Source organism: Maribacter confluentis (assembly GCF_030505015.1).
Classification (GTDB): Bacteria; Bacteroidota; Bacteroidia; order Flavobacteriales; family Flavobacteriaceae; genus Maribacter; species Maribacter sedimenticola.
Genome location: NZ_JAUKUC010000001.1, coordinates 1,211,104 through 1,268,774 on the forward strand (window position 1 = coordinate 1,211,104; position 57,671 = coordinate 1,268,774).

General features: G+C 39.7%; 39 protein-coding genes, 4 tRNA genes, 3 rRNA genes and 1 pseudogene (2 of these 47 only partly in view). 18 read left to right on the forward strand and 29 right to left on the reverse strand.

What is annotated here, in order from left to right; translation table 11 throughout:
- Positions 1–1,430, reverse strand: the 5' portion of a protein-coding gene (locus Q2T41_RS05320; RefSeq protein ID WP_304435225.1) for a DUF5686 family protein. 1,072 nt of this gene lie to the left of the window's left edge; 1,430 of the gene's 2,502 nt are visible here — the first part of the coding sequence; the start codon lies at positions 1,428–1,430; its stop codon lies beyond the left edge, outside the window.
- A gap of 105 nt (positions 1,431–1,535) precedes the next feature.
- Entirely contained in the window at positions 1,536–2,513 is a 978-nt protein-coding gene (locus Q2T41_RS05325; RefSeq protein ID WP_304435226.1) for a pyruvate dehydrogenase complex E1 component subunit beta, read from the reverse strand.
- A 172-nt stretch (positions 2,514–2,685) separates the two neighbouring features.
- On the opposite strand from Q2T41_RS05325, the gene Q2T41_RS05330 reads away from it, so the two are divergent.
- The 8 genes from Q2T41_RS05330 (at position 2,686) to Q2T41_RS05365 (ending at position 14,081) form a co-directional block, all read left to right on the forward strand.
- A complete protein-coding gene (locus Q2T41_RS05330) occupies positions 2,686–3,426 on the forward strand; it encodes an electron transfer flavoprotein subunit beta/FixA family protein (RefSeq protein WP_304435227.1) in 741 nt (246 codons plus the stop codon).
- 34 nt (positions 3,427–3,460) lie between these two features.
- Positions 3,461–4,429 (forward strand): electron transfer flavoprotein subunit alpha/FixB family protein, encoded by a 969-nt coding sequence (locus Q2T41_RS05335; RefSeq protein ID WP_304435228.1) that lies wholly within the window; start codon positions 3,461–3,463, stop codon positions 4,427–4,429.
- A gap of 85 nt (positions 4,430–4,514) precedes the next feature.
- Positions 4,515–5,144 (forward strand): bifunctional nuclease family protein, encoded by a 630-nt coding sequence (locus tag Q2T41_RS05340; protein ID WP_089262471.1) that lies wholly within the window; start codon positions 4,515–4,517, stop codon positions 5,142–5,144.
- A 140-nt stretch (positions 5,145–5,284) separates the two neighbouring features.
- Entirely contained in the window at positions 5,285–6,607 is a 1,323-nt protein-coding gene (locus tag Q2T41_RS05345) for a NupC/NupG family nucleoside CNT transporter (protein ID WP_379921008.1), read from the forward strand.
- 185 nt (positions 6,608–6,792) lie between these two features.
- A complete protein-coding gene (locus Q2T41_RS05350; protein WP_304435230.1) occupies positions 6,793–10,914 on the forward strand; it encodes an alkaline phosphatase PhoX in 4,122 nt (1,373 codons plus the stop codon).
- Positions 10,915–11,033: 119 nt separating this feature from the next.
- A complete protein-coding gene (locus Q2T41_RS05355; RefSeq protein ID WP_304435231.1) occupies positions 11,034–11,858 on the forward strand; it encodes a thymidylate synthase in 825 nt (274 codons plus the stop codon).
- Positions 11,859–11,929: 71 nt separating this feature from the next.
- Positions 11,930–13,090, forward strand: a complete 1,161-nt coding sequence (egtB, locus tag Q2T41_RS05360; RefSeq protein ID WP_304435232.1) for an ergothioneine biosynthesis protein EgtB — start codon at positions 11,930–11,932, stop codon at positions 13,088–13,090.
- 16 nt (positions 13,091–13,106) lie between these two features.
- A complete protein-coding gene (locus Q2T41_RS05365; protein WP_304435233.1) occupies positions 13,107–14,081 on the forward strand; it encodes an L-histidine N(alpha)-methyltransferase in 975 nt (324 codons plus the stop codon).
- 316 nt (positions 14,082–14,397) lie between these two features.
- On the opposite strand, the gene Q2T41_RS05370 is transcribed toward Q2T41_RS05365, so the two are convergent.
- The gene (locus Q2T41_RS05370; RefSeq protein WP_089263326.1) at positions 14,398–14,694 is read right to left on the reverse strand and encodes an isoamylase early set domain-containing protein; all 297 of its coding nucleotides are present in this window, start codon (positions 14,692–14,694) and stop codon (positions 14,398–14,400) included.
- A 149-nt stretch (positions 14,695–14,843) separates the two neighbouring features.
- A complete protein-coding gene (locus Q2T41_RS05375; RefSeq protein WP_304435234.1) occupies positions 14,844–15,929 on the reverse strand; it encodes an aminotransferase class V-fold PLP-dependent enzyme in 1,086 nt (361 codons plus the stop codon).
- Between the two features lie 55 nt (positions 15,930–15,984).
- Between Q2T41_RS05375 and Q2T41_RS05380 the strand changes: the two genes are divergently transcribed.
- Together Q2T41_RS05380 and Q2T41_RS05385 are read left to right on the forward strand one after the other, a co-directional pair.
- Positions 15,985–16,371, forward strand: coding sequence for a 2TM domain-containing protein (locus Q2T41_RS05380; protein WP_304435235.1), 387 nt, complete (start codon positions 15,985–15,987; stop codon positions 16,369–16,371).
- Positions 16,368–16,880, forward strand: a complete 513-nt coding sequence (locus Q2T41_RS05385) for a dihydrofolate reductase (RefSeq protein ID WP_304435236.1) — start codon at positions 16,368–16,370, stop codon at positions 16,878–16,880. The genes Q2T41_RS05380 and Q2T41_RS05385 overlap by 4 nt, the downstream gene beginning before the upstream one ends.
- Here Q2T41_RS05385 and murI read toward each other — a convergent pair.
- Together murI and pafA are read right to left on the reverse strand one after the other, a co-directional pair.
- A complete protein-coding gene (murI, locus tag Q2T41_RS05390) occupies positions 16,877–17,665 on the reverse strand; it encodes a glutamate racemase (protein WP_304435237.1) in 789 nt (262 codons plus the stop codon). The two genes, Q2T41_RS05385 and murI, sit on opposite strands and share 4 nt — an antisense overlap.
- A 1-nt stretch (position 17,666) precedes the next feature.
- Complete coding sequence (gene pafA, locus Q2T41_RS05395; RefSeq protein WP_304435238.1) at positions 17,667–19,340, reverse strand: alkaline phosphatase PafA; 1,674 nt, start codon at positions 19,338–19,340, stop codon at positions 17,667–17,669.
- A gap of 111 nt (positions 19,341–19,451) precedes the next feature.
- On the opposite strand from pafA, the gene Q2T41_RS05400 reads away from it, so the two are divergent.
- A complete protein-coding gene (locus Q2T41_RS05400) occupies positions 19,452–20,189 on the forward strand; it encodes an MlaE family ABC transporter permease (RefSeq protein WP_089263314.1) in 738 nt (245 codons plus the stop codon).
- On the forward strand, positions 20,189–20,956 hold the full coding sequence (locus tag Q2T41_RS05405; protein WP_089263312.1) for an ABC transporter ATP-binding protein: 768 nt from the start codon (positions 20,189–20,191) through the stop codon (positions 20,954–20,956). Before Q2T41_RS05400 ends, Q2T41_RS05405 begins: the two co-directional genes overlap by 1 nt.
- Here Q2T41_RS05405 and Q2T41_RS05410 read toward each other — a convergent pair.
- The 7 genes from Q2T41_RS05410 to pdhA form a co-directional block, all read right to left on the reverse strand.
- Positions 20,953–22,422 (reverse strand): DUF389 domain-containing protein, encoded by a 1,470-nt coding sequence (locus tag Q2T41_RS05410; RefSeq protein WP_304435239.1) that lies wholly within the window; start codon positions 22,420–22,422, stop codon positions 20,953–20,955. The two genes, Q2T41_RS05405 and Q2T41_RS05410, sit on opposite strands and share 4 nt — an antisense overlap.
- 2 nt (positions 22,423–22,424) lie before the next feature.
- A complete protein-coding gene (locus tag Q2T41_RS05415) occupies positions 22,425–23,504 on the reverse strand; it encodes a mannose-1-phosphate guanylyltransferase (RefSeq protein ID WP_304435240.1) in 1,080 nt (359 codons plus the stop codon).
- A gap of 1 nt (position 23,505) precedes the next feature.
- Positions 23,506–24,108: a SprT-like domain-containing protein gene (locus tag Q2T41_RS05420; protein WP_144802035.1), complete on the reverse strand. Its 603-nt coding sequence runs from the start codon at positions 24,106–24,108 to the stop codon at positions 23,506–23,508.
- A gap of 2 nt (positions 24,109–24,110) precedes the next feature.
- Complete coding sequence (locus Q2T41_RS05425; RefSeq protein ID WP_304435241.1) at positions 24,111–24,791, reverse strand: SDR family oxidoreductase; 681 nt, start codon at positions 24,789–24,791, stop codon at positions 24,111–24,113.
- Complete coding sequence (locus Q2T41_RS05430; protein WP_304435242.1) at positions 24,791–25,837, reverse strand: M28 family metallopeptidase; 1,047 nt, start codon at positions 25,835–25,837, stop codon at positions 24,791–24,793. Before Q2T41_RS05430 ends, Q2T41_RS05425 begins: the two co-directional genes overlap by 1 nt.
- A gap of 81 nt (positions 25,838–25,918) precedes the next feature.
- On the reverse strand, positions 25,919–27,571 hold the full coding sequence (locus tag Q2T41_RS05435; protein WP_304435243.1) for a dihydrolipoamide acetyltransferase family protein: 1,653 nt from the start codon (positions 27,569–27,571) through the stop codon (positions 25,919–25,921).
- Positions 27,572–27,575: 4 nt separating this feature from the next.
- Complete coding sequence (pdhA, locus tag Q2T41_RS05440; protein ID WP_089263298.1) at positions 27,576–28,574, reverse strand: pyruvate dehydrogenase (acetyl-transferring) E1 component subunit alpha; 999 nt, start codon at positions 28,572–28,574, stop codon at positions 27,576–27,578.
- A 48-nt stretch (positions 28,575–28,622) separates the two neighbouring features.
- Here pdhA and Q2T41_RS05445 point away from each other — a divergent pair, with 48 nt between their 5' ends.
- Complete coding sequence (locus Q2T41_RS05445; protein WP_304435244.1) at positions 28,623–28,772, forward strand: hypothetical protein; 150 nt, start codon at positions 28,623–28,625, stop codon at positions 28,770–28,772.
- Here Q2T41_RS05445 and cdd read toward each other — a convergent pair.
- The gene (cdd, locus tag Q2T41_RS05450; RefSeq protein ID WP_304435245.1) at positions 28,767–29,252 is read right to left on the reverse strand and encodes a cytidine deaminase; all 486 of its coding nucleotides are present in this window, start codon (positions 29,250–29,252) and stop codon (positions 28,767–28,769) included. The genes Q2T41_RS05445 and cdd overlap by 6 nt on opposite strands.
- A 117-nt stretch (positions 29,253–29,369) precedes the next feature.
- The gene (gene porV, locus Q2T41_RS05455) at positions 29,370–30,518 is read right to left on the reverse strand and encodes a type IX secretion system outer membrane channel protein PorV (protein WP_089263294.1); all 1,149 of its coding nucleotides are present in this window, start codon (positions 30,516–30,518) and stop codon (positions 29,370–29,372) included.
- Positions 30,519–30,959: 441 nt separating this feature from the next.
- On the opposite strand from porV, the gene gldJ reads away from it, so the two are divergent.
- Both gldJ and Q2T41_RS05465 read left to right on the forward strand, forming a co-directional pair.
- Positions 30,960–32,627, forward strand: coding sequence for a gliding motility lipoprotein GldJ (gene gldJ / locus Q2T41_RS05460; protein ID WP_304435246.1), 1,668 nt, complete (start codon positions 30,960–30,962; stop codon positions 32,625–32,627).
- A 67-nt stretch (positions 32,628–32,694) separates the two neighbouring features.
- The gene (locus Q2T41_RS05465; protein ID WP_304435247.1) at positions 32,695–33,972 is read left to right on the forward strand and encodes a UDP-N-acetylmuramoyl-tripeptide--D-alanyl-D-alanine ligase; all 1,278 of its coding nucleotides are present in this window, start codon (positions 32,695–32,697) and stop codon (positions 33,970–33,972) included.
- 3 nt (positions 33,973–33,975) lie between these two features.
- On the opposite strand, the gene Q2T41_RS05470 is transcribed toward Q2T41_RS05465, so the two are convergent.
- From Q2T41_RS05470 to nhaD, 9 genes are all read right to left on the reverse strand, one after another.
- Positions 33,976–35,688: an efflux RND transporter periplasmic adaptor subunit gene (locus tag Q2T41_RS05470; RefSeq protein WP_304435248.1), complete on the reverse strand. Its 1,713-nt coding sequence runs from the start codon at positions 35,686–35,688 to the stop codon at positions 33,976–33,978.
- Positions 35,688–39,347: an efflux RND transporter permease subunit gene (locus Q2T41_RS05475; RefSeq protein WP_367186831.1), complete on the reverse strand. Its 3,660-nt coding sequence runs from the start codon at positions 39,345–39,347 to the stop codon at positions 35,688–35,690. Before Q2T41_RS05475 ends, Q2T41_RS05470 begins: the two co-directional genes overlap by 1 nt.
- Before the next feature lie 183 nt (positions 39,348–39,530).
- Positions 39,531–39,605, reverse strand: a tRNA-Val gene (locus Q2T41_RS05480).
- A gap of 92 nt (positions 39,606–39,697) precedes the next feature.
- Positions 39,698–39,772, reverse strand: a tRNA-Val gene (locus Q2T41_RS05485).
- Positions 39,773–39,831: 59 nt separating this feature from the next.
- Positions 39,832–41,043: a bifunctional folylpolyglutamate synthase/dihydrofolate synthase gene (locus Q2T41_RS05490; RefSeq protein WP_304435250.1), complete on the reverse strand. Its 1,212-nt coding sequence runs from the start codon at positions 41,041–41,043 to the stop codon at positions 39,832–39,834.
- Positions 41,040–41,978: an energy transducer TonB gene (locus tag Q2T41_RS05495; protein ID WP_304435251.1), complete on the reverse strand. Its 939-nt coding sequence runs from the start codon at positions 41,976–41,978 to the stop codon at positions 41,040–41,042. The genes Q2T41_RS05490 and Q2T41_RS05495 overlap by 4 nt, the downstream gene beginning before the upstream one ends.
- The gene (locus Q2T41_RS05500; protein WP_089263279.1) at positions 41,979–42,365 is read right to left on the reverse strand and encodes an ExbD/TolR family protein; all 387 of its coding nucleotides are present in this window, start codon (positions 42,363–42,365) and stop codon (positions 41,979–41,981) included.
- Between the two features lie 9 nt (positions 42,366–42,374).
- The gene (locus Q2T41_RS05505) at positions 42,375–43,064 is read right to left on the reverse strand and encodes a MotA/TolQ/ExbB proton channel family protein (RefSeq protein WP_089263277.1); all 690 of its coding nucleotides are present in this window, start codon (positions 43,062–43,064) and stop codon (positions 42,375–42,377) included.
- A gap of 52 nt (positions 43,065–43,116) precedes the next feature.
- Entirely contained in the window at positions 43,117–44,451 is a 1,335-nt protein-coding gene (gene nhaD / locus Q2T41_RS05510; RefSeq protein WP_304435252.1) for a sodium:proton antiporter NhaD, read from the reverse strand.
- Positions 44,452–44,790: 339 nt separating this feature from the next.
- Between nhaD and Q2T41_RS05515 the strand changes: the two genes are divergently transcribed.
- The 3 genes and pseudogenes from Q2T41_RS05515 to Q2T41_RS05525 all read left to right on the forward strand — a co-directional run bounded on the left by Q2T41_RS05515 (position 44,791) and on the right by Q2T41_RS05525 (position 52,233).
- Entirely contained in the window at positions 44,791–45,930 is a 1,140-nt protein-coding gene (locus tag Q2T41_RS05515) for an acyl-CoA dehydrogenase (RefSeq protein ID WP_304435253.1), read from the forward strand.
- 319 nt (positions 45,931–46,249) lie between these two features.
- Positions 46,250–50,758, forward strand: coding sequence for a glutamate synthase large subunit (gene gltB, locus Q2T41_RS05520; protein WP_304435254.1), 4,509 nt, complete (start codon positions 46,250–46,252; stop codon positions 50,756–50,758).
- A 9-nt stretch (positions 50,759–50,767) separates the two neighbouring features.
- A pseudogene (locus tag Q2T41_RS05525) lies at positions 50,768–52,233 on the forward strand (glutamate synthase subunit beta).
- A 154-nt stretch (positions 52,234–52,387) separates the two neighbouring features.
- Here the strand turns inward: Q2T41_RS05525 and rrf are convergent.
- From rrf to Q2T41_RS05550, 5 genes are all read right to left on the reverse strand, one after another.
- Positions 52,388–52,499, reverse strand: a 5S ribosomal RNA gene (gene rrf, locus Q2T41_RS05530).
- A gap of 167 nt (positions 52,500–52,666) precedes the next feature.
- Positions 52,667–55,497 (reverse strand): 23S ribosomal RNA (locus Q2T41_RS05535).
- 212 nt (positions 55,498–55,709) lie between these two features.
- Positions 55,710–55,786: transfer RNA gene (locus Q2T41_RS05540), tRNA-Ala, on the reverse strand.
- 136 nt (positions 55,787–55,922) lie between these two features.
- Positions 55,923–55,996, reverse strand: a tRNA-Ile gene (locus Q2T41_RS05545).
- A 185-nt stretch (positions 55,997–56,181) separates the two neighbouring features.
- Positions 56,182–57,671, reverse strand: a 16S ribosomal RNA gene (locus tag Q2T41_RS05550); it runs 41 nt beyond the window's last position.
- Together the 16S, 23S and 5S rRNA genes with 2 tRNA genes alongside form the textbook arrangement of a ribosomal RNA operon.

Below are 57,671 nucleotides of genomic sequence, written 5' to 3' on the forward strand. Positions count from 1 at the left end.
CCAAAGTAGGTTCTGGCACCAATACGTACACGAGGACCCTCCGCACTGTTGTATCCAAAAAAATCGTATACAGAACCCAAATCCAAATTCCATTTATCCACTTCTACATAACCAGAGCCTAGAATACTGACAATATTGTAATACGATTTAAATTTTGGAACGGTTTTGAGGGTATCCAACAAAGTATATATCCCTTTTTCGTCCTTATTCAATGATTCTAACCTATTCTTTTCCCAAAATTCATCATCCTTAATGATTTGGTTAACGTCCAACGGATTACGGTCCTTTTTATATACCTCCCGTGGTCTTACCACGTTAAATTCATAGTTGTCGTATACCGTTGTTCGTTTGCCATACAATCCTCTGGATTCTTCTTTTTTGTTAAAACTAAAATCACTTAACATATAATCCCGTTTTAGTAGAAAAACAGAATCGTTCAATACTTCAAAATCCTGCTCAATATAAATCTCCTTTACCCAATTTATATTGGCACTCTTAGTAACCTGTAGGTTAATGTTCTTGATTGCATAGGTAGAATCGTTTACCCAAAAATCACCCTTAAAGGTCAATTCATTTTTACGCCGTGGATAATACACAATATTATAGCACCATTTATTATCTATAAATGCACTATCGCGCAAGGCATAGTTATAGGTATCTATACCGGTTCTTGACAGTGGACTGGTGAAGCTCTTGTCAAAAAACTTGAGGTAATTATCATAGACATCATACTCTTGGTACAAATCCTTAACGAAGGCTATAATGGCCTGGTTATTTTCAAACCCGGAATTCTTATTGCCCAGTACATCTTCTTTTTCCTCTTTTAACTTATTATCACCATATACCTTGGAAAATGTTTCGTTCAGGAAAATGGGCAAATAGGTTTTCCCCGTAATTCTAGAGGTATCCAAATCCTGAAAAACAAATTCCAACCCTTTGAATATTTTACTTTTAATCAATGCACTATCAATGGTATTGAGGTCAAACTCTACCTTTTCGTATTTATCAAATGTATATTGATTGAATTGCCTTACCCCGTTTTGACGTTTTTTAGCCCAAATTTTACGCAGAATATCTATGGCGGGATTATTCTTTTTGGATTGTTTTCCCGCAATTAAAACGACCTCGTTAAGCTGTTCCGCCGCTTCGCCCAATGTTATCGTCAAATCATACATAACCTTAGAGGTCAACTCTAACTCATACTCGGTATATCCTATAAATGAGACGACCAGCGTAGTGTAATCGGTTTCAGATTCCAAATAAAACCTACCATCATCATTTGTAATGGTACCTTCCGTAGAATTCTTAAAAAATACATTTGCGAAAGATACGGGCTCACCTAGCTCATCTACCACAATGCCCCCCACCTTGGTCTGGGCGCTTACCGTAAAACACAGCAAGCCTAAAATTGCAAAGAATATATCTTTCATAAATTTTCCTTGAGCTCAGCTTATTTTGGCCACAAACAACATATTAATAAAAAAAGCTTCTCCAGACTTGGTCGGAGAAGCTAAGGTACTTTACAAAACTTTATATTATTTGTATAAAACTTTTTTTATGGCGTTAACTACATCTGTAGCATTTGGTAACCATTCTTCCAATAAAACAGGGGAGTAAGGTGCTGGTGTATCCGCAGTATTTATCTTAACGATCGGGGCGTCCAAATAATCAAACGCATGTGCTTGTACATGATAGGTGATTTCAGTGGCAACATTTCCAAATGGCCAAGCTTCTTCCAAAATTACCAAACGGTTAGTTTTCTTCACAGATTTTAAAACCGCTTCGTAATCCAAAGGTTTTACGGTTCTTAAATCTATAATTTCACAGCTGATGCCATCTTTTGCCAATTCATCTGCAGCTTTATCAGCTTCCTTAATTATTTTACCAAAAGAAACTATGGTAACATCGTTTCCTTCTCGACGAACATCCGCAACTCCTAACGGAATGGTATAATCACCTTCCGGCACTTCACCTTTGTCACCATACATTTGCTCAGACTCCATAAAAATTACCGGATCATCATCCCTAATGGCCGCTTTCAACAGCCCTTTTGCATCTGCAGGATTAGATGGCACCACTACTTTTAGGCCCGGGCAGTTGGCATACCAACTTTCAAAAGCCTGGGAGTGCGTTGCCGCCAATTGACCAGCAGAAGCCGTAGGACCCCTAAATACAATAGGACAAGGAAACTGACCACCGGACATTTGCCTGATCTTAGCAGCATTGTTGATGATCTGATCAATACCTACCAATGCAAAATTAAAGGTCATAAATTCTATAATAGGTCTATTGCCCGTCATGGTTGAACCCACACCTATACCGGCAAAACCAAGTTCAGATATTGGCGTATCAATTACCCTTTTAGGGCCAAATTCATCCAACATACCTTTGGAAGCCTTGTATGCACCGTTATATTCCGCTACCTCTTCACCCATTAAATAGATAGACTCGTCCTTTCTCATTTCTTCGGACATGGCCTCGGCTATCGCTTCTCTAAATTGTAGTGTTTTCATCTATGGAAAATATTATTCTTTGTTATATGCTAGAAAGCATGCAAAAATAGCAAATATAATGTCAATTAATAGAATGCCCTATTCAAAAAAAGTTATAAAATTTACTATGCATGCATAGTAAATTAGGAATTAAATGGTTATCTTCGTGGTCATTGATTTAAAGTTTATATACATGAAAATATTAGTTTGCATAAGTAATGTTCCTGACACCACTTCGAAAATAAATTTTACGGACGGTGATACTAAATTTGACACCAATGGGGTGCAGTTCGTCATCAACCCCAATGATGAATTTGGCCTGACCAGGGCTATGTGGTTCAAGGAAAAACAAGGTGCTACGGTACATATAGCGACCGTTGGCGGACCTACTGTAGAACCTACCATGCGTAAGGCTTTGGCCATAGGCGCAGATGAGGCATTTAGGGTGAACGCAGAACCAACGGACGGCTTTTTTGTAGCCCAGCAATTGGCCGAGGTTGTCAAGAACGGAAATTACGACTTGGTAATTGGCGGAAGGGAAAGCATTGATTATAATGGCGGAATGGTACCGGGCATATTGGCCTCTTTGACCAATATGAACTTCATCAATACATGTATTAATTTAGAGGTTGATGGCAACAATGTTAGTGCAGTTAGGGAAATAGATGGCGGTAAGGAAAAATTAAGCAGTACGCTTCCTTTGGTCGTTGGAGGACAAAAAGGTTTGGTAGCGGAGAGCGATCTTCGTATTCCAAATATGCGTGGCATCATGATGGCAAGAAAGAAAAGCCTGACCGTTCTAGAACCTGTAGATGGCCTAACTACTACCGTGGACAAAAAATTTGACAAGCCGGCACCAAAAGGACAGGTTAAACTTGCTACTTCTGTAGATGAGTTGGTAGACTTGCTCCATAATGAGGCCAAAGTGATATAAAAGCCCGATTAGGGTAAATCTAAAAAATGATAACATGTCAGTATTAGTATATACAGAATCTGAAAAAGGAAAATTTAAAAAAAATGCTTTTGAAGTCGCTTCCTACGCAGCGGCAGTCGCAAAAATGATGGATACTACGGTTACCGCCGTATCCTTTAACAACTCCGAAAACGAACTACTTGCGGATTATGGCGTATCCAAAGTTATGCATATTGCCAATGAAGATCTTTCAACCTTCAATGCCAGTACTTATGCCGCAGCCTTAGGGCAAGCCGTTAAAAGTACAGATGCCAAGGTAATCATCCTTAGCTCCAGTACGGATACAAAATATTTAGCACCCTTAATGGCGGGCAATTTAACAGCTGGCTATGTACCAAATGTAGTGGCGGCACCTGAAAGCGTTTCTCCCTTGACCGTTAAAAGAACGGCGTTCAGTAACAAGGGTTTTGCCCATACACAACTTGAAACGGACGTTAAGATTATTGGTGTATCCAATAATGCCTACGGCGTCCAAGAAAATAAAACCGATATATCGGTAGAGGAATTCAGTGTTTCCACGGATGGAATATCAAATGCAACAAAGTCCGTAGAAATCGACAAGGTTGTAGGTAAGGCAACCATAGCCGATGCGGATATTGTTGTTTCTGCCGGTAGAGGACTTAAAGGACCTGAGAATTGGGGAATGGTAGAAGAACTTGCAGATGTCCTTGGCGCTGCAACCGCATGTTCCAAACCTGTATCCGACCTTGGATGGAGACCCCATGGCGAGCATGTGGGCCAAACGGGTAAGCCCGTTGCCAGCAATCTTTATATTGCCATAGGTATTTCCGGGGCAATACAGCATTTGGCCGGGGTTAGCGCCTCAAAAACAAAAGTGGTCATTAATAATGACCCTGAAGCACCTTTCTTTAAGGCCGCAGATTACGGTATAGTTGGCGATGCCTTTGAAGTCGTTCCACAATTGATTGAAAAATTAAAGGAATTTAAGGCCCAAAACGGCTAATTTTTGTTATTTTGTGCCCCTTAAAGGGCTGTTCAGGTAGTTGGAACCCCAAGTATTTTGAACAGCCTTTTTTAGTAAATAAAATATGAGTCTAGTACGTTTAAAAATAAAGGGTATTTCATACAGTCAAACTCAAAATGGTGCCTATGCACTTATTCTGAACGAGGTAGAGGGCGACCGTAAGCTTCCTATTGTCATTGGAGCTTTTGAGGCACAATCCATTGCAATTGCCTTGGAAAAAGAAATTAAGCCCCCAAGACCATTGACCCACGACTTGTTCAAGAATTTTTCCGATCGTTTTGATATCGTTATCAAACAGGTCATTATCCATAAATTGGTAGATGGCGTCTTTTATTCAAGCATTATTTGTGAAAGAGAAGGCATTGAAGAGATTATAGACGCAAGAACCAGTGATGCCATTGCCTTGGCTCTTAGGTTTCAAGCACCTATATTCACTTACAAAACCATTCTTGACAAAGCTGGTATTTTCTTGAAATTTTCATCAAAGGAAAAGGAGCAAAAAGAAAATGACGACAGCATTATGGTAGACGAAATTTTACAGGAAGGGGAGACCATTGAAATTGAATCCGGCGCATCTGACGGCTATACGGAACTTACTATAGAAGAATTGGATGCAGAGCTTAAAAAAGCGGTCAGCAATGAAGACTACGAAAAAGCCGCAAAATTAAGAGACGAAATCTCTAAACGGAACTAAACACAAATTTACAGTTTATGAAAAAGGGCAAATGGCTGCTATTTTTTGCACTAATATTCACCTCAATGACATTTGCTCAAAATAATGAAGTACTACAGACACAAGCTGATACCGTACAGAACATTTCGGCTAATGAACTTATGGAAATGACTGCCACTGAAGGTTTTTCCCTTAATAGCTTGGGCAGGGGAATTCTTGGAATGGCCGTCCTTTTATTATTGGCCTTCTTGTTCAGCTCAAATAGAAAAGCAATCAATTGGAAAACGGTGGGCATAGGTCTGGCACTGCAATTGGTCATTGCCGTTGGTGTTTTGAAAGTTCCTTTCGTACAATTGGTTTTTGAGCAAATTGGAAAAATATTTGTTAGCATTTTGGAATTTACCCGAGCAGGTAGTAAATTTTTATTTGAAGGATTAGTGGTAGACACGGGTACATTTGGCTATATCTTTGCTTTTCAAGTATTACCTACGATTATCTTTTTCTCCGCCCTGACCTCCCTACTCTTTTATTTGGGGATTATTCAAAAAGTAGTGAAGACCTTGGCATGGCTTTTATCCAAAAGTTTAGGTATATCAGGACCTGAAAGCCTTAGTGTAGCAGGAAATATATTTTTAGGTCAGACCGAAGCGCCACTCCTAATAAAAGCCTATTTGGAAAAAATGACCCGTTCGGAAATCTTATTGGTGATGATTGGAGGCATGGCAACGGTTGCAGGAGCCGTTTTAGCCGCATATATTGGCTTTTTAGGCGGCGAGGATGAGGCACTTCAACTGGTATTTGCAAAACACTTATTAGCGGCATCGGTAATGGCAGCGCCTGGTGCTATAGTTATTTCCAAGATGTTGTATCCACAAACAGAACAGGTCAATACCGATATACACGTTTCCTCAGAAAAAATAGGTTCCAATATTTTGGACGCCATTGCCAATGGTACTACAGAAGGATTACGATTGGCCGTAAACGTTGGGGCGATGTTGTTGGTGTTTGTAGCCATTATTGCCATGGTAAACGGCATATTGGAATGGACCGGAGACTTGACCAATTTTAATTCATGGATTGCCGAAAACACCTCCTATTCCAAATTTTCCTTGGAAGCTATTTTAGGAACCATATTCGCTCCTTTAATGTGGTTGATAGGTGTGGCCAACGAAGATATAATGCTTATGGGGCAACTATTGGGGATTAAACTTGTAGCAAGTGAGTTTGTCGGGTACATACAATTGGCAGAATTAAAGGACTTTGCCACACAGCCCCATTTACAATTTAACAAATCTGTAATCATGGCCACTTATATGCTTTGCGGTTTTGCCAATTTTGCATCAATTGGTATACAAATAGGGGGTATTGGTTCCTTGGCCCCTAGTCAACGTAAAACTTTATCCGAATTTGGTATGAAGGCAGTATTGGGCGGCTCTTTAGCATCCTTGCTTTCTGCAACGATTGCAGGTATGATTTTAGGATAAGCACCCTCAACCCACAAATACAATTGATTTTCAAATAGATACATCACCTTAAGCATTCATTATAAGCACTTAATCGAAGTAAAGAATTTACTTCGATATTATTTAATAACTTCCATTTCCCCTTTAAACGTAGACTTGTTAACATTCTTCAATAATTCATTTGAAGAATAAACTTTAAAGTTGGAATGAAAAACTATTTTATATTACTTGTATTGATTGCTTTCAATGCCAAAGCACAAAATATTGGAGATTTTATTTCGGTTAATCCAGCGCCTCAGAATACGGATTTCATCATTCCAGCTACACATACATTTCAAACTATCATAACTGAAGGTGATGCCTTGACTGAAGGTGGAACATTACCCAGAAATACAGATTTTACTGGATATGTACCTATAAACGGCAGTAGTGTTAACGGCTATTTAAGTATCAATGCAGAAACTAACCCAGGTGGTGTCTCCATCTTGGATATCAACTATAACCCAACTTCCAAATTATGGGCAACCACATTATCGGCACGGGTAGATTTCAGTTCGTTTGTTCGGACCATTTATAATTGCTCTGGTACCGTAACCCCATGGAATACAATTGTGAGCTGTGAAGAGCATACCTCTCAAGAGCGATTGGATAATTATCCGAATAGGGATGAGAATAATGATGGGTATGACGATTTAGGATGGGCAGTTGAAATTGATCCTGTTTCCAAAACAGTAATCAATAAACTCTGGGCACTAGGTAATTTTAAACATGAGAATTTAGTCATCCACAACAATCAAAGAACGGCGTATCAAGGTGCTGATGCCGCTGTAGGGTATCTTTACAAATTTGTTGCTGATGCTCCCCAAGATTTAAGCAGTGGACAATTATATGTCTATAAGGGCTCAAAAAATGGACCAGGAGATTGGATTCAAATTAATAATACTACAAAAGAAGAACGCAACACTACTGTTGCCCAAAGTACGGCAGTAGGAGCAACGGTATTTAACGGTATAGAAGATGTAGAAATTGGTCCAGACGGCTATATTTATTTTGCCGTAAAAAACGAGGACCAAGTATATCGTTTTCAAGATTCTGACCCCATAAATGGCACAACTGTTGTCAATATGGAAACTTTTGTTGGCAATATGACGTACAATATTACGCATGCCAACGGTACATCTTCAGTAAATTGGGGTTATGGAAATGACAATTTAGCTTTTGACAATGACGGTAATCTTTGGGTTTTACAAGATGGCGATGACAACTATATATGGGTTGTAAAAAATGGACATACCCAAGCAAATCCGCAAGTAGAAATTTTTGGCATTGTGCCTTTAGGTGCTGAACCTACGGGAATTACGTTTTCGCCAGATAATCGATTTTTATTTATGTCCGTAATGCATCCTAGTTCAAGTAACAATATTTCAACACAAACTGATGCTGCCGGAAATGAAATTAGCTTTGATAAATCTACATCCCTTGTAATTGCGTTAAATGAAAATCTGGGAAGCACAATTGAATATACTTGGTATTTAGATGCAGATGCAGACGGATACGCTGTGCCGCCAACTGTTGTAAGCACGAACTCTCCAGGCACAAGTTACACGCAAAACGTACTTCCTTTAACGGACTGTGACGATAACGACCCGAACGTATTCGAAGTTTCCACGTGGTACCTGGATGCCGATGGTGACAACTACGCAGTTGCTCCAACTGTTGAAAGCTGTAATTCACCCGGAACAGGATATACCCAAACCGTACTTCCCCTGACCGATTGTGATGACAATGACCCGAACGTGTTCGAAGTTTCCACGTGGTACCTCGATGCCGATGGCGATAATTACGCCGTTGCTCCAACTGTTGAAAGCTGTACCTCGCCCGGAACAGGATATACCCAAACCGTACTTCCCCTGACCGATTGTGACGACAATGACCCGAACGTATTCGAAGTTTCTACTTGGTACCTTGATGCCGATGGAGATAATTACGCCGTTGCTCCAACAGTGGAAAGTTGCAGCTCGCCCGGAACAGGATATACCCAAACCGTACTTCCCCTGACCGATTGTGATGACAGCGACCCCAACGTATTCGAAATTTCCACGTGGTACCTGGATGTAGATGGGGATAATTACGCTGTGGCTCCAACAGTGGAAAGCTGTAATTCACCCGGAACTGGATATACGCAAAGCGTACTTCCCCTGACCGACTGTGACGACAATGACCCCAACGTATTCGAAGTTTCCACCTGGTACCTGGATGCCGATGGTGACAACTACGCTGTGGCTCCAACTGTTGAAAGCTGTACTTCTCCCGGAACAGGATATACGCAAACCGCACTTCCCCTGACCGATTGTGACGACAATGACCCCAACGTATTCGAAGTTTCCACCTGGTACCTGGATGCAGATGGAGACAACTACGCCGTTGCTCCAACAGTGGAAAACTGCAACTCCCCAGGCACAGGATATACGCAAACCGTACTTCCCCTTACCGATTGTGACGATAATGACCCGAACGTATTCGAAGTTTCCACGTGGTACCTTGATGCCGATGGTGACAACTACGCCGTTGCTCCAACAGTTGAAAGCTGTACCTCTCCCGGAACTGGATATACGCAAAACGTACTTCCCCTGACCGATTGTGATGACAGCGACCCCAACGTATTCGAAGTTTCCACTTGGTACCTGGATGCCGATGGCGATAATTACGCCGTTGCTCCAACAGTGGAAAGCTGCAATTCACCCGGAACAGGATATACACAAACCGTACTTCCCCTGACCGATTGTGACGATACCGACCCCAACGTATTCGAAGTTTCTACTTGGTACCTTGATGCCGATGGCGATAATTACGCCGTTGCTCCAACTATTGAAAGCTGTACCTCCCCCGGAACAGGATATACGAAAAGCGTACTTCCCCTGACCGATTGTGACGATGGCGACCCGAACGTATTCGAGGTTTCCACGTGGTACCTGGATGCCGATGGTGACAACTACGCCGTTGCTCCAACTGTTGAAAGCTGTACCTCTCCCGGAACAGGATATACCCAAAGCGTACTTCCTTTAACGGACTGTGATGACAGCGACCCCAACGTATTCGAGGTTTCCACGTGGTACCTGGATGCCGATGGCGATAATTACGCCGTTGCTCCAACTGTTGAAAGCTGTACCTCTCCCGGAACAGGATATACCCAAAGCGTACTTCCTTTAACGGACTGTGATGACAGCGACCCGAACGTATTCGAAGTTTCCACGTGGTACCTGGATGCCGATGGAGATAATTACGCCGTTGCTCCAACAGTTGAAAGCTGTAACTCCCCAGGCACAGGATATACTCAAAGCGTGCTTCCCCTGACAGATTGTGATGACAACGACCCTAACGTATTCGAAGTTTCAACGTGGTACCTGGATGCCGATGGCGATAATTATGCCGTTACTCCAACTATAGAAAGCTGTACCTCGCCCGGAACAGGATATACACAAACCGTACTTCCCCTGACCGATTGTGACGATGGTGACCCGAACGTGTTCGAAGTTTCCACGTGGTACCTTGATGCCGATGGTGACAACTACGCCGTTGCTCCAACTGTTGAAAGCTGTAATTCACCCGGAACAGGATATACCCAAACCGTACTTCCCCTGACCGATTGTGATGACAATGACCCGAACGTGTTCGAAGTTTCCACTTGGTACCTCGATGCCGATGGCGATAATTACGCCGTTGCTCCAACAGTGGAAAGCTGCAATTCACCCGGAACAGGATATACACAAACCGTACTTCCCCTGACCGATTGTGACGATGGCGACCCGAACGTATTCGAAGTTTCCACGTGGTACCTGGATGCCGATGGAGATGGATATACCACTTTAGAAAGTATCGATAGTTGTAACAGTCCTGGAATAGGCTATACCCAAATCCCTTCAACATTTATTGATTGTAATGATGAAAATATAGAACTTAATCCTGAGACCATATGGCGCTTAGACATCAATGAAGATGGCGTAGCCGACAATGAAAAAATGATAACATCCTGTATAAGTCCAGGAAAAGGCTATACGTACAACACACTTATACCATATTCCATCCAAGATAATATAATTATATACCCTAATCCAACAACAGATATAGTTGATATCGACCTTGGCAAAATTATTTCTACTACCAAACTAACGTTGGTAAATTCATCCAAACAACTCGTTCTATTTAAAACTTTCAAAAATCAAAAGGTAATTTCTATAAACATCTCCACATTGGCATCTGGCATCTATTATGTAGAAATTGATGATGACAATCAAATAATAAGCACTCATAAAATCATTAAACTATAAAATCACGTTTAAACTTTAGTTAATAAATTCTAATAACCCTTTTTATAATTCCTGTCCCTTAATGGTATTTTTGCAACGGTCTTAAAACCTGATTCAGGACCATACTTAAACTATTTATCATGAAACAATACCATGACCTTTTAAAACATGTTCTCAAAGAAGGCAACCAAAAGGGTGACCGTACAGGAACCGGTACTAAGAGTGTTTTTGGCTATCAAATGCGTTTTGACCTAAGCGAAGGCTTTCCTATGGTCACCACTAAAAAATTACACTTAAAATCAATTGTCTACGAATTACTTTGGTTTTTGAACGGGGATACCAATATTAAATATTTACAGGAAAACGGTGTTAGAATCTGGAACGAATGGGCAGATGAGAATGGAGATTTAGGACCGGTATACGGACATCAATGGCGTAATTGGAATAATGATGAAATTGACCAAATCAAAGAAGTTATCCACTCTTTAAAGACCAATCCCAATAGCAGAAGAATGTTGGTTTCCGCATGGAACCCAAGTGTATTGCCGGACACCTCAAAATCCTTTTCGGAAAATGTTGCCAATGGTAAAGCTGCTCTACCGCCATGTCATGCATTTTTTCAATTTTATGTTGCAGATGGCAAATTATCCTGCCAATTGTACCAACGCAGTGCAGATATATTTTTAGGCGTACCCTTCAATATAGCATCGTATGCTTTGTTCACTATGATGATGGCACAGGTTTGCGGTTACGAAGCCGGTGACTTCATACATACTTTTGGCGATGCCCATATATACAATAACCATATGGAGCAAGTTGAACTTCAACTAAGTAGAGAGACTAGACCTTTGCCAAAAATGAAAATAAACCCTGATGTAAAAGATATATTCGGGTTTAAGTTTGAAGATTTTACATTGGTAGACTACAACCCTCACCCCCATATAAAAGGCAAGGTAGCTGTTTAGGATCAATTTCTTAATGTTTTAGGCTAAACCGAATAAACCATTTTTCTCTAACTTACCATAAAATTGTTTTCATGGTAAGTACTGATACGCTTTTAGATTTCTTTATTGAAACCAGAAAGCACACAGAGGCTATTTGTAAACCTCTTGAAATAGAAGATTATGTAGTTCAACCTATTATAGATGTTTCTCCACCTAAATGGCATTTAGGACATACCACATGGTTTTTTGAAGAATTCATCCTAAATACATATAGCAGTAATTATCAAGTTTTTGACGATGATTTCTCATTTGTATTCAACAGTTATTATGAAACGGTAGGAAAACGAGTTGTGCGCGCGGACCGTGGTAATCTATCTAGACCGTCCGTAAAAAAAGTTTTTGAATACAGGGATTATGTCACTCAGGCAATGACCAACCTGCTTGAGTACAACAACGACAAAACACTTTTAGAAGTTCTTGAAATTGGTATTCATCACGAAAAACAGCACCAAGAATTATTACTTACAGATATAAAATATATTCTAGGCAATAATCCATTACTCCCAAAATATTCAGATGTTTTTAAAGAATATACGACAGAAAATCAACCTCTACATTGGATTTCTATAAACGAAGGTATATATGAAATTGGTCACAACTCTAATGACTTTTGTTTTGACAATGAATTGGGCAGGCATAAAGTTTATTTACACGATTATTCTATTTCAAATAGATTAGTGACCAATGCAGAATATCTAGAATTTATTAAAGCAGACGGTTATAAGCGTTTTGATTTGTGGCACGCTCAAGGATGGGATTGGGTGCAACAAAATAATGTTGTATCACCTTTATATTGGCATCAAGTTGATGACGAATGGTATAACTACACGTTAAATGGACTTACAGAAATTGCACTAGACGCTCCCGTAACACATATATCATATTACGAAGCATTTGCATATGCAAAATACAGAAATTGCCGTTTACCTACTGAATTTGAATGGGAATCCGCACAACATCAATTTAAATGGGGACAGCGCTGGGAATGGACGGAAAGTGCATATTTACCCTACCCCAACTATAAAAAGCCAGATGGTGCTTTAGGGGAATACAATGGTAAATTTATGGTCAACCAAAAAGTATTGCGCGGAAGCTCTGTTGCAACCCCAGTTAACCATTCTAGACCAACGTACCGAAACTTTTTTCAGACCGACTTAAGGTGGCAATATACCGGTATAAGGCTGGCCAAATAATTACGACAAAAAAGATATGCACAAACAATTAGCCATCTCCCTAGACACCCCTTTTAAACAAGAAGTATTTGAAGGCTTAACCTCATACCCAAAGTTTTTATCCTCCAAGTATATTTATGACAAAGCTGGTGACAAGCTCTTTCAAGATATTATGAATATGCCGGAATATTATTTGACCAATACGGAATATGCCATAATAGAGCAACATAAGATTCAACTAGCCCACATGTTCAGTCGTGGCAACCAACCATTTCATTTAATAGAAATGGGAGCCGGTGACGGTAAAAAAACTAAAATTCTATTGCGCCATTTTACTGAACAAAATTTAGATTTCACATTTAGACCCATAGATATCAGTCAAAATGCATTAGATCAACTTCAGATAAATTTAAAAAGAGAAATTCCACGATTAAGGACAGAACCTTTGCAAGGTAATTATTTTGAAACGTTACGTAAATTGAATTTTAATACGGAAGAACGAAAGGTTATTTTGTTTTTAGGCTCTAACATTGGAAATCTTTGCCATGAAGAAGCAATAGATTTTTTATCACAAATTCAAGAATATATGCAGCCAGAAGATTTGTTGTTCATTGGGTTTGATCAGAAGAAAAATCCTGAAACAATCCTGAATGCCTACAATGACGAGACCGGAATAACCGCTAAATTTAATAAAAACCTGCTCGTAAGAATTAATAAAGAACTGGATGCCAATTTTAATATAGATTGTTTTAAACATTGGGAAGTTTACGATCCGGAAACTGGAACGGCAAAAAGCTATTTGGTAGCAAAATCTCCCCAAAAAGTATTTATACAAGCCTTAGACCTACATATTTCATTTAAGGCTTGGGAAACCATACATACAGAGATTTCCCAAAAATATGATGATAGAACTGTTCAATGGTTAGCGGAACAATCCAATTTAACCGTTATAGATGAGTATAGCGACCCTAAACAATTTTACAAAAATTATCTCTTTAAAAAATCCTATTAAATACCATAAATGTAATTTGGAACAAAACCTTAATAGCGGAAAGAAATACTACCATAGTTATAACGAACATTCATTATTTTTCCATACTTGTATAAAAAACAATATTTCATAAAAAGTGACAGTATATGCCATTCCCTTATAAGTTAACGAGAAAACAATAACTGATGCGACATGGTATTATCCAAAAACGCGCAAATTACCCAAAGTCATAAAAACATAATTGCTTTTTGGCGCAGATTGACAAAAATCCTAAAAAAACAGCAACAAAAAAAGGCATAGCGTACACCATGCCTTTCATAAAACTATTTTTTTCTTTTTATAGTTCCAATACTGCATTTTCAGACCCAGCGTAATCATTCCATTGGTAACGATCAGCTTCAGTTTCATTGATATAATTTCCGTCTACCAAGTATTTAAACTCAAAAGAATTTTCTTTTGGAAGATCAAAAGTTCCTTTAAATGTACCGTTTTTCAATTTTTTTAAAGTGCTAGCTTTTGGACTCCAATTATTAAAGTCTCCTACTACAGCTACACTTTTTGCCTCTTCTGCAGGTACGGTAAACGTCACTTTACATACCGGCTTGGATTTTAGATATTTCTTTGCAATTGCCATGATATTAATTTTAGAATTTAGGACAAAACTACTATAATAAAACACTCATTACCAATACGTAAGACCATTTTTATGAATATGATAAAAATTAAAGTCTTTTTAACCCTCCAATAGAATTTTATCCTACAAAAATTATCTTTAATGAATAGCTATCTCGTTGTCTTTAAGATTTTTACAATGTCATCTACATCCTTTTCATTATTATAAAAATGAAAACTTAAACGCACTCCATCTCCCCTTTGGGCACAATGGACACTATTACTTTCCAGTTTCCTGTAAACCTCGTTGTCTACCTTAATATTAAAAATAGTGCTATGACCTATTCTACGACTAAATTTTTCATCCAACAGCCCTAATTGTAGAAATGCCGACTTTGCCTTTTCCGCCAATTGTTGATTATGTAATGTTATGGCATCCATCCCAATCTTGACAAAATAATCCATTGAAAATTTTAAACTGCCAAAATTTAAGGAAGATAAATGTCCAGGTTCAAATAACTTGGCAAATCTAATTTTATTCTTCTTTTCCAAATCACCATTTGCAGCATTGAAACCAATAGTTCGTAAATTAACGTTGTTCCTTACCTCATCAGAAAACAACATAAAACCATTTCCATATCCTGCCAACAGCCATTTGTAAGCACTTGCTCCCAATACATCAATGCCCGAAGCATCAAAATCAAAACTTGCACTTCCACAAAACTGCGTGCCATCTGCAACTATAAATAAATTGGGAAAATCTATTTTTAGTCTTTTTAAAAAAGCGCGATCTATAGAAAAGCCATCTACCCATTGCACCAAACTTAACGCCAAAACATCAATTCCTTTCTTTGCAATTAAATCATAGATAACATCTTCCAAATCATACGTCATTTGCACATATTCAATATCAAAATCCCTATTTTCAAAAGCCCAGTTCAATGAAGGGTAATCCCCTTTTAACAACAACACCTTTTTCTTAGGGTTCAACCCCTCAAGCAACATATTTAGGGCAATGGAAAAATTGTTCACCAATGCAACACGCTCCCTATTACAGTTAAAAAAACGTCCTACGGTATCCCGTGTTTCGGAAATCACTTGTAGAGCCTTTGAACGCATATCACTTCCATGTATCAAAAAATCAAGATCATGTTCTTGACGCCAGTCCAATAACGATTCATACATTGGACCATAAACTGCAGTATTGGCATAAATACCATTTCGTAGTACCGGAAATTCCTTTCTTAATTTTTCCATATTTTATTGGGTAATATACATTTCCTGTATCTTTGAGTTAAAGATAGGAAGAGCAATGTTTTCCAAGAAAAAAAACACCAAAATAGATGTAGAGCAACATGAGCTCGTAGAAAACGCACAAAAGAGAATAGCTCAGAAAAAAAAGCTATACACTCACTTTGTAGTGTTTTTGATAGGTAGTGTTTTCCTAATCCTGATAAACAAAATTTTAAAATACGGTCAAGAATATGATTGGTTTATATGGGCCATAACATTCTGGGCATTTTTATTTGCACTGCACATATTCAATGTATTTATTACCAATAGATTTATGGGCAAGGAATGGGAACGTTCCCAACGGGAAAAACTAATTCGTAAACAGCAGGAACGAATTAATGAAATGCAGAAAGACTTGGATACCCAGCAACCTTTAGAAATTGAACCTAAAAAAAAACTGTATTGAAAACCCTAATAATGATTGCCGCCGCAGCCGAGAACGATGCATTGGGCAAGGATAACGACCTATTGTGGCATTTGCCGGATGACTTTAAGCGGTTTAAAAGATTAACAACTGGCCATAAAATAATTATGGGAAGAAAAACTTTTGAGAGTTTTCCAAAACCTTTACCCAACAGGACGCATATTATTATAACTAGAGATAAAAATTACACTACGGATTTTAAAGATTGCATAATTGTACATACGATAGAACAGGCCATTGATTTGGTAGCTAACGAAATTGCCTTTATCATTGGTGGTGGCGAAATATACGCATTGGCGGAAAAATTTGCAGATAAAATAGAACTAACAAGAGTTCATGCAAATTTTGATGAAGCGGATACCTTTTTCCCAGAAATAGATGAATCTCTTTGGATGCTATCCGTACAAGAATTTCACCCCGCAGACGAGCGCCATAAATATGCATTCACCTATCTTACCTATACCAGAAGAAATCCTTCTTTCAATGTTTAAAAATCTAAAAAATTAACATTTGATTCCATATTGAAAGGAGTTAAAATACCGGCTAGTACCTTCTTATTAATGTTTGTATAAAATTGATGCTTACCCTTTTTGTTAAGGTCTGCAAGCAAATTAAATTTCTCCAATACATTCTTGGTCTGTTTTGCTACAGCCCGCCCAGAATCTATTATCGTTACATTTTTCGGCAATATTTTCCGCAATACGGGAATTAGGTATGGATAGTGGGTACAGCCCAATACCAAATGATCCATCCCTTGCTCCAACATTGGGGTCATATAACTTTCCAAAAGTCCAAACAATTCCGGACTTTGCAACTGCCCAGCTTCAATCAACTCTACCAAACCGGTTCCCTGTTGTTCCAATATGGTTATACCGGCAGCATGATTTTTAGAAGTACTATGAAAGAGACTACTGGACAAAGTTCCTTTTGTAGCCAATACACCCACAATTTTTGATTGCGATCGTAATGCGGCCGGTTTAATAGCGGGCTCTATTCCTATAAAAGGTATGGAGTAATGGTCTCGTAAATACTCAATAGCATTTGTGGTCGCCGTGTTGCATGCCACTACCGCCATTTTACAATCCTGTGCCAACAAATGTTCAACATTCTTAGTACTTAGCGCTATAATGCGCTCATTAGATTGTTCCCCATATGGAGCATTTTTACTATCTGCCAGGTATATACAATCCTCATTGGGCAGCAATTCCTGAATTTCACTCCAAATAGAAGTGCCACCTATACCAGAGTCAAAAATGCCTATTGGCCTATTATCCATATTATTCCAATACCTGTATTATTGGCTTACCTGTTGTACCGTTAGGAAATGAAATACCCAAAAGGGCGGAAATGGTAGGCGCAATATCAGGAATTTCCGTTCGTTCAAAAGTCGCTCCCGGTTTAATCCCCTTACCATAAAAAAGTAATGGTGTATGGGTATCGTAAATTTGGGGAGACCCATGGGTTGAACCCGTTTCCGAATAAGAAATGAAACCGGGTTTTAGCACGACCAAAATATCACCAGAGCGCTTTTGATTATATCCGTTCTGTAAAATGTAAGGAATACCATGGGTATACTCATTATTCCACATTTGATCCGCAGTGTACACCCTATCAACAGCATCATAACTTAAAAATTCCTGTGCAATTTCCGCTTGGACTTCAGCAAGGTTCAAATCAAGATTTTTTATGATTTTATGGTCCAGGAACAGCTGATAATTAGAATAATTTTTCACAATATCCTCTGTACCATAGGTATACCTTAAAAACTCTGCTAATTTTTTGGAATTAGTAGCATTATCAACATAACCTGATGGAATTTTTTGATCTCTTAAATATGCAGGCACTTCAATTGCTGCATGGTCCGCAGAAAGAAACAAGGTATACTCACCTTCGCCCACGGTTTTGTCCAATGCTTTGAACAATCTTGCCAAATCCTCATCTAAACGCAAATAGGTATCTTGAACTTCCTTTGAATTTACACCGTACTTATGACCAACATAATCCGTGCTGCTATAGCTTACCGCTAAAAAATCCGTTATGTCATCTTGCCCTAATGCTTCCTGCTTTAAAGCTTCTATAGCAAAGTCCGTTGTCAGGGAATTACCAAATGGTGTTGCCTTGATAATGTCAAAATCCTTGTCCTTATGCAATAAAGATGTAGTACTATGAGGAAAGGTTGGTGCTTTTTCACCATTAAAAAGCCCTTCATAGGCGTTATTGTCAGTACCACTTTCTTTATACTCCTTAATATCCTTTAATGTATTCCATGCTTTCTTGTACGATCGTGCTTTTCCAGATGCATTAAAATCCTGCACCCATTTTGGCAATACATCCATATAATATGAACTTGTTATCCATTTCCCTTCATCCTCTCCATGAAACCAATATGCAGCATTGGCCGTATGGCCACCGGGCAAAACAGCGCCCCTATCCTTTAATGCTATGGCAATGGTCTTACTTCGTAATTGGTTATGAAGCCGTAATTCATCGGTAACCGTGGTAACGGTCATTCTATGCGGAGACATTTTACCAGCATTGGATGCAGTGCCTATTGATGAATATGTTTCATCACCCGCACAATACACATCTTGCTCTATTTCCTTATCATACCAATTATTACCTATCACCCCATGAACGGAAGGAGTCGTTCCCGTATAAACAGAAGTATGCCCAGGACCTGTGCTAGTAGGTGCATAATTATAATGATTGTTTTTGCAATTAAACCCTTGCTCCACCAATCTCTTAAAACCATCCTTACCATAATGGTCGTAAAAGCGTGTTAAATAATCATAACGCATTTGATCCACCACAATACCTACCACTAACTTTGGCTTGGTTCTTATAATATCCTCCCCGGTGGTAGATTTACCCCGGTTTTGTGCAACGACATTTGCGCTTAAGAAAAATAGTCCCAAAACAAACGCGACTACAAAATAACTTCTGATTTTCATACTGATCCAATTGTAGCACAAAAGTAAATAAATTACACCTTTAAAGATTAAACCGAGGTTAAATGAAGTCCATTATTGTTATTTTTACAATAAGAATTCTATTTTTATTCAATGAACTATTTGGCATCTGTAGGAAGCTATGCAATTATGATCCGTGAGGTATTTAAAAAACCTACCAAATGGAGAATAATGAAAACGCTGATTTTAAAGGAAATAGACGAATTAATCTTTAGTTCATTAGGTATCATAATTTTTATTTCCTTCTTTATTGGTGCTGTGGTTGCCATACAAACCGCATTGAACCTTACCAACCCGCTCATACCAAGAAATCTTATAGGATTTGCCACTAGACAATCTGTTATCTTGGAATTTGCCCCAACGTTCGTTTCCATTATTATGGCAGGAAAAGTTGGATCCTATATTACATCCAGCATTGGAACAATGCGTGTTACAGAGCAAATAGATGCTTTAGAGGTCATGGGCGTAAATTCATTGAATTACCTGGTATTCCCTAAAATTATTGCTATGCTATTTTATCCGTTTGCAATAGCCATTTCTATGTACGTAGGTATTTTTGGCGGATGGATGGCAGGTGTTCTTGGCGGATTTTTAACCAGTACCGACTTCGTAACCGGACTACAGACAGATTTTGTGCCATTTCATATTGCCTATGCATTTATCAAAACATTATTATTCGCTTTCATTATAGCTACTATTCCATCATTTCATGGTTTTTATATGAAGGGTGGTGCTTTGGAAGTTGGCAAGGCAAGTACGACCGCTTTTGTTTGGACCAGTGTTGTCATTATTATTTTGAACTATATTTTAACGCAGCTTTTACTAGGATAATGATAGACGTACAAGACATACACAAATCTTTTGGCGACGCCCATATCCTTAAAGGTATTTCTACCAAATTGGAAAAAGGTAAAACCAACTTGATCATTGGACAAAGTGGATCTGGAAAAACAGTATTTCTTAAATGTCTATTAGGTCTTTTTTCCCCTGAAGAAGGTAATATTGTTTACGATGGTAAAAAATACGCTGACCTATCCGATAATGAAAAGCGAGAATTGCGACAGGAAATGGGCATGGTTTTTCAAGGAAGCGCTCTTTTTGACAGTATGACCGTAGAAGGCAATGTAATGTTTCCGTTGGAAATGTTTACCAAACAGTCCAAAACAGAAATGCAAGACCGTGTCAATGCGGTACTGAAAAGGGTAAACCTTATTGATGCCCATCATAAGTTTCCATCCGAAATTTCCGGAGGAATGCAAAAAAGAGTTGCCATAGCCAGGGCCATAGTCATGAATCCCAAATATTTGTTCTGCGATGAACCAAATTCTGGACTTGACCCCAAAACCGCTATCTTAATTGATAATTTGATCAAGGAAATTACAGAAGAATATAATATCACCACCGTAATCAATACCCATGACATGAACTCGGTAATGCAAATTGGGGAAAAAATCATTTTCCTTAAAGATGGGTACAAGGAATGGGAAGGTACTAAGAATGAAATCTTTAAAACAGATAATGAGGCCGTTACCAACTTCGTCTATTCCTCTGATTTATTTAAAAAAGTACGTCAAATGTACATTGAAGAACGTAATTAATCTTTAGGCATTTCCTTAATCTGAATATTCTTGTTATTCAATCTAAGGCGCAACCACTCCTGCAACTTGGTCATATCCTTAACGGTTTCAGACCTGTTGGCATCTTTCTTCCAGGTAACCTCAAATAATGGAATACTATCAGTCTTATTAAAATCCGTCGAAATCAAATATGCATACCCCATGCGCTCCAGATTTTCATAATTGGTTTTAGCCTCCAAGCTAATTTCAGTAAATGGAATCTGATTGGAGGAGATTTGATTTAACCTCAGCAATTCCGTTTCAAGAAACTTAATGCGCTCATCCTTATTGGAAAGAATACTTTTTTGAGATTCATATAGCTCATTTACATATTTGAGCTCATTGGCCTCATCACTCTTTGAACCCTGCACGACCACCAAATCTATTCCCTTGAGCTGTTGGTATTCTTGCATTTGATTTTCCCATGTGGCAATTACATTATCGGGTATTGTTTCATTGCCCATAAAAACCAACTCTATCTTGGAGTTGTCCTTATCACTATATACGATCTCGCTAAAATCCTTCAAGAATTTTCCTTCTCCCGTAAACTGATAAGGCACTATTTTTTCATCGATAAAACTTCCGGCGTCTCGCATAAACAGAGATTTTTGAAATACGCTATAAAAGGTAATTCCTGCCGGGATCATTACAAGAATAGCTAGCAATGAAGCCAATCTACTGATCAACCTTCTTCGTTGCGAATTTACATAGCGTACCATGGGAAAACGCAAAAGCTTGATCACCAAAAACGTTGCCAATGCTATAAAAATGGTGTTAATGGTGAAAAGATAAAGTGCACCGGTGGCGTAGGACCAATTTCCTATTGCCAAACCAAAACCAACCGTACATAATGGTGGCATCAACGCAGTTGCGATCGCAACCCCAAAAATAACACTAGCAATGGTTCCCTTTTTTGCACGGGCAATTACCAGAGCCAAACCACCAAAAAATGCAATTAATACATCTCTAATATCCGGTGCCGTTCTTGCCAATAACTCAGAAGACTCATCCCTAAGCGGAAAGAACCTGAAAAACAAATAGGCCGTAATGACACTCAAGACCACCATAACGGCAAAATTTTTCAATGATCTTTTTAACGTGTCTATATCATTGATCGCCACGGACATGCCAATTCCTAAAATTGGACCCATTAGCGGCGAAATTAACATTGCACCTATGACCACTGCAGTAGAATTGGCATTAAGACCAATTGAGGCTATAAAAATGGAGCAAATCAAAATCCATGAGGTATGGCCCTTAAAAGGAATATCCGCTATTATAGCCTCCTTGGTCGCTTGCTGATCCGTGTTGGTACGTATATCCAACAACTCGGACAAAAATTTCTTGATGCTACCTAAAAGCCCTTGAAAATCCTTTTTTACCTCTTCACCCCCACTACCTTCATTACTTGTTGGGGTAATGTTATCTTGATTAAGATTGTTTTCCATAATTAAGCATATTCATCTCCAAAGGTTTCCTTGACCTTATTGAGCACTTGTTTAATATCCTGTTCCTTGGCTTTTGGATAAATTAATAAAACTTCATCCTTATCCACTATAATATAATCATCTAGTCCATCTACCACAACCACTTTTCCTGCTTTAGACCTAATCATATTGCCATTGGCGTCTTGCGTCAACACTTTAGCGTTGACAACAGCATTATTGTCTTGGTTCTTATCAAGCTTATCATATAACGAACCCCATGTTCCTAAATCGTTCCAATCAAATGTGGCTTCCAAAACGAAGATGGCATCTGAATTTTCCAAAATAGCGTAGTCAATGGAAATATTTTCGGCACTTGGATAAGTATTGGCAATAAATTCACGCTCACCACTTGTATTATATGCCGAAAAACCATCGAGAAACAATTGATGCTGTTTGGGCTGGTAGTTCTGAAAAGCTTGTACTATGGTCTTTACACTCCACATAAATATCCCGGCATTCCACAAAAAGTTTCCTTGGGCCAAAAATTCCTTTGCAGTTTCATAGTCCGGTTTTTCCCTAAACTGATTTACTTTTTTAATTTGGGACTGATCAGATTTATCAAACTCAATATATCCAAACCCTGTATTAGGAAAAGATGGTTTTATTCCTAACGTACATAATACATTCTCTGTCTTGCATTTTTCAAAACATGCTGTAACATCTTTTGCAAATGCTTCTTCATCTTCTATCCAGTGATCACTTGGCGCTACGATCATTACCGCATTTTCATTCATTTTTTGGATTTTCATTGCCGCATACAAAATACAGGGGGCCGTATTTCTCATTGCAGGCTCCAATACTACCTGGTCTTGCTTTACCATTGGCAACTGCTCCAATACCAAATCATTATAACGCTCGTTGGTCAGAATTAAAATATTCTCCGTAGGTACAAACTTGTTTAAACGTTGAAATGTTTTCTGGATCAAGGTACTGCCCGTACCCAGCATATCATGAAATTGTTTTGGGTTATCACTCGTACTTATTGGCCAAAACCTTGACCCTACTCCACCTGCCATCAATACGGCATAATAATCTTTGTTCATATTAACTTTTTATTAATTCCACTTCGGCATTGGGCTGAAATAAAAACATTCTGCCAGAAGCCATTTCTATACATTCATAGCGCTTGGTACGTTTGTTTCCCTTTTTAAAAATTTTTCCGTTATAAATTCTAAAAACGCTACCTATTGGTAATTCGTAAACGTAATTTTTATCTGATTGTTGCTCGTCATATTGCTTTAATGCAATAGACAAGCGGGCGTCTGTACTACTACTTGCTTTTGGGTTCTTAAAATGTCTTGCAATCAACGGTAACACCTGTGCAGGAAACACTTCGGGCCTTATAAACGGCAACATTAAATGTTGAAAAGTTTTTTTCCACTCCACACCATGTGGCTTTATTGATCGACCATATTTTTCAAATGCGACCAAGTGCGCAATTTCATGAATGAGCGTTATTAAGAACCTATATTTATTTAATGATGCGTTTACTGTTATTTGATGATGCCCATCTTTCCTTCTTCTATAATCCCCATGCCGTGTTACCCGTTCATTTACGATCTTTAAATGTACGTGCGTTACCTTTATAAGCTCAAAACATGGAATTACTGCAGATTCCGGCAGATATTTGGCTAAAGTTTGATGCATATTTAAGGTGTACTACTACTTACCTGTAAAATTTTTCCATTATATAGTTTATGACCAGTCAAAGTAAAATTCATAACATACTCGGCCATTTCTACCGCTGTTACCGGTGCTTTATATCCTGGAAAAGCTTCTTCCAACATCTCGGTCTGTACCGCTCCCAATGCCAGCGCATTGAAAGAAGGCCCCGTTTCCTTAAATTCTTCCGCAAGTAATTCCGTCAAAGTCAAAACCGCACCTTTACTTGAACTATATGCCGCCAACCCTGCAAACTTGGCACTACCTTGAATACCGCCCATTGAACTAATGGTAACCACATGGCCTCTATTATCCATGAAGGGCAAGACCAACTTTATCATTTCCGCCACTCCAAAGACATTGACCTCATAGACCGATTTAAATTCTGCTTCCGTAGTTTCCAAAAAAGGTTTATTGACCAATTTTCCCGCATTATTGACAAGGGCAATGACATTGGCATCCCTTTCTTTTAAGAAGGAATATAAATGTTCCCTGTCCGTTGTAGAGGATACATCAAAAGGGAATGATTCTATGTTCTTATTCCCAAGTTTCTTAATTGGCCGTTCATTTCTTGAAAGGGCCAATACCATATTACCTTTAGCGGCCAATAACTTGCATAACTCATAGCCAATGCCCCTGCTGGTACCTGTTACAATAATGTAGTCCATTACTCGTATTTTACTTCTTTTATAGGTGCATTGATAATGCCCTCTAACATAGGTTTTGCATCATTGATTATCGATGACATATGTTCAAAATCCATTAAATGTGCTTCATCCCCAACTTTATGATATTCCCCAAAATTAGTAAAGTCAAATGAACTATACGTTTGCGAAGGCACATTGAACTCATCATGGAACGGTGCATTATCCGACCTTCTAAACAAATTAAACTCTTTGGCCTTTGGTAGAAAACCTACAAAATTCTTACCGGCATGAACATTGCTGATTTCCGCTAAATTGGACTGCTCATAACCTGTAAGATATAAATCGTGATCTTTATTGAGCATGGGCACCCCAATCATTTCAAAATTCAACATTACATATACATTTAAATTTTCCTGCTTTAATTTTTGTGCCAAATGCTTGGAACCCAGCAACCCTTTCTCTTCCGCAGAAAATAATGCAAATAGTATACTCCGCTTATTATTATTTATTCCACCAAAATATTTAGCAAACTCAATGACTGCAGTTGTACCTGATGCGTTATCATTGGCCCCATTGGCGATATTGTCGGCAGCAACGGCATTGATCAAACCTATATGATCATAGTGCGCACCTATAATTACATATTCATTCTTGAGTGCAGGATCAGTGCCCGGCACAACCCCAACTATATTATAGGCTATACCGTCACTATAATTGCTTAAAGTATCCTTATAGGTAGAATAATATGGCGCAACATTGTTCTCCTCAAAAACATCCTCAATAAAACTGGCCGCTTTCCCTATACCTTCGCTACCGGTATCCCTACCCTGTAATTCATCAGAAGTTAAAAAAACCATTGTTTTTTCTATATCATCAGAACTTGTAGCGACACCGGTCTTGGATTGTATAGTATTTACCGCAGTAGGAACATTCTCCGCACCTTGAGACACGGATCCCTGTACCCCTTTAGGATTATTGGTAGGATTTAGTACAGTGGACTGGTCTATCTTGGCGTTTCCACAACTTAAGACCATTAAACCAATAAGTACCACAATTATATATTTCATATTACTATCATTTAGATTCTAAAGATAAAAAAAAGCATCCCGTTAAAAGGATGCTTTCATAATTCTATTTATTGAAGATTCCTAGGCAAGCATTGTCACCGGATTCTCAACATATGACTTTAATGTCTGAAGGAATTGTGCCCCTACAGCACCATCAACAGTTCTATGATCACAAGCAAGAGTCAATTTCATGGTACTGCCCACTACAATCTCACCATTTTTTACTACTGGTTTTTCAACAATTGCTCCTACCGACAATATTGCCGAATTAGGTTGATTAATGATACTTGTAAATTCTAGAATACCGAACATTCCCAAGTTAGATACTGTAAACGTACTTCCCTGCATTTCTGCGGGAGCTATTTTCTTACTACGTGCTTTTCCTGCCAAATCCTTAACGGCCGCACCAATTTGGGTAAGTCCCAAAAGATCACAGTGTTTTACCACGGGCACTACCAAGCCTTCATCCACTGCAACCGCTACACCCATATGAATATGCTTATTATACGTTGTTGTGTCACCGTTCCAAGTAGTGTTTACTTGAGGATGTTTCTTCAGCGCCATAGCACAGGCCTTTAAAACCATATCATTGAAAGACACCTTGGTATCTGGCAGACTATTGATCTGCGCCCTGGACGCTTTGGCATTGTCCATATCAACCTCAATTGTAAGGTAAAAGTGCGGGGCACTGAACTTTGAATTACCCAAGGCCTTGGCAATCGCCTTACGCATATTGGAATTCTTGACCTCTTCCGTACCTTCTTCCCCAGATGGCAATGCCATGGAGACTGGTTGAGATGCAACAGCGGTTTCCGCTTTTCCAGCAGATGCCGCTTCAGGTGCTGCAGCAGTACTTGGAGTATAATTCTCTATATCTTTTTTAATAATCCTTCCATTATCACCGGATCCGGTAACTTTGGCCAAATCTATACCTTTATCGGCAGCAATTTTTTTAGCCAAGGGAGATGCAAAAATTCGTTCCCCATCAGCAACCGATTTTGTATCCTCTTTTTTGGTATCCGCTTGGGTTGGCTTACTTTCTTCTTTAACCGAACTCGTCGCGGTACTTTTCTTCCCTGCACCGGACTTATTGTTCAAAACGGCATCTACATCCGTACCTTCAGGACCTATAATGGCCAAAACAGCATCTACAGGGGAAGATTCACCTTCTTGAATACCTATATATAGCAACTTACCACTATAAAATGACTCAAACTCCATAGTAGCTTTATCCGTTTCTATCTCTGCAAGAATATCACCTTCTTCTACATCATCACCTACCTGCTTTAACCAACTTGCCACGGTACCTTCCTCCATGGTATCACTTAAACGGGGCATCTTTACAATTTCCACTCCTTCCGGAATTTCACCACCGCCTTGCTCCGTATCTTCGGAAACCTCCATTTGATCTTCATCTTCAGATGCAGTATCACCAGTAGTTTCAGAGGCCGGCGCAGATGTGCCACTACCGTTCAATAAAGAGGAAATATCCTCACCTTCATCACCTATGATGGCCAATAGACTGTCCACAGGTGCAGTGTCGCCTTCCGGAATCCCAATATGCAACAAAGTACCTTCATTGAAGGATTCAAACTCCATCGTAGCCTTATCGGTTTCGATTTCTGCCAATATATCGCCTTCTTCAACTTTATCTCCTACGCTTTTTAACCATTTAGCTACGGTACCCTCTTCCATAGTATCGCTTAAACGGGGCATATTTACTACTATAGCCATTTAATTATATTTTATGTTGAACAAATGGAAAATCCTCTTGTTCGTAAACCATATCATACAATTGGTTTACTGGTGGATAATCTGACTCTTCTGCAAACTTTTCGCATTCCTTAACCAAATCCTTGACCCTTTTGTCAATTTCCTTGATTTCCTTATCTGTTGCGTATTCGTTTTCCTTTATAATATCCAATACCTGGGTAATTGGGTCTATTTTCTTGTATTCCGCAACCTCATCCTTAGTTCTATAATGTTGGGCATCTGACATGGAATGACCTCTATAACGGTAAGTCTTCATTTCCAAAAATGTTGGACCGCCACCACTTCTTGCTCTTTCTATTGCCTTGCTCATTTCTTGGGCAACCGTTACAGGATTCATACCATCCACAGGGCCACAAGGCATTTCATAGCCCAAACCAAGTTTCCAAATTTCCGTAGAGAACGATGTACGTTCAACTGATGTACCCATGGCATAACCATTGTTCTCACAAACGAATACCACTGGCAATTGCCATAACATAGCTAAATTGAACGTTTCATGCAAAGAACCTTGCCTTACGGCGCCGTCTCCCATATAACACAAGGTAACATTATCCCTACCGGCATACTTGTCGCCAAAGGCCATTCCGGCACCTAAAGGAATCTGACCTCCTACGATACCATGCCCTCCGTGAAAACGATGTTCTTTTGAAAATATGTGCATAGAACCACCCATACCTTTGGATGTCCCTGTTACTTTACCATATAATTCCGCCATTACACGTTTGGGATCCACACCCATACCAATTGGTTGCACATGGTTTCTATATGCAGTGATCATACGATCCTTGGTAAGGTCCATTGCATGTAGGGCGCCAGCCAAAACAGCTTCTTGACCATTATACAAATGAAGAAATCCTCTTACCTTCTGCTGAATGTAAACAGCGGCCAATTTATCCTCAAATTTCCTCCAAAATAGCATGTCCTCATACCATTTCAAATACGTTTCCTTGGTGATTTTTTTCATCAATTTTAACTAAAGGTTTTAAAATTCCCTGAGATTCATATGGTAAACTTGACCAATGTCTCGCAGAGGGGCAAAAATACACATATTAATGAATCGATAAAAATAATAGAAGCAAATGAATTACGAAATTATATGCTTAACAAAAACAATAAAGAACGTGGTTATTTTATGGAAGGTGTTTTACAGCACGTATTATAGATAGCTACTATTGAACCCCAGTGGCAAAAGGTCCGCTACGGAATTGCACATAATGACCTTGCCCGTCTCACCCATAAACAACAGTTTAATAGGTTCCGATTGTTTAAACTCATATTCCGATATGGCCTGCCTGCAGCTACCACAAGGCGCAACGGGCTCATTGACACCATGGTCCAATGCCGCGGCAGATATTGCCATGGCCCTAATACGCATTTCAGGATATTTGGCCCCAGCATAGAATATTGCTACACGCTCAGCACATAAACCGGCCGGATAGCAGGCATTTTCTTGATTGTTCCCTTCAATAATTTCATTGTTCTCCATTAATACCGCAGCACCTACCGAAAATTTGGAATAAGGCGCATAGGCCTTTTTTCTTGCATTTATAGCCGAGGACATTAAGGTCTTAAACGATTCATTCAATTCCTCGACATTTTCATGAACCGTTACCTCGATATTTATTTTTTTACGTTCCGCCATCTTAAATTGTTAGGGTCATTTAGTAACCAATAGGCTAATTTACATATTTTGAACCCGAATGGCTCAAATAAAAAAACCTGCACAAGGCAGGTTTTTTTTCTTTATAAAATTGAAATTTTAATCATTGTAAAACTCCTCCCCTAAATTAAAGGTCAAGGAAAACCTTAGCGTGTTCTCCAAAGGATTCCTTACCTGAGAAGTAGAGAAAAGATAGGATAAATCTATTTGGGCAGAATTAAATTTAAAGCCCGCACCCAATGTAAAGAATTTTCGGGAACCCTTATCCTCGCTTTCGTTGAAATAACCCGTTCTGAACATAAATGAATCTTGATAGGTATATTCTGCACCTAAGGACCATGTAAATTCCTTTAATTCCTCACTGAATCCGTCCGGGGCATCAGTAAAAGAGTTGAATATACCACTAAAGCCACTTTCATTTTGGTAGATATCATTGTCTTCCGCATCCACATCGCCATCATTATCAAAATCCTGGGGTGTTGGCACAAGAAGCTTGCTGAATTCCGCAGTTAACCCTACAACGTTATCCTGATCCAAGATGAAATCAAATCCGCCTCCAAACCTTAGGTTACTTGGCAAGAAATTTTCCTGTCCACCCGCATCATATTGAATTTTTCCTCCAATGTTGGAAAGATTGAATCCTGCCCTCCATCGACCATCAAAATTATTGTAAGCTATTTCCCTAGACCTATAAAAACCGGCCACGTCTACAGCAAACGAACCTGCCGCCTGCGAATCCTCAGACCCGTTTTGTGGTAATTTTAAATTTGACCTGATATATCTACCGGCCACCGCCATAGAGAACGTAGGGCTTAACTTTAAGGAATATGAACCATCAAGAGCCAATTCATTTGGTTTGGCAATAGTACCGGGGTCATTGGCAAACTGCCTTAATTCTATCTCGCCCAAAGTGAAGTAGCGCAAACTTACCGCAAACGCACTTTGTTCGTTCAACTTATTAAAATAACTGGCATTCAATAACGATATATCCGTAATAATACTCTCCAAATATGGGGTATAACTTACCCCAATACCCATTTTACGCTCGGCAAATGCAAATTTTGCAGGATTCCATTGCTGAGAAAAAGCATCGGTAGAAGTTGCAACCCCCATATCACCCATTCCGGCAGACCTTGCATCGGCAGCTATAGTAAGAAATGGTACAGCAGTGGTAATAACACGTTGGTCATTCTGGGCCGCAATTTTCCCAATTACAAGTACAAAGAAAATTATTGAGATTTTTCTCATTGGAATTACATCTTTAAAATAGGAGCGAAATATACCTTTAATATATAATCACCCTTAATATTTTACATGTAAACGGACTTTTTACCGTTATCTTGTATTGTTATCTAGTTTTTTATTAGAAAAAATGTAGAACAGGTTAAATCAAAACACCACCAACACTTCATAAAATAAGAAATTCGCAGGTGCGGCGATCAGCTCTAAAAGAAATGCCCTAAACCATACTATTTAGTTTATTTGTCCGTTAAGATAATTAAGTAAGCCCATTTTACGTAAACTGGACGGTGATAGAATCATTTAAATTATTTTGAATTGTAAAATAATCTTATAAAAACACCGTTCTATTGAGCGAAAGTGACAAACAAATTAAAAGAAAACTTAGTATTATAAGGAATAGAAGCCAAACTACTATAACTTATAAAAAATTGAACTCAAGTCCTAATTATGAAAAAACGTTTAATAAAAGTTGTACTCTCATGCACTGTCATCGTTGGGGGATTAACGGTTAACAGCTGTTCTAAATCTTCATCGTCCAAAAATACGTCTAGAGCTACAGGTTGGAAAATAAATGCCAAGGAAGGTGGTTTTCAATATAATACAGACTTCAAGGAACAAGAAACCGCTCCTGGATTAGTATTTGTTGAAGGTGGTACATTTACCAAGGGTAAGGTACAGGATGATGTTATGCATGATTGGAACAACACGCCAACATCCCAACATGTACAATCATTTTACATGGATGAGACAGAGGTGACCAATGTAATGTATCTTGAGTATCTTGACTATTTAAAAAGCGTATACCCTCCGGAAAATCCTAAATATACCAATATTTATGTGGGAGCTTTGCCGGATACCTTGGTTTGGAGAAACAGGTTAGGATTTAACGAAACCATGACCAACAACTACTTAAGACACCCGGCATATGCAGAATATCCTGTGGTAGGCGTTAACTGGATACAGGCGACACAGTTTGCAGAATGGAGAACGGACCGTGTAAACGAAGTTATGTTGGAACGTGAAGGCTATCTATCCGAAGATGCCAAATACCAGGCCGCAACCGGAGAAGTTCAGGGCACTTTTAGTACAGAAGCATATTTAAACAGGCCAGAATCTGTTTACAATGGTCAAATAGATTCACTTCAAGGTAAAATGAAAAAAGATAGTACTTCTGCTTTTGCAAAAAGAAGTAGTGGTATCATAATGCCAGAATACAGACTTCCTACAGAAACGGAATGGGAATATGCTGCACAGGCACAAGTTGGACAAAGGGAATACAACAACTATAGAGGTAGAAAAAAATATCCTTGGGAAGGGGATTATACTCGTAACGGACAACGCGTAGGACGTGGAGATCAATTGGCCAACTTTAAACAAGGAAAAGGTGACTATGGCGGAATAGCAGGATGGTCTGACGATGGTGCCGATATTACGGCGGAAGTTATGTCCTACAAACCTAATGATTTAGGCCTTTACGATATGGCAGGTAATGTGGCCGAGTGGGTTGCGGATGTCTATAGACCTATTGTTGATGACGAGGTGAGCGATTTTAACTATTATAGAGGTAATATTTATATGAAAAGCGCCATAGGGGAAGATGGCAAAGTCAAGGTCTTAAAAGATTCCATTGCCTTTGATACCCTGCCCAATGGAAAAGTTATTGCCGTTAACCTTCCGGGAGAAATAAAAATGGTTCCTGTAGACGAAGAAGAGACTTATTTAAGAACCAACTTCTCATCAAGCGACAACAGAGGTTATAGAGATGGTGACCCAGGTTCTTCTAGGTTCTATGACAGGTTTAGCGATGATGAGGAACAGGACGACAAGAAAAAGATGTACAACTCACCAAAGCACTCCGTGGCCAGGGACTCTGCCGGAAACCTTATAAAAGGTTACGACTCATCAAACAACAGAACAACGCTTATCAATGATGAAGTTAGAGTATACAAAGGCGGTTCTTGGAGAGATAGGGCATATTGGTTAGACCCTGCACAAAGAAGGTATTTGCCACAATATATGGCAACGGACTATATAGGGTTTAGATGTGCAATGTCTAGAGTTGGTTCAAAATCAAAGACTAAGAACAAAACGGTTAGAGGTAAAAAAGCCAAATAACATTTTGTTCATATCATAACTATTAAAAGCCCTTTTCACAAAGGGCTTTTTTTATATCTTCGATTTTATGAATATTCAAGAGTTACATACGGTTTTTTTGAAGTATCCATCAGTAAGTACGGACACTAGAAATATTAACAAAGGGGATATATTTTTTGCATTGAAAGGTGAAAATTTCAATGGCAATACCTATGCAAAAAAAGCTTTGGAACAAGGTGCCAGCTATGCCATCGTGGATGAAGAGGAATTTATTCAAAACGACAGGACTATTTTGGTAGACGATTGCCTTACCACCTTACAACAATTGGCCAACTACCATAGAAAATTTTGCTCGGCCAAAATAATCAGTCTTACCGGTAGCAATGGAAAAACCACCACCAAAGAGCTCATTAATGCCGTTTTATCTTCCACGTACAAAACCGTTGCAACGAAAGGCAACCTTAACAATCATATTGGTGTTCCATTAACTTTGTTGTCCATTACACCAGATACAGAATTTGCTATTGTGGAAATGGGTGCCAACCATTTAGAAGAAATAGCTTTTTTATGTTATATAGCACAGCCGGATTTTGGATATATAACCAATTTTGGAAAAGCCCATTTAGAAGGTTTTGGAGGCGTTGATGGCGTTATAAAAGGTAAAAGCGAATTATATGAATATTTGATAAAACAAGATAAATCCATATTTCTAAATGCTGATGACCCAATACAGCTCAATAAATTAAAATCATACACCCGCAAATACGGGTTCAGCACGGAAAATTCCTCCTACTATAAAATTGAATTCTTGGGCGCACAGCCTTTTGTTCGTCTTAAGTTCGATGATACGGAGGCAACCTCTAATCTCATAGGATCATATAATTTCCACAACTGCTGTGCCGCCGTCATCATGGGTAAATATTTTAATGTTGATGTTCCTAAAATTAAGCAGTCTATTGAAAACTATACCCCTAAGAACAACCGTTCCCAAATAATCGAAAACCTGGACCACTATATAATTTTAGATGCTTATAACGCCAATCCCACAAGCATGAAAGCGGCATTGGAAAATTTCAACACATTAGACAGGGTAAACAAAATAACCATATTGGGAGATATGTTTGAATTAGGAAACTCTGCTGAAGAGGAGCACCAAACAGTAGTACAGATAACCGAACAAATGAATTTTGACCAGGTGATGTTTGTTGGTGAAAATTTCTATCGTACAAAGACCGCATTGAAAAAATTTAAGAATTTTGATAAGTTAAAGCAATATCTAACGGAACATTCCGTACCGAAAAAATCAACAATCCTTATTAAAGGGTCAAGAGGGATGGCTTTAGAGCGGGTTTTAGACCATATATAATTTTTAATCCAGAACTTTGGTCACAGAACCGCATGTCAGCATTTTATCCCCGAAATACGGATTTCTAATTGCCTTTTCAAGGCTCAACCAATCTGCACCCGTATTGTTATCCGCCATTGGACAATGCTGCACATAAATGGGTTCGCCAAAACCTTGTACATGGTCAGCTAAATAAGTAAATGCGCTAGATAATTTTTTAAAGCTTAAACGCTTTTGATCCAAACTGTTTTCTGATAATATTTCCTTCACCATTTTTTTTGCCAATTTCATGTTTGATTGAAATTCGGCATTACCCTCACTTACCTCTATTTGCAACAATAGTTCATCTAATTTCTTGGTACTATTATGGGCATCCAAACTTTTAGATGACACCAAATTATTTTTTAATTCGAAATAAGTGCCCAGTGCAATCTTAACTTGGTCATTTACTTCATTGGGAAATATTGCACCCTTGTCACTAATTACCGGCATTTGCTCCTTAAGAGTCTCCTTTGCGTACAGCATGGATTTTTTACCTTGTAATTGAGCGGCAGCATCAATTGTAAATGCACCATTGGTAACTACTTCCTCTCCTATTTCCAGTCCCTTAAAAACCACATAGCTATCACCAATGGCCTCTCCTAATTTCACTTCCCTCATTTCAAATATGGGCTTTGAGGATTTTGGCTTGGTATATACCACAGAATGCTCACCCGCCCATAAGACCGCACTCTTAGGAACCATAACCATTTGCTTATCCGTATGTTCTATTTTAACCTTTCCTTTTATGAACATACCGGGTTTCCATTGCCCTTTTCCATTCGCAACATTGGCCCTTACGGCAACAATTCGCTTGCCTTTGTCCAAAACCGGTTCAATAAAAGATATTTTGGCCACTACTGGCTCAGAAGGAAAAGCTTCGGAACTAATTAATATTTCCTGTCCCATCTTAAGTAATGGCAATTGGTCTTCATAGGCTTGAAAAACTGCCCAGACCGAATATAAGTTTGAAACCTTGAACAATGGATCCCCTTGTTTATAATAAGAGCCCTCAGAGCCTAAAATCTCCACTACGGTTCCAGAAACATCTGCCACCAAAGGAAAATTCACAATAGGTTTCCCAGATTTCAATAAATCATCTATCTGCTTATCGGTCAATTTCCACAGTCCCAAAGTATTTCTAGCGGCAGCATATAATTTCTCATGTGTATCCTTATAAGAAGATGAAGTCAAAAGTTTATCCTGGGCCAAATACAATTCTGGACTGTAAATAGTGCCTATTTCTTGACCTTTTTTAACATATTCACCAACATACTTAATATGAAGCTTATCTATACGACCATCAAATAAAGTAGTTTGGGTTGCATTTGTATTTTCGTTTAGAGCTATTTCCCCGGCAAGCTCCACTTCACCGCCCATAGTATTTGAAATTATTTTATGGGTCTGGACATTGGCCAAGGAAATAGCCCTCTCGCTCATTGTAAACCGGTATTCATTAGTAATCTGGTCCATATTACCCATAGGCACAAGCTCCATTCCACAAATTGGGCACATACCCTTGCCTTCATTTATCACAGAAGGATGCATAGAACACGTATAGTTGTTTTGTTCATTATGTTGCACATGGTCATTTGCCGAGGGTTTAACTTGGCCAAAGAATAGATAGCCCAACAAAAGTCCCCCTAATAATACCATAAGGTAAACGACGTATTTCTTGTATGTATTGAAATTTTCCATTACCTAATTTCACTATTTTTTAATTTTTGTTCCTGCCATAAACAATAGAGTACCGGAACAATCAACAACGTCACCAAAGCTACCAGCATACCTCCAAAACTAGGAATTGCCATGGGTATCAAAATATCCTTGCCATGTCCTTTTGCCGTAATTATCGGCAGCAATGCCAATAATGTTGTGGCCGTAGTCATTAAACAAGGTCTAATCCGTTTTTTCCCTGCTTCCAGGACCGCATTTCTAATATCATTGACAGTACCGGGTTTATTTGTATCAAAATTCTGTTTAAGATATGTTGCAATTACCACGCCATCATCTGTTGCAATACCAAAAAGAGCTATAAACCCTACCCAGACCGCAACACTCATATTAATTGTCTTAACATTAAAGATTTCCCTAAGGTCATGGCCCAGAAAATTTAGGTTCAAAAACCAATCTTGACCATAAAACCACAACAATATAAATCCTCCTGCAAAAGCTACCGCAATTCCGGAAAAAATCATGAATGAAATTGTCAATGACCTAAACTGTACATAAAGTAATAACAAAATTGCCAATAACACCAACGGTATGACCAAAGACAATGTTTTCTCGGCATGAACATTGTTTTCATAAGTACCTGAAAACTTATAATTTACACCTTTGGGCACAATTATTTCCCCATTATTAATTTTAAGTTCTATTTGTTCCTTTGCCTGTTCAACAGCAGAAATTTCCGCAAAACCCTCTTTTTTATCAAAAAGTACATAAGCCATTAAAAAGCCATTTTCACTTTTGATGACCTGCGGGCCCTTTTCAAATTGAACATCTGCCACTTGATACAAAGGTATACTCCCACCACTTGGTAGTGCAACCAGTATATTGCCAATGTCTTCAGGTTCATCCCTATAATCCCTAGGATAACGTAATGTAACATCAAACCGCTCCCTTCCTTCAATGGTCTGGGTCAACACCTTGCCGCCCATTGCCGTCTCCAATATTTCCTGTAGTCCACTAATAGTTAAACCAAATCTTGCTGCTTTGGTTCTATTAAATAAAACATTAATGTATGGCTTAGCTACAATTCTATCCGAAAATACGGAAGCACTTTCTATAGATTCAATATTTTTGAGCTCATTTTCCAATACTTGTCCAAATGATTCTATCACATCCAAACTGGGCCCAAATATTTTAATCCCCATTGGTGATCTCATACCGGTCTGCAACATGACCAACCTTGTTTCTATTGGCTGTAATTTGGGCGCAGAAGTCACACCTGGCAATGTGGTCACTGCGGCAATTTCCTCCCAAATATCATCTGCATTTCTAATGTGAGGTCTCCAGTTTCTATAATACGCCCCGTTTTTGTCCACAATCAATTCATCAACAGACACCCCGGAACCAGAAGTCACTTCACCCATTGTCTTTGTTTGGAACAATCCCTCTTTGGTTGTCAAAAATGAAATGGGCCTACCCTTATCATCCAAAATAAATTCCGGTTTATATAGAATTACATTCTCGAACATAGATAATGGTGCAGGGTCCAATGCAGAATCAACCCTGCCGGCCTTACCAACTACCGTTTCTATTTCTGGGATGCTTGCCACGGCCATATCCAACTGTTGTAAAATTCTTTTATTTTCCGATATTCCGGTATGCGCAGTAGATGTCGGCATCAATAAAAATGAACCTTCGTTTAATTTTGGCATAAATTCCTTCCCAATGGTACTATACGTCAGTGCCCCTAAAATTAAAATGGATAAAGGCATGATCAGAAATGTTGTCTTATGTTCCATAGCCCAAACCAATATGGCCTCATAATACCTATGAAATACAAAAAGCCCACCTAATACAAGTGAACTAAAGAGGATTACGAAAACTAAGTCAGTAGCAAAATAAGCCTGAAAACCAAGAGGCTTCCAATAATAAGTCAGTATCAATACTATAGATGCGACCAGCCAAATTAACCTTAATTTTCCACTATTCGCATTCGCTATTTTGTTGTAATCCTGCAATAACTTCAACACCGCAAGACCAATTAATGCTATTCCGATCCAAAAACCCCAAATACACATTACTAACCCTACAAGCCCCAAACCAATGGAACCTAGACTTCCAATATCATATTTCTTATGGGTTACGCTGTACCATTTTGATATAATAGGGGGTATGATAAACAAGGCTAAAAACATAGCGGCCAAAAGTGCGGTCGTTTTAGTAAATGCCAATGGTGTAAACAATCGCCCCTCTTCACCGGTCAATACAAACACAGGGATAAAACTTAATATCGTGGTCAAACCTGCCGTAATTATGGCGCCGGAAACTTCGTTGACCCCTTCAATGACCAAATCATCAATAGCAGCCCCCTGCTGATTATTCTCAATTTTCTGAACAATGTTCTCAGACAGAATTATACCCAAATCTACCATTGTACCAATGGCTATTGCTATACCTGAAAGTGCCACAATATTAGCCTCAACATTGTACAACTTCATCACTATAAAAACCATAAGTACAGCCACAGGCAATAACCCGGAAATTACCAAGGAAATCCTTAAATTTCTCAACATGACCAAAATGACCAAGATTGCAATCAAAATTTCCATGGCTAGAGCAGAATTAAGGGTGCCCAATGTATTTTTTATCAGCTCTGTGCGATCATAAAATGGCACTATGGTCAATTGTGATGTCCTGCCATCTTCAAGCATTTTAGAAGGCAAGCCTTTTGCTATTTGTGAAATCTTGTCCTTAACGGACTCAATAACCTTTTGCGGGTTAGCTCCATACCTACTTACAACTACCCCCCCAACAACCTCGGCTCCCTCCTTGTCAAGAATACCTCTTCGTTCTTTTGGACCCAATGAGACAACTGCAATATCTTTTATGGAAAGTGGCACATAATCATTGGTCGTTATGACCGCATTTTCAATATCCTCAATATTTTCAATAAGACCTAGGCCTCTAATCAAATATTCCGCATTATTGATTTCCAAAGTTTTTGCACCTACATTTTTATTGGATTCACCAACGGCCCTTACCACTTCTAGAAGGGAAATTTGATATTGGCGCATTAACAAAGGATTGAGCTCTATTTGATACTCTTGAACATGCCCACCAATTGAGGCTACCTCTGCAACATTTTCGGCAGAGGACAAAGCATTCTTAATATAAAAGTCCTGAATTTTTCTCAACTCGTGCAAGTCCCAACCACCCGTAACATTTCCCTGTTCATCCCTTCCTTCTACAGTATACCAAAAAAGTTGACCAAGGGCAGTAGCATCAGGCCCTAATTTGGGCACTACATTCTTTGGCAGCAAATTGGAAGGAAAACTGCTTAATTTCTCAAGTATGCGACTTCTACCCCAATAAAAATCTACATTATCTTCATATATAAGATAAATGGTCGAAAAACCGAACATAGAAGAACTCCTTACAGATTTTACCCCCGGCAACCCCAAAAGATTCGTAGTAAGCGGATAGGTAACCTGGTCCTCTATATCTTGTGGGGACTGTCCTTCCCACTCGGTAAAAATAATTTGTTGGTTATCTCCCAAGTTGGGTATTGCATCTACTGCAACGGCATTAGAGCCTATTAACCAATTGTCCGTATAGATCGGTGTACTAATTAAACCCCAAAGCAAAAACACTACTAAAAGCACAAAGGCCACGAGTTTATTTTGCACTAAAAATTTAATTAGGTCTTTAAGCATAAAGGTTTAAACTTATTTGCGAAATCAAAACTATAAGTCTCTGATATTTAACGTGCGAAACAAGTATAGATTGTAGAAGAAAGATAACTAATTATAATAAAACTGTCGTGCAAGAACCCATTATAATCCTATCATAACGGCCAGTTGGAATATTTGTGGGATATACTGGATTCGAACCGGTGACCTCTGCCCTGTCAAGGCAGCGCTCTAAACCAACTGAGCTAATATCCCTAATGTTGTAGTAAGGCTTTTTTATCCTTACTCAAATTAACTACAATATATCATTAAAAAAGGCTTCCAAAAAATGGAAGCCTTTTAACCTGTGGGCCCTACTGGATTCGAACCAGTGACCCCCTGCTTGTAAGGCAGGTGCTCTGAACCAACTGAGCTAAGAGCCCCAAAAGGAGTGCAAATATATAATAGTTTTACAATTCACAAAAGAAAAATCAATAAAAAATCAAAGAACTTCCGCTACGACAAAATTACTTCCTCCAACATAAATAAAATCGGATTTTTTTGCATGTTTTTGAGCAGCTTTAAACGCCTTATTTACAGTCTTATATGCCTTTCCATGAAATCCGGCTTCAAGAAATAGTGTGGTCAATTGATTTTCATCTAAGCCCCTTTCAATTTTTGGCCTAGTGAAATAATATAGCGCATCTTTTGGAAAAAAACCCATAATACCCTTAACATCCTTATCCTTTACAAATCCCAAAACTATATGCAGTTTTTTATATTGCTGCTTTTGAATTTGTTTTAATACTATCGCGAGCCCCTCTTTATTATGGGCAGTATCACAAATTATGGTAGGATGTTCCCCTAATTGCTGCCACCTCCCCATAAGCTTGGTGTTTACAACTACGTTTTTTAAACCATTTACAATATGACTTTCATCAACAGGAAACTTTTTTAATTTTTCCAGCGTAGCTAAAACACCTTTACTATTTTTTTGCTGATAATTTCCCAACAGTCCAACTTCATAAGAAGAAAAGGTCTCTTTCTCCGCAAAAGTAATTTCCGCATTCATTTTTTTAGCCCTTTCAATAAATACAGGAGCGGTTTCTTTGTTATATTCACTAATAACCACAGGAACATTATTCTTGATAATACCAGCCTTCTCAAAAGCTATCTTGGCCAATGTATCCCCTAACATATCCGTATGATCAAAACCAATATTAGTGATCAAGCTCACTTCTGGCGTAATAATATTTGTAGAATCCAATCTGCCTCCCAATCCTACTTCTATTATGGCAATATCTACTTTTTTATTTGCAAAATGGGAAAAGGCCATACCCACCGTCATTTCAAAAAAGGAAAACTTATTTTCGTTAAAAAATCCTTTGTTCTCTTCAATAAAACGAACCACTTCGGTCTTTTTAATCTTACGCCCGTTGATTCTAATACGTTCCCTAAAATCCTTTAAATGTGGTGATGTATAAAGTCCTACCTTATAACCGGCCTCCTGTAAGACCGACGCCAGCATATGGCTACTGCTACCCTTACCATTGGTGCCGGCAACATGGATACTTTTAAATTTTATTTGTGGATTGCCTAAATAGCCGGTCAGGTTCCTTATACCATCCAACTTGGCATTAAAAGCATCCTTACCTTTATTTTGATACATTGGAAGTTGAGCAAACATCCAACTTAACGTATTCTTATAGGTCACTCTCCCAATTTGAAGTTAACAACAACAAAACCTACTTGTTGACTTGGGGCATTACTATCCAAATTCCATTTATGCATAAATGCCGTTTTTCTTGCCGGTTCCAATAAACAAGGATCATTATTTGTTGTACCCCTAACACCTGGAGTTGCGCTAACAACTTTTCCGTTTCTATCCACAACTATCTTAACAACAACCCTACCCGACTGGTTGCACTCTTGTTGCACTTTCCCTTTGTTCACTAAAGACCTTCCATTAAGACCATACCCGCCTGTTCCGCTTCCGCTACCCGGACTACCGTAATAACTGGTTGCATAAGGATCACCATCCGGCTGCCCTTTATCACCAGCCTTATTATCGTCTCCTTCACTACCGGAAGCTGTACCGTCTGACTTGTTCAGGCCGCCCATCATCTCATCTAAAGCTCGTTTTTTTGCTTCCTGCTCTTGGCGGGCCTTTTCTTCCGCGTCCTTTTTTTGCTGAGCAATTCTAGCTGCTTCTGCCTTTTTCTTATTCTCTATGGCCTCTGCTTTTTTCTTTGCATCGGCAGCAGCTTCATCTGCTTTTCTTTTGGCTTCTTTGGCCTGGTTTATCTTTATGGCCTCTTCTGACTCTTGAGTTAACAATTTTTCTGAAGGTGATTCTTTTTCGGCCGCAGTTTCCTCCACTTCCTCTACAGGCTCTTCAACCGTTTCGGCAACTTCTTGTTGTACAGGTTCCACAGGAGGAGTATCCAATGGTTCTGACCGAATCTTTTCCTTGGGCTGTACTTTACCGCTACCAAATTCCATGGTTCCAAAATTGACGGAAATTCCATTTTCTTCGGGGGGATCCATATAAGTTAACCCTATATAAAACAAAACCAATAGCAGCGCACTTAACAACAATGTGGTAAGTGTCAACGATTTCTTTTTATGTCTTGTATCTAGAAAAGCCATTTAATTAGGGCGTACCGCCAAAATAACCTTATAATTATTTCTATTGGCGATATCCATTACGTTTACCGCCTCCTTTATTGCGACACTTTCCTCTGCCCTTAGAATAATAGTAGGATTATCCTGCCCAGCAAGTGCCTTTTTAAGTTCTATCTCAATATACTCCCCATTAATGCGCTCATTATTTACGAAGTATTGCAAGTTTTTATCTATACTAACCGATACATTTTGGGTATTCGTAGATTTACCCTTTGCCTTTGGAAGCAAAAGATCCAGGGCATTTGGCGAGTTGGCCGTTAGCATAAAAAATACCAGCAACAAAAATACTATGTCCGTCATTGAGGACATACTAAAGTCTGGACTGACCTTATTTCTTCCTTTTAATTTCATAGGATAAAATTAAAGGGGTTCGTTTAATAGATCTAGGAATTCTACGGCGTTGGCCTCCATTTTATGAACGACCTTATCAGTTCTATTTACCAAATGATTATAACCTACATACGCTATAATCCCTACAATAAGACCAGCTACCGTTGTTGTCATTGCCGTATAAATACCAGATGCCAATGAACCCATTTCCGCTTGACCACCACTACTGGCCATTTCATGAAATGCAAGAATCATACCAATAACGGTTCCCAAAAAACCGATCATTGGCGCAGCTCCTGCAACTGTAGCAAGTATACTTACGTTTTTTTCAAGCTTATACACTTCCAAGGTTCCGGCATTTTCTATGGCCGTATTGATGTCATCCAAAGGTTTTCCAATTCTTGAAATTCCTTTTTCCGTCAATCTAGCAACCGGAGAATCTGTTTGTGCACATAATATTTTTGCAGCTTCAAGCTTACCCGTAGTAACGTGATCCCTAATCTGGTTCATGAAATTTTTATCTATTTTGGAAGCAGCGTTGACCGCTAAGAGCCTTTCAAAATAAATATAAAGGGCTACACCCAACATTATAAAAAGAACTGTAATAATGATAACGCTACCCGTACCACCGTTAAAGATCAGATCTATAACCGATAAAGTTTTTTCTTCTGACATTAATTCATCGCTCGCATCTTGAGCCAAATCCTGGAATAATAACATAGTGTTCTTTAAGTATTGAATTTGCCTTTATAACGATGAATTGTCAATTAAATTATCCGTGAAGCACAAAATCTCTTAATAATATAAATACTGCCGCACCACTAACAAAACCTACTAATGCAAGCCACGTAATCTTTTTCAAATACCAGAAAAAATCAATCTTCTCCATTCCCATGGCAACGACTCCCGCAGCTGAACCAATGATCAGCATACTTCCTCCCGTACCAGCAGAATATGCTATAAAGTGCCATAAAGGACTATCAAGCGCCTGACTGAACATCCCCATACTTGCAGCAACCAATGGCACATTATCTATAACAGCCGATCCAATTCCAAACAACATAACCACGATATCCGTATTAGGAATGGCCTCGTTCAAACTTTGCGCATAATGAAATAAAAGTCCTAGGGATTCAAGTGCGGCAACAGCTAACAATATTCCTAGAAAGAACAGAATACTTGGCAATTCAATCTTGGATAAAGAATGATGTACCGGACTATGGTGACCACCTTCTTCATGATCTCCACCATCTACATTTGAAATGCTAAACTTTTTATTACTATAAATTTCCGCAAAGGTTGCCACTACAGCCAAAGACAACATCATACCTACATAAGGTGGTAAATGGGTAACCGTCTTGAAAAAAGGAACAAAAACAATTGCGCCCAAACCTAAATAAAGCATTATAGAACCATATTTGGATTTAGGTTCCTCTGACACGAACTCACCTTCAATAACTCCTTTAAATGCCTTATTGTTACTGGCTATAAAAGTTGGCACCACCATACAAATAATAGATGGTATTAAAACATGAATAACCAATTGACCGGCAGATACCTTATTGGCTATCCAAAGCATAGTAGTCGTAACATCGCCAATTGGTGACCATGCACCACCGGCATTTGCCGTAATAATTATCATACCTGCAAACCAAAGTCGCGTATTTCTATCATTGATTACCTTTTGTAATATGGTTATCAATACAATAGTTGCCGTTAAGTTATCGATTATTGCAGATAACACGAATGCCAATGTGGCGAACAACCACAATAATCTCTTCTTACTTCGCGTCCTTATATATCCCTTAATAGTGGCAAAACCATCAAAATAATCAATGATTTCCACAATGGTCATGGCACCCAATAAAAAGACCAGAATTTCTGCGGTCTTACCTAAATGATGTAATAAAATTTCATCTAAATGTGTTGGTTCCAATTCTTGGAGTACCGTATTTACCTCAAAAACATCTAGATGGCTCAAAGCAATAATGGCCCATAAAATCGCCATCATGGCCAAGGCCGGTATAAGCTTATCTATTTTTAAATTATGCTCTAAGGTAATAGCAAGATATCCTGCTAAAAAAACTATGATAATAATGGTCTCCATACTTGTTGGTTTTTTTAATGTCTTCTAGTAAGTTGTCAAATATAAGTTCAAATTCCAAAAAATTAAATTATCTAAAGATATTTAAAATTGTACGTGAATTCCTAATGAATTGACAATAATAGCCAAGATATCTGACATCCAAATACTTAAATGCCACTAATTAAATATTAACGAGTTTTTATTGACATCGTTTTAACGAATATAGAGCATAGACCACCTGAAATTTAATATGTTATTAACAAATTCAAAGTAGCGCCGAGCCATTACTGATCAAGATTGCTCTAGATTTTCTCTTCGTATATCTTTATCTTTGAGAACATAACTTTTAACCTCTAATACATGGATTTTTCTTTAACCGAAGAACAAAAACTAATTCAACAAGCTGCAAAGGATTTTGCGCAAACCGAACTATTACCGGAAGTAATCGAAAGAGACGATGCCCAACGATTTCCTGAACAAGAGGTTAAAAAACTTGGCGAATTAGGATTTTTAGGGATGATGGTAGACCCTAAATATGGGGGAAGCGGCCTGGACACTTTATCATATGTATTGGCCATGGAAGAACTTTCAAAAATTGATGCCTCTACTTCTGTAATAATGTCGGTCAACAATTCTTTGGTGTGCTGGGGATTGGAAGCATTTGGCACAGAAGAACAAAAAGAAAAATACCTTACCAAAATTGCAACTGGAGAAGTTCTGGGCGCGTTCTGTCTTTCCGAACCGGAAGCCGGTAGTGATGCAACGTCCCAAAGAACCACGGCCATAGATCATGGTGACCATTATATATTAAATGGCACAAAAAACTGGATAACCAATGGTAGTTCAGCCAGTGTTTATATTGTTATTGCACAGACAGACAAGGAAAAAAAGCACAGGGGCATTAATGCCATAATCGTTGAAAAAGGAGCTGAAGGCTTTGAAATTGGCCCTAAAGAAAATAAATTGGGGATACGCGGAAGCGACACTCATTCTCTTATATTCAATGATGTAAAGGTCCCAAAAAGCAATAGAATAGGTGAAGATGGTTTTGGATTTAAATTTGCCATGAAAACCTTGGCAGGTGGCAGAATAGGTATTGCCGCCCAAGCATTAGGTATTGCTGCAGGAGCCTATGAACTTGCCTTAAAATATTCAAAAGAACGAAAAGCTTTTGGAACAGAAATCAGTAATCACCAAGCTATTGCCTTTAAATTGGCGGATATGCATACTGAAATACAAGCTGCACGATTATTGGTATACCAAGCAGCAAGAAACAAGGATAACGGAAAAAATTATGACCTTTCAGGAGCAATGGCAAAACTATATGCCTCTAAAGTGGCTATGGAAACTACAGTTGAGGCAGTTCAGATACATGGAGGTAATGGCTTTGTAAAGGACTATCATGTAGAAAGACTTATGCGTGATGCCAAAATAACACAGATTTATGAAGGCACTTCGGAAATTCAGAAAATTGTTATTTCCCGTAGTATTTTACAATAAAAAATAGGTTTTATAATTGCACCCCCTAAATTATTAGGGGGTACAATTATATTTTTGCCAAATAAAAATTGTTGATCACCACATAAGCTTGGGTGAAATTGTTACAAACTACTACTTCACGAATTTTACCCCCCAGTTTTCTTCCATTATTCACTCGCTTTAACTTAAATTTATCAATCTGATAAATTGAACCAATCAAAAATTGATAATTGTCGATTTTTTATGGTTTAATTAGAATCGTTGAATTTATTACTTGAATTAGTTTGAAACATTGAATATAATTCAAATAAATTGATATTTTTGAAGAAATACCACAAATATGACATTGAAGAAGCAAGGGTTATACCTACCAGAATTTGAACACGACAACTGTGGAGCTGGCTTTATTTGCAGCCTAAAAGGAAAAAAATCTAATGACATCATCCATAAGGCATTAGAAATACTGGAAAGATTGGAACATAGAGGTGCCGTTAGCGCCGATGGAAAGACAGGAGATGGAGCCGGTATCCTTATTGACATACCCCACGATTTTTTTCAGGCAGTTTGTGACTTTGACCTACCGGATGCAGGAGATTATGCCGTTGGTAATATATTCTTTCCAAGAAAAGAAAACCAGAGAGATTTCTGTATTTCAGTATTTGAGGAAAATATTAAAAAACAAGGCCTAAAATTATTAGGTTGGCGTAATGTTCCCGTTAATCGTTCAGTACCCGGTAGAATTGCTTCTGAAACGGAACCGTTCGTAAAACAAATATTCGTTGCCAAAGAAAATCCTGAACAGGAATATTTTGAATTCAACCTAAAACTGTTCATCGCTAGAAAAATAACGGAGCATACTATTATAAAATCCAAATTATCCGAAAATAAATTTTTCTACGTTCCAAGCCTTTCCACTAAAATCATCATATTCAAAGGACTGTTAATGCCTTTGGACATTAGTCTTTATTATTCAGATTTGATGGATTCGCGCGTGGTTACCAGATTAGCCTTGGTACACCAACGTTTTTCTACCAATACTTTCCCTACATGGGATTTGGCACAACCGTTCAGGTACATGTGCCATAATGGAGAAATAAACACCCTTAGAGGTAATGTATCTAGAATGTACTCTAGGGAAGAGCTTTTAAAGAGTGAAATGTTCGGTGATGAAATAAAGAATATTTTACCGATCATATTACCTGGAAAATCAGATTCTGCCACAATGGATATGGTGGTAGAATTATTATTAATGACCGGTAGATCATTACCCGAAGTAATGATGATTCTTGTTCCTGAAGCTTGGGAGAAAAATACGGAAATGTCAGAGGCAAAAAGAGCCTTTTATGAATATCATTCCTGTATGATGGAACCTTGGGACGGACCTGCATCAATACCCTTTACAGATGGCAACTTTATTGGTGCGGTTTTGGACAGAAATGGTTTAAGGCCTTCTAGATATACCGTTACCAAAGATGATTATGTTGTTATGTCATCAGAAACTGGCGTCGTGGAAATTACTCCTGAAAATGTTGAATTTCATGGAAGACTAGAACCAGGAAAAATGTTCTTGGTAAATATGGAAGAGGGCAGAATTGTAAATGATGAGGAAATAAAGGAGAAAATTGCCAAACAGCAACCATATAGTAAATGGTTAAAGGATAACTTGGTTCACTTAAAGGATATACCATATAATGATTGCCCATTGTTCTTGGGCGAAGAATCCCTTGAAAAAAGGAAGTCTGTCTTTGGATATACCTTGGAAGATATCAATACAATAGTCTTACCAATGGCAAAAGCCGGTAAGGAGCCAATAGGATCTATGGGTTCAGATACCCCTATTGCGGTATTGTCTCAACGTCCACAGCTTATATACAATTATTTCAAACAATTGTTCGCTCAAGTTACCAATCCACCTTTAGATGGAATAAGGGAGGAATTGATTACAGATATTAGTTTAACTCTTGGTAGCGACCACAATATTTTTGAATTTTCAGAACTTCACTGCAGAAAATTGAAAATTCAAAACCCTGTGATATCCAAGGAAGATTTGGACAAAATAAAAAATTATGATGTTAGTCCTGATTACAAAGTGGTTTCTATACCCATTCTTTATGATATCAATAAAGGACACAATGGTTTGGAAGATGCGTTGCAGTCTGTATTGAACCAAGCCTCTAAAGCAGTTGACCAAGGCACCAATATAATTATACTTTCTGACCGAAGCGTTAGCGAGGAATTTGCTCCCATACCTGCACTATTGGCCTGTTCGTTCGTAAATAGCGGATTGCAAAAATTAGGAAAACGTTCCAAGTTAAGTATCATTATAGAATCTGCGGAACCTAGGGAAGTACATCATTTTGCACTCCTATTCGGTTTTGGGGCCAGTGCTATAAATCCTTACTTGGTTAATGAAATCATAGCAGAACAAATAGAAGAACATGATATCACCGAAATAACTTTTGACGAGGCCATTAAAAATTACAATAAGGCCATTGGTAAAGGAATCCTGAAGGTAATGAACAAAATAGGGATATCTACCTTAAATTCTTACCGTGGATCTCAGCTCTTTGAATGTATCGGTATCAACACCAAAGTTGTTGATAAATATTTCCCCAATACACCAACTCGTATTCAAGGTATTGGACTTTATCAAATAGAAAAGGAAATTGCTTTAAGACATAGAAAAACATTTCATAAAAGTGAAATTGCAGCTTCTTTGGATTTAGAGATTGGAGGCGAGTACAGATGGAGAAGAGATGGGGAAAAACATATGTTCAATCCACTTACAATTGCAAAACTTCAAAAATCCGTTCGTAATAATGAGCCGGACACATATAAGGAATATTCCAGTATGGTTAATGAACAGTCCAAAAACCTGATGACCATTAGGGGACTTTTTGAATTTTCCAACTATGACCCAATTCCGTTAGAAGAAGTTGAACCTTGGACAGAAATTGTCAAGCGTTTTAAGACCGGGGCAATGTCCTACGGTTCCATTAGTCAAGAAGCGCATGAAAATTTGGCAATCGCCATGAACCGTATTGGTGGTAAAAGTAATTCTGGAGAAGGTGGAGAGGACCAGAACCGTTTTTATAAGAATGCAACGGGAGATTGGAAAAATAGTGCCATAAAGCAAGTAGCGTCCGGAAGATTTGGCGTTACATCCAATTATTTGACCAATGCAAAGGAAATTCAAATAAAAATGGCCCAAGGTGCCAAACCTGGTGAAGGTGGCCAATTACCTGGACCAAAAGTAAATCCACAAATAGCTAAAACCCGAAATTCAACCCCATATGTGGGTCTAATTTCACCACCGCCACATCATGATATTTATTCAATTGAGGATTTGTCCCAATTAATTTATGATTTAAAATCAGCGAACAGAAAAGCAAGAATTAATGTAAAATTGGTTTCTGAAGTTGGTGTGGGTACAGTTGCCGCAGGGGTTGCAAAGGCCAAAGCAGATGTTGTACTAGTAAGTGGTTTTGATGGTGGTACAGGTGCTTCCCCATTAACTTCCCTAAAACATGCCGGATTACCTTGGGAACTTGGTATTGCAGAAGCACAACAAACCCTAGTATTAAATGATTTAAGAAATAGAATCGTTCTTGAATGTGATGGACAATTGAAAACCGGAAGGGATGTTGCCATAGCATGTCTATTAGGTGCTGAGGAATTTGGGTTTGCAACTGCTCCGCTAGTAGCTTCCGGTTGTATTATGATGAGGGTTTGTCATCTAAATACATGTCCAGTAGGTATTGCAACACAAAATCCTGAATTGAGGAAAAAATTTGCAGGTAAACCGGAACATGTAGTCAACTACATGTATTTCGTAGCACAAGAATTACGGGAAATTATGGCGCAACTAGGTTTTAGAACCATTAATGAAATGGTTGGCCAAGTTCAAAAATTGGATCGTAAAAAAGCTATAGAACACTATAAGGCCGCAGGTATTGACCTTACACCTATATTGCATCAGGTAGATGTACCAATGGGCACTAAATTCTATAATACCGAAAAACAAAAACACGATATTGATAAGTCTATTGAATTTGATATTATTGCAAAAGCTAATCCATCATTGTTCAGAAAGGAGAAATTGATATTAGATTATCCAATTTGCAATACCGATCGCGCAGTAGGCGCAATTATCAGTAATGAAATTTCTAAGACTTACGGTGCAGAAGGATTGCCTATAAATACCTTACGACTTAATTTTACAGGCTCAGCAGGACAAAGTTTTGGTGCTTTTGCAACCAGAGGACTTACTATGGTCGTTAATGGTAACACCAATGATTACTTAGGAAAAGGGCTTTCGGGAGCTAAACTTGTTATTAAAGTACCTGAAAAATCCACTATAGTCCCAGAAGATAATGTAATCACAGGCAATGTTACACTATATGGTGCTACCGCTGGTAGGGCATATATAAACGGTAAGGCCGGGGAACGTTTTTGTGTTCGTAACTCGGGAGCAAAAGCCGTTGTTGAAGGAATTGGCGATCATGGTTGCGAATATATGACAGGGGGTATTGCAGTAATACTGGGTGAAGTAGGTAGAAACTTTGGTGCTGGTATGAGCGGTGGTATAGCTTATGTCCTTGATCAGAAAAAAACGTTTAGAAAACAGTGTAGTACTGAAGGTCTAAACCTATTGGATGTAACGGAAGACAAGGACATTAAACAATTAAAAGATTTAATTACAAGTCATTATAATTCCACATCAAGTCCATTGGCACAAAGAATATTGGAAAACTGGGAATCATATTTACCAAAATTCGTGAAGGTTCTGCCAGAAGAATATAGACAAGCCCTTTTGCGCTTAGAAAAAGAAAATTTACAAACCATATAAAATCGAAACATGGGGAAGACAACAGGATTTTTGGAATTCGATAGAAAAGTAGAAGCATATGCTCCTGTAGAACAACGTATTAAAAATTACAAGGAGTTTACGGTTAAAATGCCGGAAAGCGAACTAAAGGACCAAGGTGCACGTTGCATGGATTGTGGTATACCATTTTGTCATAGTGGCTGCCCTTTGGGGAACCTAATACCAGATTTTAATGATGCAGTCTATCGTGGCAAATGGGAAAAAGCGAGTGAAATCTTGCATTCAACCAATAATTTTCCTGAATTTACAGGAAGGCTCTGTCCTGCACCTTGTGAAGAAGCGTGTGTTTTAGGAATAAATGAAGATCCGGTCACTATAGAAAATATCGAAAAGAATATAGTAGAGACTGCTTTTGAAAAGGGGTGGATTACCGCAAAACCCCCACTTAACAGAACGGATAAAAAAATAGCGGTTATAGGCTCGGGACCATCTGGTCTTGCGGCTGCACAACAATTAAACCGTGCTGGTCATTTGGTCACTGTTTTTGAAAGGGATGCTAAACCCGGCGGTCTTCTTAGATACGGTATTCCAGATTTTAAGATGGAAAAGAGTGTGATTGATAGAAGGCTAGAAGTTCTAAAGGAAGAAGGTATCACATTTAAATGCAATGTCTACGTCGGTAAGGATATCATGGCAAATGAATTAAAACAAGAGTTTGATGCAGTAATCCTCTCTGGTGGAGCTACCGTTAGAAGAAATTTACCTATAGAAGGTGCAGAACTAAAAGGAGTTGTTCAAGCCATGGATTTTTTAAGTCAGAACAATAAACGTGTAGACGGTATACAAGATTTAGGTGAGGAAATTAAGGCTACGGATAAAGATGTTGTTGTAATTGGTGGTGGTGATACAGGTTCAGATTGTATTGGTACTTCCATAAGGCACGGAGCCAATTCCGTATCAAACTTTGAAATTATGCCAATGTCCACACCAGAAAGACCTAAGGACCAACCTTGGCCATTTTGGCCAATGAGGTTAAGAACGAGCTCTTCTCATAAAGAAGGCGCTGAACGTTTCTTTAGCATCTCTACCAAGCGATTTATTGGAGATGAAAATGGAAATTTAAAAGGATTGATAACTTCTGAAGTGGAATGGATTAAAAATCCTGGCCAAAGACCGCAATTAAAGGAAGTAGAAGGTACAGAAAAAGAATGGAAGTGTGAATTGGCTTTACTAGCCATGGGTTTTACAGGGTCTGAGACAACTTTGACAGAGCAATTTGGTGTAGAATTAGATCAAAGGACCAATATCAAAGCTTCCGAAGATAATTATCAAACCAATATCCCCGTATTTTTGCGGCCGGCGATCAACGTAGGGGACAATCTCTTATCGTTTGGGCTATTTCAGAAGGAAGACAAGCAGCACATCATGTAGATAAGTATTTGATGGGGTCTTCAGCTCTACCTTTAAAAGGAGAAGGAGATTTACCTAGAGTATAGAATAATTTGAATTACTTTTTAAGGTCCTCAACTATCTTTTAGAGTTGGGGACCTTTTCTTTTATACCATTTACCACCGTTTGTCCGGTGTGATATACTTACGGTGACCTTTCCGCATAAAAAAAGCCCCTTACATTCCTGTAAGGGGCTTTCGAAAAAGGCGGCTACCTACTCTCCCACTTGGTATAGCAGTACCATCGGCGCAAACGGTCTTAACTTCCCTGTTCGGAATGGTAAGGGGTGGGCCCCGTCGCCATGGCCACCTAAGTTTTGGATCGGACATTGCCGACCGCGGCCTCCGCCGCAATATCGTTGACATGAATGGAACAGGATCCTATAAAGGAAAGAAACATGTATATCGTCAAATATGTTTCAGAATCGAAAGAAAGAAGTAAAGACCCTCGTGCGCCCCTCCACAAGGAAGGGACGTACGTATGCGCAAGCCTGACGGGCAATTAGTACTACTCGGCTACGGACGTTACCGCCCTTCCACCTATAGCCTATCGACGTGGTCATCTCCCACGGCCCTTTAAAGAAATCTCATCTTGTGGCGGGTTTCGCGCTTATATGCTTTCAGCGCTTATCCCATCCCGACATAGCTACCCAGCGATGCTCCTGGCGGAACAACTGGTGCACCAGCGGTCGGTCCAACTCGGTCCTCTCGTACTAGAGTCAGATCCACTCAAATTTCTAACGCCCGCAGTAGATAGAGACCGAACTGTCTCACGACGTTCTGAACCCAGCTCGCGTGCCACTTTAATGGGCGAACAGCCCAACCCTTGGGACCTTCTCCAGCCCCAGGATGTGACGAGCCGACATCGAGGTGCCAAACCCCCCGTCGATATGAGCTCTTGGGGGAGATCAGCCTGTTATCCCCGGCGTACCTTTTATCCTTTGAGCGATGGCCCTTCCATGCGGAACCACCGGATCACTATGCTCTTGTTTCCAACCTGATCGACCTGTATGTCTCCCAGTCAAGCGCCCTTGTGCCATTGCACTCTACACACGATTGCCAACCGTATTGAGGGCACCTTTAGAAGCCTCCGTTACTCTTTTGGAGGCGACCACCCCAGTCAAACTACCCACCACGCACTGTTCCCTCATTGAGGGTTAGGCCCCGGACAAGCAAAGGCTGGTATTTCAACAATGACTCCACCACACCTGGCGATGCAGCTTCAAAGTCTCCCAGCTATCCTACACATTGCTTGACCAAGGTCAATACGAAGCTATAGTAAAGGTGCACGGGGTCTTTTCGTCCCACTGCGGGTAACCGGCATCTTCACCGATACTACAATTTCACCGAGCTCATGGCCGAGACAGTGTCCAGATCGTTGCACCATTCGTGCAGGTCGGAACTTACCCGACAAGGAATTTCGCTACCTTAGGACCGTTATAGTTACGGCCGCCGTTTACTGGGGCTTCAATTCAATGCTTCTCCCCGAAGGAATGACATCTCCTCTTAACCTTCCAGCACCGGGCAGGTGTCAGGCCCTATACGTCATCTTTCGATTTTGCAGAGCCCTGTGTTTTTGATAAACAGTCGCCTGGACCTCTTCACTGCGGCCCCCCATAAGGGGGCGACCCTTCTCCCGAAGTTACGGGTCTATTTTGCCTAGTTCCTTAGCCATGAATCTCTCGAGCGCCTTAGAATACTCATCCCAACCACCTGTGTCGGTTTACGGTACGGGCTGCTTCACTCGCTTTTCTTGGAAGTCGATATGCTGGATTATCACCTTGGCCGTGGCCTCGGTGTACTATCGGGGTATTACTACTCCCTTCAACGTACAATTCCGTCTGTACGCACCAACTTCTCGCCTCCGTCACTTTTAGCGTGAGCAGGTACAGAAATATTAATCTGTTGTCCATCCACTATCCCCTTCGGGTTCGCGTTAGGTCCCGACTGACCCCCAGCTGATTAGCATAGCTGGGGAAACCTTGGTCTTTCGGCGTGCGGGTTTCTCGCCCGCATTATCGTTACTTATGCCTACATTTTCGTTTGTAACCGCTCCAGCATCCCTCGCAGGTACGCCTTCGACGCAGTTACAATGCTCCCCTACCCCTTGTATAAATACAAAGTCACGGCTTCGGTGATATGCTTATGCCCGATTATTATCCATGCGGAACCGCTCGACCAGTGAGCTGTTACGCACTCTTTAAATGAATGGCTGCTTCCAAGCCAACATCCTGGCTGTCAATGCAGTTCCACCGCGTTATATCAACTTAGCATATACTTTGGGACCTTAGCCGGTGATCTGGGTTCTTTCCCTCTCGGACATGGACCTTAGCACCCATGCCCTCACTGCGCAGAAACATTTCATAGCATTCGGAGTTTGTCAGGAATTGGTAGGCGGTGAAGCCCCCGCATCCAATCAGTAGCTCTACCTCTATGAAACTATCTACACGCTGCACCTAAATGCATTTCGGGGAGTACGAGCTATTTCCGAGCTTGATTGGCCTTTCACCCCTACCCACAGGTCATCCCAAGACTTTTCAACGTCAACGGGTTCGGTCCTCCACTATGTGTTACCACAGCTTCAACCTGCCCATGGGTAGATCGCACGGTTTCGCGTCTACTACTACTGACTATGGCGCCCTATTAAGACTCGCTTTCGCTACGGCTCCGTTCCTGAAGAACTTAACCTTGCCAGTAAAAGTAACTCGTAGGCTCATTATGCAAAAGGCACGCCGTCACCCATATGGGCTCCGACCGCTTGTAAGCGTATGGTTTCAGGATCTATTTCACTCCGTTATTCACGGTTCTTTTCACCTTTCCCTCACGGTACTGGTTCACTATCGGTCTCTCAGGAGTATTTAGTCTTGGCGGATGGTCCCGCCGGATTCATACAGGGTTTCACGTGCCCCGCACTACTCAGGATACCACTATCTAAATGCTCTTTGCCTATACGGGACTATCACCCTCTATGGTCGCTATTTCCAAAGCGTTCTAGTTCATCACATCTCGAATGTCGTGGTCCTACAACCCCGTTATTGCCGAAACAACAACGGTTTGGACTAATCCGATTTCGCTCGCCGCTACTATCGGAATCACTTTTGTTTTCTCCTCCTCCGGGTACTTAGATGTTTCAGTTCCCCGGGTTTGCTTGGCTTACGCCATGACATACCTTCAATATGCCGGGTTGCCCCATTCGGATATCCGCGGATCATATCGTGTGTGCCGATCCCCGCAGCTTTTCGCAGCTTATCACGTCCTTCTTCGCCTCTGAGAGCCTAGGCATTCCCCATACGCCCTTTTCCAGCTTGTCGCCAGATCTTTAATCTATTCTATTCTTAATTCGTACTCTTTACTTAATAAAGATTCGTGTTTCTTTCTTTTTTAGTCGGTAAAACACCTAAATGTCTTACCTCCTGTTCCAATATGTCAATGAACGTTGTCGTGAGCCACGACAGGCAATTAAATCCTATCGATACTTCACCTACAATACTCGAAGACCCTATTTCATGTCCTCAGGCATTGCCTGGTGGAGAATATCGGAGTCGAACCGATGACCTCCTGCGTGCAAGGCAGGCGCTCTAGCCAGCTGAGCTAATCCCCCGTTCTCAGTCGTCGGCTATCAGTTAACAGTTATCAGTTAATCGATGACCATACGCCAACTTGGGATACCCAACTTCCAAAATTTCCTTCAATCCTTAATGAACGTGCCGCTTAACCAAAAACGACCTTTTTGTTTGTAGTCCCAGGCAGACTCGAACTGCCGACCTCTACATTATCAGTGTAGCGCTCTAACCAGCTGAGCTATGGGACTGTCCCTACTCTTTCCTCTCGGCAATAAATACCTCGCAAAAAAAAGCAATTACTTATATTTCATAATTATGGAGATGTTATAGTGGAACTTCATTTAAAAGAAACATTGTTATTAAATCAAAAGACCGGGACCGTGGTTCCATTCTTCTCTTCGTCAGGGACCGTCCTTAAAAGGACAATCTCTAGAAAGGAGGTGTTCCAGCCGCACCTTCCGGTACGGCTACCTTGTTACGACTTAGCCCTAGTTACCGATCTTGCCCTAGGCCGCTCCTTGCGGTGACGGACTTCAGGCACTCCCGGCTTCCATGGCTTGACGGGCGGTGTGTACAAGGCCCGGGAACGTATTCACCGGATCATGGCTGATATCCGATTACTAGCGATTCCAGCTTCACGGGGTCGAGTTGCAGACCCCGATCCGAACTGTGACAGGTTTTATAGATTCGCTCCGCCTTGCGACGTGGCTGCTCTCTGTACCTGCCATTGTAGCACGTGTGTGGCCCAGGACGTAAGGGCCGTGATGATTTGACGTCATCCCCACCTTCCTCACGGTTTGCACCGGCAGTCCCGTTAGAGTCCCCATCATGACATGCTGGCAACTAACGGTAGGGGTTGCGCTCGTTATAGGACTTAACCTGACACCTCACGGCACGAGCTGACGACAACCATGCAGCACCTTGCAAATTGCCCGAAGGAAAAGTCATCTCTGACCCTGTCAATATGCATTTAAGCCCTGGTAAGGTTCCTCGCGTATCATCGAATTAAACCACATGCTCCACCGCTTGTGCGGGCCCCCGTCAATTCCTTTGAGTTTCATTCTTGCGAACGTACTCCCCAGGTGGGATACTTATCACTTTCGCTTGGCCGCCCAGTACTCAAGGTACCGGACAGCTAGTATCCATCGTTTACGGCGTGGACTACCAGGGTATCTAATCCTGTTCGCTCCCCACGCTTTCGTCCATCAGCGTCAGTATATAGTTAGTCACCTGCCTTCGCAATCGGTGTTCTATGTAATATCTATGCATTTCACCGCTACACTACATATTCCGGCAACTTCATTATAACTCAAGACCGACAGTATCAAAGGCAGTTCTACCGTTGAGCGGCAGACTTTCACCCCTGACTTATCGGCCCGCCTACGGACCCTTTAAACCCAATAATTCCGGATAACGCTCGGACCCTCCGTATTACCGCGGCTGCTGGCACGGAGTTAGCCGGTCCTTATTCTTACGGTACCGTCAGTAGGCTACACGTAGCCCTTTTTCTTCCCGTATAAAAGCAGTTTACTACCCATAGGGCATTCTTCCTGCACGCGGCATGGCTGGATCAGAGTCTCCTCCATTGTCCAATATTCCTCACTGCTGCCTCCCGTAGGAGTCTGGTCCGTGTCTCAGTACCAGTGTGGGGGATCCCCCTCTCAGGGCCCCTACCCATCGTAGCCTTGGTAAGCCGTTACCTTACCAACTAGCTAATGGGACGCATGGCCATCTTGTACCGCCCGAAGGCTTTAACCACATCCCGATGCCGGGTCGTGGTACCATGGGGCATTAATCTTCGTTTCCAAAGGCTATTCCCCTGTACAAGGCAGGTTCCATACGCGGTGCGCACCCGTGCGCCGGTCGCCGGCGGAAAAGCAAGCTTTTCCCCGCTGCCCCTCGACTTGCATGTGTTAGGCCTGC

What these genes read in the sequence shown, in the direction of transcription:
- Q2T41_RS05505 (WP_089263277.1), bottom strand. Translation starts at nt 43,064, where the DNA reads ATGTTATTATTCCAGGATTTGGCTCAAGATGCGAGCGATGAATTAATG.
- Q2T41_RS05400 (WP_089263314.1), top strand. Translation starts at nt 19,452, where the DNA reads ATGAACTATTTGGCATCTGTAGGAAGCTATGCAATTATGATCCGTGAG.
- porV (WP_089263294.1), bottom strand. Translation starts at nt 30,518, where the DNA reads ATGAGAAAAATCTCAATAATTTTCTTTGTACTTGTAATTGGGAAAATT.
- Q2T41_RS05405 (WP_089263312.1), top strand. Translation starts at nt 20,189, where the DNA reads ATGATAGACGTACAAGACATACACAAATCTTTTGGCGACGCCCATATC.
- Q2T41_RS05465 (WP_304435247.1), top strand. Translation starts at nt 32,695, where the DNA reads ATGAATATTCAAGAGTTACATACGGTTTTTTTGAAGTATCCATCAGTA.
- Q2T41_RS05355 (WP_304435231.1), top strand. Translation starts at nt 11,034, where the DNA reads ATGAAACAATACCATGACCTTTTAAAACATGTTCTCAAAGAAGGCAAC.
- Q2T41_RS05410 (WP_304435239.1), bottom strand. Translation starts at nt 22,422, where the DNA reads ATGGAAAACAATCTTAATCAAGATAACATTACCCCAACAAGTAATGAA.
- Q2T41_RS05380 (WP_304435235.1), top strand. Translation starts at nt 15,985, where the DNA reads ATGTTTTCCAAGAAAAAAAACACCAAAATAGATGTAGAGCAACATGAG.
- pafA (WP_304435238.1), bottom strand. Translation starts at nt 19,340, where the DNA reads ATGAAAATCAGAAGTTATTTTGTAGTCGCGTTTGTTTTGGGACTATTT.
- Q2T41_RS05435 (WP_304435243.1), bottom strand. Translation starts at nt 27,571, where the DNA reads ATGGCTATAGTAGTAAATATGCCCCGTTTAAGCGATACTATGGAAGAG.
- Q2T41_RS05430 (WP_304435242.1), bottom strand. Translation starts at nt 25,837, where the DNA reads ATGAAATATATAATTGTGGTACTTATTGGTTTAATGGTCTTAAGTTGT.
- Q2T41_RS05375 (WP_304435234.1), bottom strand. Translation starts at nt 15,929, where the DNA reads ATGGAAAAATTAAGAAAGGAATTTCCGGTACTACGAAATGGTATTTAT.
- Q2T41_RS05495 (WP_304435251.1), bottom strand. Translation starts at nt 41,978, where the DNA reads ATGGCTTTTCTAGATACAAGACATAAAAAGAAATCGTTGACACTTACC.
- Q2T41_RS05340 (WP_089262471.1), top strand. Translation starts at nt 4,515, where the DNA reads ATGAGTCTAGTACGTTTAAAAATAAAGGGTATTTCATACAGTCAAACT.
- Q2T41_RS05515 (WP_304435253.1), top strand. Translation starts at nt 44,791, where the DNA reads ATGGATTTTTCTTTAACCGAAGAACAAAAACTAATTCAACAAGCTGCA.
- Q2T41_RS05365 (WP_304435233.1), top strand. Translation starts at nt 13,107, where the DNA reads ATGCACAAACAATTAGCCATCTCCCTAGACACCCCTTTTAAACAAGAA.
- Q2T41_RS05425 (WP_304435241.1), bottom strand. Translation starts at nt 24,791, where the DNA reads ATGGACTACATTATTGTAACAGGTACCAGCAGGGGCATTGGCTATGAG.
- gldJ (WP_304435246.1), top strand. Translation starts at nt 30,960, where the DNA reads ATGAAAAAACGTTTAATAAAAGTTGTACTCTCATGCACTGTCATCGTT.
- Q2T41_RS05420 (WP_144802035.1), bottom strand. Translation starts at nt 24,108, where the DNA reads ATGCATCAAACTTTAGCCAAATATCTGCCGGAATCTGCAGTAATTCCA.
- Q2T41_RS05470 (WP_304435248.1), bottom strand. Translation starts at nt 35,688, where the DNA reads ATGGAAAATTTCAATACATACAAGAAATACGTCGTTTACCTTATGGTA.
- Q2T41_RS05370 (WP_089263326.1), bottom strand. Translation starts at nt 14,694, where the DNA reads ATGGCAATTGCAAAGAAATATCTAAAATCCAAGCCGGTATGTAAAGTG.
- nhaD (WP_304435252.1), bottom strand. Translation starts at nt 44,451, where the DNA reads ATGGAGACCATTATTATCATAGTTTTTTTAGCAGGATATCTTGCTATT.
- gltB (WP_304435254.1), top strand. Translation starts at nt 46,250, where the DNA reads ATGACATTGAAGAAGCAAGGGTTATACCTACCAGAATTTGAACACGAC.
- murI (WP_304435237.1), bottom strand. Translation starts at nt 17,665, where the DNA reads ATGGATAATAGGCCAATAGGCATTTTTGACTCTGGTATAGGTGGCACT.
- Q2T41_RS05330 (WP_304435227.1), top strand. Translation starts at nt 2,686, where the DNA reads ATGAAAATATTAGTTTGCATAAGTAATGTTCCTGACACCACTTCGAAA.
- Q2T41_RS05500 (WP_089263279.1), bottom strand. Translation starts at nt 42,365, where the DNA reads ATGAAATTAAAAGGAAGAAATAAGGTCAGTCCAGACTTTAGTATGTCC.
- cdd (WP_304435245.1), bottom strand. Translation starts at nt 29,252, where the DNA reads ATGGCGGAACGTAAAAAAATAAATATCGAGGTAACGGTTCATGAAAAT.
- Q2T41_RS05345 (WP_379921008.1), top strand. Translation starts at nt 5,285, where the DNA reads ATGGAAATGACTGCCACTGAAGGTTTTTCCCTTAATAGCTTGGGCAGG.
- Q2T41_RS05415 (WP_304435240.1), bottom strand. Translation starts at nt 23,504, where the DNA reads ATGAACAAAGATTATTATGCCGTATTGATGGCAGGTGGAGTAGGGTCA.
- pdhA (WP_089263298.1), bottom strand. Translation starts at nt 28,574, where the DNA reads ATGAAAAAAATCACCAAGGAAACGTATTTGAAATGGTATGAGGACATG.
- egtB (WP_304435232.1), top strand. Translation starts at nt 11,930, where the DNA reads ATGGTAAGTACTGATACGCTTTTAGATTTCTTTATTGAAACCAGAAAG.
- Q2T41_RS05335 (WP_304435228.1), top strand. Translation starts at nt 3,461, where the DNA reads ATGTCAGTATTAGTATATACAGAATCTGAAAAAGGAAAATTTAAAAAA.
- Q2T41_RS05325 (WP_304435226.1), bottom strand. Translation starts at nt 2,513, where the DNA reads ATGAAAACACTACAATTTAGAGAAGCGATAGCCGAGGCCATGTCCGAA.
- Q2T41_RS05350 (WP_304435230.1), top strand. Translation starts at nt 6,793, where the DNA reads ATGAAAAACTATTTTATATTACTTGTATTGATTGCTTTCAATGCCAAA.